The 42,455-nt window shown below is 67.8% G+C and carries 25 protein-coding genes and 1 pseudogene; 16 read left to right on the top strand and 10 right to left on the bottom strand.

The genetic code is table 11. The features are described from left to right. Positions 1–50 precede the first annotated feature (50 nt). The 7 genes from VXC91_RS17720 to VXC91_RS17675 form a co-directional block, all read right to left on the bottom strand. On the bottom strand, positions 51–245 hold the full coding sequence (locus VXC91_RS17720) for a hypothetical protein (protein WP_329508227.1): 195 nt from the start codon (positions 243–245) through the stop codon (positions 51–53). A gap of 198 nt (positions 246–443) precedes the next feature. Then, positions 444–2,189, bottom strand: coding sequence for a D-glucuronyl C5-epimerase family protein (locus VXC91_RS17715; protein ID WP_329508226.1), 1,746 nt, complete (start codon positions 2,187–2,189; stop codon positions 444–446). A 450-nt stretch (positions 2,190–2,639) separates the two neighbouring features. After that, positions 2,640–3,218: a hypothetical protein gene (locus VXC91_RS17705; RefSeq protein ID WP_329508225.1), complete on the bottom strand. Its 579-nt coding sequence runs from the start codon at positions 3,216–3,218 to the stop codon at positions 2,640–2,642. Between the two features lie 538 nt (positions 3,219–3,756). Next, positions 3,757–5,040 (bottom strand): SGNH/GDSL hydrolase family protein, encoded by a 1,284-nt coding sequence (locus tag VXC91_RS17695; RefSeq protein WP_329508224.1) that lies wholly within the window; start codon positions 5,038–5,040, stop codon positions 3,757–3,759. 387 nt (positions 5,041–5,427) lie between these two features. Then, positions 5,428–7,845 (bottom strand): glycosyl hydrolase family 95 catalytic domain-containing protein, encoded by a 2,418-nt coding sequence (locus tag VXC91_RS17690; RefSeq protein WP_329508223.1) that lies wholly within the window; start codon positions 7,843–7,845, stop codon positions 5,428–5,430. A gap of 179 nt (positions 7,846–8,024) precedes the next feature. Continuing rightward, a complete protein-coding gene (locus VXC91_RS17685; protein ID WP_329508222.1) occupies positions 8,025–9,902 on the bottom strand; it encodes an alpha-galactosidase D in 1,878 nt (625 codons plus the stop codon). 420 nt (positions 9,903–10,322) lie between these two features. Then, positions 10,323–11,504, bottom strand: a complete 1,182-nt coding sequence (locus tag VXC91_RS17675; protein ID WP_329508221.1) for an ROK family transcriptional regulator — start codon at positions 11,502–11,504, stop codon at positions 10,323–10,325. 349 nt (positions 11,505–11,853) lie between these two features. Here VXC91_RS17675 and VXC91_RS17670 point away from each other — a divergent pair, with 349 nt between their 5' ends. Further along, a complete protein-coding gene (locus VXC91_RS17670) occupies positions 11,854–14,769 on the top strand; it encodes an ABC transporter substrate-binding protein (RefSeq protein WP_329508220.1) in 2,916 nt (971 codons plus the stop codon). 280 nt (positions 14,770–15,049) lie between these two features. Next, entirely contained in the window at positions 15,050–16,288 is a 1,239-nt protein-coding gene (locus VXC91_RS17665) for a ThuA domain-containing protein (protein WP_329508219.1), read from the top strand. A gap of 38 nt (positions 16,289–16,326) precedes the next feature. Here the strand turns inward: VXC91_RS17665 and VXC91_RS46995 are convergent, their stop codons facing one another. From VXC91_RS46995 to VXC91_RS17650, 3 genes are all read right to left on the bottom strand, one after another. Continuing rightward, positions 16,327–16,467, bottom strand: a complete 141-nt coding sequence (locus VXC91_RS46995; RefSeq protein WP_408057403.1) for a helix-turn-helix domain-containing protein — start codon at positions 16,465–16,467, stop codon at positions 16,327–16,329. Between the two features lie 230 nt (positions 16,468–16,697). Continuing rightward, positions 16,698–19,046 (bottom strand): ATP-binding SpoIIE family protein phosphatase, encoded by a 2,349-nt coding sequence (locus tag VXC91_RS17655; protein WP_329508218.1) that lies wholly within the window; start codon positions 19,044–19,046, stop codon positions 16,698–16,700. A gap of 715 nt (positions 19,047–19,761) precedes the next feature. Beyond that, on the bottom strand, positions 19,762–20,643 hold the full coding sequence (locus VXC91_RS17650; RefSeq protein ID WP_329508217.1) for a LysR family transcriptional regulator: 882 nt from the start codon (positions 20,641–20,643) through the stop codon (positions 19,762–19,764). A gap of 71 nt (positions 20,644–20,714) precedes the next feature. On the opposite strand from VXC91_RS17650, the gene VXC91_RS17645 reads away from it, so the two are divergent. The 14 genes and pseudogenes from VXC91_RS17645 to VXC91_RS17580 all read left to right on the top strand — a co-directional run bounded on the left by VXC91_RS17645 (position 20,715) and on the right by VXC91_RS17580 (position 42,312). Then, positions 20,715–21,902: a thiolase family protein gene (locus tag VXC91_RS17645; RefSeq protein WP_329508216.1), complete on the top strand. Its 1,188-nt coding sequence runs from the start codon at positions 20,715–20,717 to the stop codon at positions 21,900–21,902. Continuing rightward, on the top strand, positions 21,899–22,594 hold the full coding sequence (locus VXC91_RS17640) for a 3-oxoacid CoA-transferase subunit A (RefSeq protein WP_329508215.1): 696 nt from the start codon (positions 21,899–21,901) through the stop codon (positions 22,592–22,594). Before VXC91_RS17645 ends, VXC91_RS17640 begins: the two co-directional genes overlap by 4 nt. A 50-nt stretch (positions 22,595–22,644) precedes the next feature. Next, entirely contained in the window at positions 22,645–23,256 is a 612-nt protein-coding gene (locus VXC91_RS17635) for a CoA-transferase (RefSeq protein WP_408057402.1), read from the top strand. 1,227 nt (positions 23,257–24,483) lie between these two features. Then, the gene (locus VXC91_RS17630; protein ID WP_329508213.1) at positions 24,484–27,405 is read left to right on the top strand and encodes a BTAD domain-containing putative transcriptional regulator; all 2,922 of its coding nucleotides are present in this window, start codon (positions 24,484–24,486) and stop codon (positions 27,403–27,405) included. A 141-nt stretch (positions 27,406–27,546) separates the two neighbouring features. Beyond that, a pseudogene (locus VXC91_RS17625) lies at positions 27,547–27,633 on the top strand (IS5/IS1182 family transposase); the annotation flags it as partial. Between the two features lie 217 nt (positions 27,634–27,850). Next, complete coding sequence (locus VXC91_RS17620) at positions 27,851–29,473, top strand: 4-hydroxyphenylacetate 3-hydroxylase N-terminal domain-containing protein (RefSeq protein ID WP_329508212.1); 1,623 nt, start codon at positions 27,851–27,853, stop codon at positions 29,471–29,473. Between the two features lie 400 nt (positions 29,474–29,873). Further along, entirely contained in the window at positions 29,874–30,941 is a 1,068-nt protein-coding gene (locus VXC91_RS17615; RefSeq protein WP_329508211.1) for a maleylacetate reductase, read from the top strand. Between the two features lie 53 nt (positions 30,942–30,994). Then, entirely contained in the window at positions 30,995–31,861 is an 867-nt protein-coding gene (locus tag VXC91_RS17610; protein WP_329508210.1) for a dioxygenase family protein, read from the top strand. Between the two features lie 168 nt (positions 31,862–32,029). Further along, positions 32,030–32,383, top strand: a complete 354-nt coding sequence (locus VXC91_RS17605; RefSeq protein ID WP_329508209.1) for a flavin reductase family protein — start codon at positions 32,030–32,032, stop codon at positions 32,381–32,383. A gap of 1,089 nt (positions 32,384–33,472) precedes the next feature. Continuing rightward, positions 33,473–35,455: a TOMM precursor leader peptide-binding protein gene (locus tag VXC91_RS17600; RefSeq protein WP_329508208.1), complete on the top strand. Its 1,983-nt coding sequence runs from the start codon at positions 33,473–33,475 to the stop codon at positions 35,453–35,455. A gap of 105 nt (positions 35,456–35,560) precedes the next feature. After that, positions 35,561–35,734, top strand: coding sequence for a hypothetical protein (locus VXC91_RS17595; protein ID WP_329508207.1), 174 nt, complete (start codon positions 35,561–35,563; stop codon positions 35,732–35,734). Positions 35,735–35,895: 161 nt separating this feature from the next. Then, a complete protein-coding gene (locus VXC91_RS17590) occupies positions 35,896–37,845 on the top strand; it encodes a TOMM precursor leader peptide-binding protein (RefSeq protein WP_329508206.1) in 1,950 nt (649 codons plus the stop codon). A gap of 102 nt (positions 37,846–37,947) precedes the next feature. Next, positions 37,948–39,567, top strand: a complete 1,620-nt coding sequence (locus tag VXC91_RS17585; protein WP_329508205.1) for a SagB family peptide dehydrogenase — start codon at positions 37,948–37,950, stop codon at positions 39,565–39,567. A gap of 93 nt (positions 39,568–39,660) precedes the next feature. Then, complete coding sequence (locus tag VXC91_RS17580) at positions 39,661–42,312, top strand: lantibiotic dehydratase (RefSeq protein ID WP_329508204.1); 2,652 nt, start codon at positions 39,661–39,663, stop codon at positions 42,310–42,312. Positions 42,313–42,455 lie beyond the last annotated feature (143 nt).

Genomic DNA, 42,455 nt, shown 5'->3' with positions numbered 1-42,455 from the left:
CACCCAGGTGATGACGGCGCTGCCCAAGGATGCTGCCGTCGACAGCGGCTTCAGCCCACCGACGACAGCAGGGCGCCGACGGCCGTGCCCCCCACCGTCCAGACCAGCGCCCGGCGCCGAAAGCGTCCCGCGCCGGTGCTCCTCGCGCGTGCCCGCAGAGCGGACGCCAATTCGCCGACGATCGGCCGGTAGGCGAGCTCCACCGGTCTCTCGGCGACCGCGTCCGTTTCCCGGCCCTCGGCCATGTCCCTCCCCAGTCAGGTGATCAACCGGATCCTAGAGGCTTTCTCGGCTCCTCCGGCAACCTGGTGGTGGTCGGCGCCGTAGGTCATCGAGGTTACGTACGGGGAGAGCTGGAAGCGCTGGCGGAAGTCGGTCCGGGGTGGCGGGATACGGGGTGCGGGGATCCATGAGTCATGGGGCCCCGCACCGCGGGAGGTGTGTCAGATGCCGTCGGTGGTGACGTTGCCCTGCCATACCCAGTAGCCGGTGAGCGAGCCGGCGCTGATGCGCAGCATGGGGCGGCCGTTGATGGTGGCGCGCTGGTCGAACGGGGCGTTGGAGGGGTGGTCCCATTGGACCGTCTTGGTGGTGCCGACCGTGCCGTCGGTGCCGTACTTGAAGACGTCGACGGGGGTGTTGGCGGGGAAGGTCAGGGTGCGGGCGGGTAGGTAGGTCTTGGTCCACCACTGGCCGCGCAGGAAGACGTTGGGGTAGTACTCGCCGACCCACCAGCCGCTGTAAGCGCCGGCGCTGATGCGGTAGTACACGCCGCGGCCGTGGATGCGGCGGCGCATCGTGGCGGGGGCGGCGGTGGCCCGGCTGAAGGTGACCTGCTGGGTGGCGGTCTGGGCGTCGTCCTTTGCGGGGTCGTAGGCGCCGGTGGAGGTGGTGGCGAATTGGTAGAGGGTGTGGGTGCCGGCGGCGAAGGCGATGGTGCCGCCGTTCGGCAGGTCCGCGGATACCAGGTCCGGGTAGGGGTAGTCGTCCAGGAGCTGGTCCATCTCGCGGGCGAAGGCGTAGTGGCCGGAGAACCACTGCAGTTGCATGAACAGGTCGAGGTGGTGGTGATGGTAGGAGAGTGGCGCGATGCGGTGGGTGTTGCAGTAGTAGGAGACCCAGCGGGTGTTGCGCAGCCGCGGGTAGTAGTTGTTGATCGTGGTCAGGCCGCCGTCCCACAGCTGCAGCGCCAGCGCGTTCTGGGTCTGCTGGTAGTAGTCCCACAGGCCGAACAGCGCGAAGATCATGCCGTTGAAGGTGTAGTCCGAGGTGCCCGGGGCGTCGATGGGGTATTCCTGGATCCAGAAGAAGCCCGAGCTGTCCTTGTTGACCACCCATGGGTCGGCGTCGTCGGCGCGCAGCAGTGAGGCGAATGCGCCGTCGGCCGCGGCCAGGTACTGGGTGCGCTCGGCGTCGGTGATCTCGGTGAGCTGGGCGAGCTGGATGAACAGGGATATCGCCTCGCCCTGGGCCATGCCGGAGTACCAGGGGGCGGTGTAGATGAGGCCGCTGTGCTCGTTGTGGGTGTAGTTGAAGGGGTAGGGGAAGTACCAGGCGCCGCGGGTCTCCACGCGCCGGTCGATCTGTCTTTGGGCCTGGGCCTTGGCGCGGGTGAGGAACCACGGGTCGCCGGTGGTGCGATAGGAGGCGAGGCAGCCCAGGCCGTACTGGATCTGCGTGACGGGGTGGTCGTAGAGCTTGCCGTCGCCGTTGATGAACACGTTGGGGTCGTTGTAGAACATGCGGACGCCCTGGGCGTCGACGTAGGCGCCCGCGTCGCCCTTGACGACGGGCCGGTTGCGCCACGGGCGCAGCTCCTCGGGCACGTCCACGATCTGGTAGCCGCTGGTGTTGAACTCGAACGGCAGTGTGGTGGGCACGTCGTCGGCGACGGCCTGCGGGTTGACCGTGCTGGTGGTGTAGGGGATCCGTCTGCTCGATGGTGTGATCGTGCCGCCGGTGAACTGCTCCGGCGCGGGGCCCAGGGTGGTGGTCGGCGCGGGGGTGTGCGGCAGGCTGAGCACCTGGGACATGGGTACCGCCGGGTGCGGCGCGGTGGGGTGGCCGACGGCGCCGGCGCCCAGGGCGGGGGAGGCGGCGCCCCCCACGGCGAGCGCGCCGAGTGTGGAGCCGCCGGTGAGGCGGATGAACCGGCGGCGGTCGATGTCGGTGCGTTCTTGACCTGGCACGTACAACTCCTTTGATGCAGACGGATGCAGATGCCACAGGGGGCAGGGGTGGGGAGGTCCGGGGCCGCCGCGGTTCTGTCGTGCAGGAAGCGGCGGTCCCGGAGAGATCGTGTGCCTTGTGGGTGCCGATAAATCATCCGGCCTGGTCACGCGACATGTTGATCCTGGTGGAGGGTACCGCCGAGTCGGTCTCGTCGGCGTACTTCCAGATTTCTCATCTGCACTGGCTGGTTGGTTGATTGCAGGCCGGCGAGGATTGCGCGGTCGGCGTCGGCGAAATCGGGCTTGCCGACCTGGCGTTGAAGGACGAGTAGTTGGTGCCTGAGCGCCAGAATCTCGATGTCCTTCGTTGGGCCCGGCATTGCCCGCCCTGGCAGGCCGGACAAGGCTTCGCCGGTGTTGTCCAGGAAGCACAGCAGCGGGTGGTAACCGAAGTCGCGTTCGGCGACGTTAGACGTCCTCGGCCCCCTTTACGGCAGCCTCATTGCTCCACGATGATGCGAGGGCAACGAACAACGGCATTTTGTGCAGCGGCGGAGGATCTCCCGCCAGGCCGAGCCGCTGCCAGGCCAGCCCCACCGATATCTTCAGCGCCCGTCGCGCCCGCATGATGAGCAGGACGGCAAGAGGCAGCTCGACCAGCACGGCCGAGGCGGCGCTTGCCCACACATCCTCCTTTCCCCAGCTCAGGGAAACGTCGAACCAGGCATCGCACAGGAGGAGCGTGGCTGCCACGAACGACAACGGGACCAGGACCTGCCGTCTCAGCCGCACCGCCACTCCCGCACCGGCCAGTGTCACGAGCAGCATCACGTCGAAGCCCACCCACACCCAGGGCCAGTGCCGGGCCTCAAAGCGATCCGGCAGCGACACCGCCAGGTAGATGGTCCACGGCACGAGCGCGAGCACGCACAAGCCGAGCTGCCGTAGAACCCGCCGTCGGCGGCGGAGCAGCCTGGAGCCTTCGAGTGAGAGTTCGCCGGCCGTCGTACCGGAGGGGGCAGTGGGGTTGCTCTGCTCGCTCATCATTGCCTGTTTCTGCTGACAGCTGCCGGTCCAGCGAACCGCCGCCCATGGTGAATCGCCCTGCTGTGTGCACGGCACGCGGGCAACGCGTCGACGTCCTGCTGCGCCGCGAAGACTGTTGACAGCTTTCTCATAGTACGGCGAGGTCACATCCCGGCTGGCGCACGGTGCCGCGCTGACGTAGTGCGGGCGTCGGCGAGGCCGCTCGGCGTCTCACGACGACTCGACCGCTGATCAGGAGCTGCGAGCACTGCATGTGTATCCCTGAGTAGGACCATGCCGGCGAGGTCGTCCGGGAGACAAGTGCGCATCGAACGACCGGAGGCATCCGTGGCCCGGATCGGGGCAGGGACGGACATCGGCGAGACCCACCACCACCGCGTGGTCGTCAACGCCGAAGGCGAGCGACCGCTGCGGCGCCGCGTGCTCAACGACGAGCCGGAACTGTTGGCCGGCTTTCAGTGCCGGAAAAGGACGGTGGCGCCCGCGAGCCGTTCCGAGCTCGGGGGCGCCACCTCGGCGGGGACCGGTCCTGCGTGTGTCAGCTGTGCAGGAGCCGCAGGTCGATCGCGTCGGCCATGGCCTTCATGCCCGCGTCGTTGGGGTGGATGTGGTCGCCTGAGTCGTAGGCCGGGTTGAGGGCCGCGGGGTGTGCGGGGTCGCGCATGGTCTGGTCGAAGTCGATGACGCCGTCGAAGGCACCGCTGGTGCGAATCCACTGGTTGACGCTCTGGCGGATCGTCTCGGCGGCAGGCGTGTAGTACCCGTTGCCCTCGTCGGGCATCAGGGTTGCGCCGATGACGTCGACGTGCGCGGCATGCGCCTCGTCGATCAGGGTGCGGTAGCCGTCGATGAGGTCCTGGGCGGTCAGCGGCCGGCCGTCGGGGCCGGCGTTGTTGCCGATGTCGTTGATGCCTTCGAAGAGGATCACGTCCTTGACACCTGGCTGGCCGAGGGCATCGTGCCCGAAGCGCTTGAGGGCGCTGACCCCCTGCCACAGGTTGGGGACGTCGGTGAGTACGCGGTTGCCGCCGATGCCGGCGTCGATGACACTCAGCCTCTGTGGGCCAGGCTCGGTGCCCAGCCGACGTCCAAGGAAGTCCGGCCACCGGGTGTAGGTGCTCGTGGAGGAGTGGTAGCCGTCGGTGATGGAGTCGCCGAAAGCGACGACGGTGCCCCTCGCGGTCGGCGACACCACGTCCAGTCCTGCCAGGTAGTACCACGAGGTCGTGGTGGTGCCGAACGCGGCGGAACTGTCGTCACCGGTGTGATTGCCCGAGGCGATGTAGGTCGTGTCGAATGCGTCGGAGTGCCACGTCGACGTGCCCGTCGTGCCGGGCACGTAGAGGCTGACGAGCAGGTTCTCCCCGGCGCTGACCGAGATCGGGATGACGTCGCTGACCGCCTCTTCGCCGGCGGGGATCGTGACGTGGACGGAGTTGCCGAAGGTGACGTTTCGGGTGGTACCGCGCGTCGCCTCTCCACCGCCGGCCTGGACGGCCACGTCCACGGCGCTGACCTCGAGCGGGGTGGTGCTGTACCGGTTGGACAGGGTGATGCGTGCGCCCGAACCCGCGACGCTGCTGTGCACCACCATCCGGATGGTCTGGTTGGTGAAGGACGGGCCGCCGGTCGTCATGCTGGGTGACCAGGCACTGACCCGGGTGCCCTTGGCGACCGACGCAGACGTGGCGGCGCTTGCCATGTTCGCGGTGCTCAGCGGAACGACCGCCAGGGCCATACCGGTCAGCGCGCCGACCACGGACAGCAAGGACCTGCGACTCGGTCGGCAACCCGCCGCGAGGCTTCCCTTCTTGGGGGACATCGTCAATCTCTCCACTCTTCTCGTCGTCTGCGGTGGGCTGGGCTCACCGGCTCTGGGTTGCGGTGCTGTGGGGGCGTACGAGGCGGCATCATCCCCATGTCCACCCGGCGAGGACGCGCAGCATGCTGCGGACGCCCTGAATCCCCGTCTCTGTGGGGAAGTTCGACCCGGTCCGGCTTCAGGTCACAGACGGTATTCCGGACAGGAGGACGGTCAGTCGAATGACACGTCACAAGGGGTGGGGTGTCTTCGGCGGTTGCACACACGCCGCCGATGTGGCGGTCAGGGACTGGTCCTGACCGCCACGACCAGCGCGGCGGACCCTTGCCCGCAGGGCGTCGCTACGCGGGCCGAACGGGCCCTCCGGTCACGTGTGCCGAGCCGGCCTCATCCGAGGTTGCCCAGCGTGACGGACTTACCGGGGGTGAGGCTGATCTTCCGCGAGGCGCTGCCCGCGATGACGGTTGTGTCGCGGCCGCCGACGCTCTTCAGCGTCACCTGGGTGACCTTGCCGTTCTTCCAGCTGAGGTCGGCGACGAACCCGCCGCGGACGCCTACGCCGGATACCGAGCCCGATGCCGCCCACGCCGCGGGCAGCGCGGGCAGCAACTCGACGTGGCCCGGCCGCGAATAGACCAGCATCTCGATGATCGCGGAGGGGGTGCCGAAGTTCGCGTCGATCTGGAAGATGCCGCGGCCCTGCCCCATGTCCATGATGTCGAAGAGGTTCGGCGCGCTGCCGTTGCTGCCGTTCACCGACGGCTTCAGGTTGTTGACGACGAGCTGGTAGGCCTTCTCCGCGTTCTTCAGCCGTGCCCAGCACAGGCTGCGCCAGGCGTTGGACCAGCCGTAGCTGTTCATGCCGCGGGCGGTCAGGAGGGCCGTCGTGCCGGCGAGGATGTCCTTCGGCGTGGAGTCGTCCGGGCGGATCCGGTCGCCGGGGAAGAGGCCGATGAGCGGGGAGAGGTGCCGGTGCGTCGTCTCGCCGAGGTTGTCGGGCGACATCCACTCTTCCAGCCAGCCGGTCTTGGGGCTGACCACGGGCAGATACAGGCGCTCACGCAGACCGTCGACGGTCGCGCTGTAGGAGTTGTCCTTGCCGAGTATCTGAGTTGTGGTGTGGTAGTTGCCGAACAGGTTCCACACCAGTTCCTGGGCGTAGGTGATGCCCTTGGCGTCGAGCGGACCCTGCTCGGGCGACCAGTCGCTGTCGGCGATGAGGACCTCGCGCGAGGCTCCGGAGGCGTCGGTGACCGTCGTGGTGATGAGGCGGGCCTCCCAGAACTCCACGGCGCCCTTGATGAGGGGGTATACCTTCTCGAGGTAGGCGCGGTCCTGGGTGTACTCGTAGTGCTCGAACAGGCCTTGGCAGATCCAGGCGTTGCCGGCCGGGTGCCACCACCAGCCGCCTCCGCCGTAGGGGTTGGTGGAGATGGCGACGGTCCAACCGGCGATCTTGCCGCTGGAGTTGCGATACCTGTTGGTCGGGCTGTTGAACAGCCGCTGGGTGACGTCCGTCCAGGAAGGCAACTGTGCGACGCAGTAGTCCGTGAACGCGTCGAAGCAGCCGGACAGGCCGGCGCGGTCGGCCATCCAGTAGTTCATCTGGATGTTGACGTCGGTGTGGTAGTCGCCCATCCAGTCCGGGTCGTTGCCGTCCAGCCAGGGGCCCTGCAGGCCCATCGGCAGGCTGTCCCGCGACCCGGAGATCATCAGGTAGCGACCGAACTGCAGGTAGGCGGCCTCGAGTTCCGGGTCAGGGACGTTGTCCCGGTAGCGGGCCTGTACCCGTTGCCAGGTGTCCAGCTTGAGCTGTGCGGCGGACGACGTGCCGAGGTTGATGTCCAGCTGCTCGAACACCGGGCGGAAGTCGGCGACATGGGTGTGCAGGAGGGTGCTCGCCGTGTGGCCGGCCGCGTTCAGGACCTTGGTCCGTGCCAGGCGCTCCGGGGCCAGAGACGGGTCGCGGAACCCGGCGGCCGCGTCGGGCGCGTAGTTGGTGCCGCCACTGACGACGACGGTGAGGTCCTTGCAGCCGTCGAAGGAGATCGACGTACCGCTGACGGCGACCGTGCCGTCGCTGCTGTACGCGGTGACGGCGGCGCCGTACTTCAGCCCGTTGGTCAAGGAGCCGCCGAACGAGGCGTATCGCTCGGCGCCGTCGGCGGTGGTGGACTCGCCATGGGTGCCCGCGAGGGAGACGGTACCGGTGTAGGTGCCGCTGCCCTGCTGGGAGAAGTAAAGGACGATGACGTCGTCCGGGCGGCTGGCGAAGATCTGCCGCTGGTAGGTGACGCCGGACAGATCGTACGAGGCACTGACGAGGCCCTGGGCCAGGTCGAGGGAGCGACGGTAGTTGTCGACGGACCCCAGGTCATGCCCGGGGATGTCGACGATGAGCTTGGCCAGCAGGGTGAGGGAGCCGAAGTGCTCCCGTTCGTAGGGGAACTGGCCGTCGGCGTCGAGGGTGTCGTTGAGGTCACCGGTCCACAGGGTGGCGTCGGTGATCATCAGCAGTTCGCTGGAGGGGTCGTTGCTCGCGAGCGCTCCAAGGCGCCCGTTCCCGACCGGAAGGCCCTGCTGGATCATCGAGTTGGGGGAGCCGGGAGCCTGCCACCAGAGCTGGTTCTTCGCGGCGGCGGCCGCGGACAGCAGGGGAGAGTCGGTGGGGCGGACGGGGGCCGCCGAGGCGGTGTAGGCCGGCAGACCGCCGAGGGCGGCGACCGCGCCGGCAGTGGCGGCGAGCGCGAGGAAGCCCCTGCGGCTCGGGCGGTTGTCGCGCGATTCGGTGTGCTGGATGTCCACGTTGTGCACTCCATGTCCGGGGAATGGCGCATGAGGGAACGACGGATGCGGGCCGTCGGGCGTTGTCTGAGGCGCATCAGGCGTGCGTGGGCACGCCGGACGCTGCGGGAACCGTGTCGGGCGGGGTGGTCCCGGGTGCGGGGCCCGGGTCGTGTCACTCCCGGGCCCCGCGGGATGGGTCAGACGGACTTGGGAACGTCGATCCTGTCGATGTCAGGGGAGTAGTCCCAGCCGCTGTCGAACGTGATGGTGTTGGGGCCCGCCTTCAGTGCCAACTGGACGCTGACGGTCTCGACCGTGCCCCAGTCGCCCGTGGAGGGGAATCTGAGACTGGTGCCGTTGCCGCTGTTGGAGTAGACGGTCACCGAGCGGGGGTCGCCGCTGACGTACGCGACGTTGACGGTGTAGATGCCGGCCTTCTTCACCGTGACGTCGTTGAACTGCAGCTTGCTGTCGAGGTAGAGGTTGCCGATCTTCTTGCCGCCGGAGCAGGAGTCGCATCCGGCCACGGTGGCGTTGCCGGTCAGGGTGTTGTTCGCGGACTCGGCCTCGTAGCCGGTGGTTGCCAGCGGGGCGCCGCCGGGCTTGACGGTGAACAGCCGTGAGCCGTGTGCGGGCAGCGTCGCGGTGATCTTGTTCTTGTACGTCCCGAGGTCCTGGTGGCTCCACAGGTCGCGCACGGAGGCCGCGCCGGCGAATCCGAAGGACGCCCAGTTGGCGGTGACCGAGGCGGGCGCACTGCCGAGGTTGAACAGGGCGACGGTGTAACTGCCGTCGGAGTTCTTGGTTCCCCAGACCTGCTGGTCGCCCATCGGGGTGACGGGGCGCGCGACGGGCGAGCTGTTCTGGTCGACGGCGATGACTTCCTGGTTGGTCAGCAGGGAGAGACCGTAGCTGTCCAGCTTGGTGAGGTCGTCACCGGTGAACAGCGGCGACTTGTTGATGGCCCACAGGGTCATGTAGCTCTGCCGTTCGGCGTTGGTGAGGCCGTCCATCGCCCCGTTGCCGACGTCGATCGCGTCGAGGTCGTTCCAGCCTCCCGGGCCCGCCTTGCTGCTCCATGCGGGGGCGTCGTTCCACCGATCGTTGACCGAGTTCTCCCAGCTGACCAGGGTGTCGCAGTAGCACTCGACGTCGGTGTCGATGCGCCAGCCGTTGGAGTACTTCTTCCAGTCGGCGGCGTGACCGATGTCGAGCGACCAGGAGAGCTCCAGATGCATCGGGCGCCCGCTGGCTGCGATGGCCTTGTGCCAGGCGGCCACGTCCGCAACGTTGTTGTAGTTGTCACCGGACTTGAAGGAGCCCGGGCCCACCCCGTCCAACTTCAGGAAGTCGTAACCCCAGTCCGCGAACATCTGCGCCTGCGAGTCGATGTACTTCTGCGCGCAGGGGTTGTCGAAGTTCAGCTTGTATGCGCTGTCCCAGCCGTTGGTAGTACGCAGGTCCGGGTAGACGACGTCCGCGGTGGTGCAGCCGGGGGCGTTCCAGATCGGCAGCTTGCCGTCGCCGTACCCCCCTTTCTCCAGGCCGACGGGCAGGTAGATGCCGGCCTTGAGGCCCTTGGAGTGGATGTGGTCGGCGACCGCCTTCATGCCGCGCGGGAATCGGACCGGGTCGGGCGTCTGCCGGCCGTATTGGTCGTACTCAGGCGTCCAGTTGTAGTCCATCCACCAACCGGCGTCGATGTTGACGTAGTTGTAGCCGTACTTCTTCAGCGTGTCGGCGAGGGCGTCCGCCTGCTTCAGGACGTTCGCCTCGGTGAGGTAGCTGTAGTTGCCGTCCGGGTTCAGGCCTGGGTACTTGGAGGACTGCATGCTCCAACTGGACCAGCCCATGTACGGCTTGGCCGCCATGTCCGAGGTGGCGTCCGCGGTGGCCGCAGCCGAAGTGGCGGCCGCGGCCACGGACTTGGAGGGCGCGGCCGTGGCCTGGGCGGCCGCAACCGGAACCGCCGTGACGAGCCCGGCTGTCACGGCCAGGACCAGCATCGTTCTGAGGGTACGGCGCGGGGAGCCGGTGAGGGCTCCACGCAGGGCTCTGTACGAGGATGACCGCATGGGTCGGGCCTCCTGATGGTGGGATGAGCGCAGTCGCGCGGTTGCACCCGGTGGGGGACGGGCGTTGTTCCGGGCAGGGGACGGCATTGTTCCGGGCAGGACGCCGGGGGAAGCGGCCGGGCAACCGACCGCCCGGGGCGTCGGGCCGGCGGCTCAGCCCTTGCCCGAGCTGATGGTGGGTCCGCTGATGAACTGTCGCTGCAGCGCGAAGTACACCAGCAGTGTGGGGATCGCAGTCATGAGAGGACCTGCCGCCATGACGTCGGGGTCGGTGAAGTACGCGCCCTGGAGATTGGCCGATGCCGAGGTGATCGGACGCTTGTCACCCGTCTCGATCCCCGGCGCCGAACGGCCCCTGGAGCACCGTTCTGCGGCTGGGTCTCGGGGCGGTCTGAGGGCTGCGGCTCTGCAGCGTCATGGCTACTCCTCGTACGTGTCTGATCCGATGAAGGACTGGATCGCGGTGGCCGCGGCCCCACGCGCCCACTGCTCGAAGGGCAGGGGACGTGTCATCACGTCGCATTGCGAAGCGGTACCGAAGGCCGACGCGGCGAACGCGTCCCGGATGCCCTCGGCGAAAAGGTCGTAGGCGGCCAAGCCCTCCCCGGAGATGATCACCCGCTCGGGACCGAGGAGGTTCACCAGGGAGCCGATGGCCTTGCCGATGGCTTCACCGGCCCGTGCGTAGACTTGTCGGACACCGGGGTCTCCGCTGTGGGCCAGGTCCAGCGCCTCGGCCGCAGCGGTGACGTTCTTGCCTGTGGCCTCGCGCATTCCGCGGAGTATCGCCGGGTCCGCCGCGATCGCCTCTACGCACCCCCGGTTGCCGCAGTGGCAGAGCGGGCCGAGCGGGTCGAGGGACAGATGTCCGATCTCGCCGGCCACGCCGTGCGCGCCCGACACCACCCGTCCGTGCACCACCAGGCCACAGCCGATACCGGCGCCCACGGTCACCAGGGCGAAGTTCGAGAGCCCGACTCCGGCCCCGAACCAATGCTCGGCGACCGTGAGCGCCCGCACGTCGTTGTCGACCGTGACCGGCAGCCCGGTCGCGGTCCCCACGATCTCGGCGAGCGGCACGTCCCGCCACTCCAGGAAGGGCGAGTAGCGGACCACGCCGTCCGCGCGGTCCACGTCCCCCGAGATCGCGATGCCCAGCCCCCGCACCGGTACACCGAACCCGTCGGCCTCCGTGAGCAGTTCCTGCACCAGCGCGGTGATGGCGGGGAGAACTTTCTCCGGGTCGCGGCCCTTGAGTCGTACGTGCCGGGGGATCCGGACACGGCAGCACAAGTCGGCCAGGACGGCGATGATCTCGTCGCCTGTCACCTTGATCCCGATGAACAGTGCTCTTCCCGCGTCCACCCACACCAGGCTGGCCGGACGTCCCACGGCGGGCCGCGCCCCTTCGTCCACACCCTCGACCAGGTAGCCGAGCTCCATCAGCGGACGAACCGCCTTGGTGATGGCGGCCGGGGAGAGCCTGGTCCGCCGCGCCGTCTCCGCCCGGGTGATCGGACCGTTGGAGAGCAGGGTGGTGAAGACCAGCGAAGCGGCCGGCGTCATCGCCGGGGCCGCCTCAGGGGAGGGGGTCGAGCGCATGGCCGGAAACCTAGGGTGGTTCTTTTTCGCTGTCAATGAAAGAAGCAAGCTTCTTTCAAAAGGTTTGAGTTGACCGCGATGAGCCTAGAAAACAGAGATATTTGCAATGCGTTGGCACATGATCAAAGGCAGAGTTGGCTGCGCGCTGCTCCTGTGCGGCACTCTCCGACCGTGAGGTCAACGTCTGCGATCTCCTTCGACCCCGTTGATCGTTCCCATACGGGCACGGTGGGCCGATGCATCGGTACCGCCGGAGAGGGCGGCTGTGTGAAGGCTCGCCTCTTGTCGCGTCCTGTGTCAGCGGCACCGGATAGCCTGGTAATTCGGCTACGCGACAAGGGGGTTGGCGATGGCGGGCGGTGATCACAGAGGGCTCCGGGACTGCCCCGGGAACCATGACGGGGCGCCGGAGACCGGTGCCGGTGTCCATGTCCAGAATCAACTCGAGAGCGTGATCCAGGACTTCCGTACGAGCGAACCACCGATCCCCGTGTTCGTCGTGCACGCCGAGGACGGCGCGGACGACGATGCCGCCGCCGATGTGGTGCGGCAGCTGTACGCGGGCCAGGAGGCGCATGGCACGCGGTGCGCGATGGTGCCGGACGAGTACGACGGCGATCGGAACGATCTGGAGATCAAGCGGGCCGCGACCATGGTTCGCGCCTTGAGCGATCCCAGGGTCTGGGGCGGGCCGAAGGCGGTGTACCGGCGTTACGCGTTTCCGCGGCTGCGGCTGGTGCACGCCATCGACGACGCGGTCGAGGCGCTTGGCGCCGCCGCCCCCGGCCGCCCGGGAACGGCGCGGGAACAGCGTCAGAGGCTGCTGAACCAGCTGGCCCGGCAGCGCTGGCGGCCGAAGGGCTCATCGCGCTGGCACTCGGGTCTGCCCCTGTTCGACATGGCGCACGTCTTCCCGGCGAGCCTCGTGACCGTGTTCGCGGCGCTCCTCGCCCGCACCACCTGGTGGGTGGCGTTGACGTCGGGCGTCGTCTTCCTCATGCTTCTGACGGTCCTCAACTATTTCCTGCCGGGACGGGCGCCGATCTTCCTGTGGCTGCGTCGGGAGAGTCACTGGTTCATGACCACGACCTTCCTCAAGGCCGCTGACCAGGAGGACCCGACCGAGGTGTCCCTGCTGCGTCCGGTGCGCTCCTGGAGGGCGATCGCGGCCCGGGCCTACGACGTGGCGGAGGCGCTGAGCGAGGGCGACGATTTCCACCTCCAACTGTGCGTGCTGGCGCTGCGGGAGGACCTGCGGGACAACCACCGGCGCTGGAGCTGGGACCTGCGTGGCTTCAAACGCCCGCGCCCGCCCATGCTGTTCCTGCCCCGTGCCGGCGCGGACAACGGCGGCCTCGAACTGGTTCGGGCCCTCAGCGACGTACGCAGCCGCCGCAGCGAACTCGACCCCCTGCTCGTCGTCGCTGCGGTGCGCACGGACGACGTGTCACGGCTGGAGCGCAGCGTGGTCCACACGCCGCACCCCGCGCAGCCCTCCCAGCGTGGGTTCGAGGACCGGCTGCGGACCTGGTACCGGCAGTGGGCGAGGAACCTGCGCGCCGAGCAGTCGCCCAGCCGGGAGCGGGCCGTCCTGCCCTGGGTGATGAAGATACCGCTGCCCCACGACCAGTTGGAGCCGTTGGAGCACCGCCAGACGCATCTGAGAGCGTCCGCACGTCCGGCGCTCGCCCGCGTGGTGTGGGCCCTGCACTCATTGCTCCTGGTCGTTGTCCTGCTGGCGGCGGGTGCCGTGATGCGGGCCGAGGCGCTGCACCACCGCTACTGCTCGGCGTCGGTGCTGACCGCGAACCGCGACACCAGACGTGAGCCCGCACCACCCGGCGACGGGGGGACGGAGTGCATCGGGATCGCGACGGGCAGCGTGCGGTTCGCCGACTGGCTGCCGCAGGCCGGCTCGGGCAACGGTGTCAAGGCGGTGGCCGGAACGGACGACGTGCCCTGGACCGTGGCCGACCTGGAGCAGCGCATCGTCCGGCAGAACAAGGACGTCCTTGCCCACAACGCCGACGACTACGTCACCGTGGTGTACGCCGGCCCGCTCAGCCCCGATACCGCGGACAGCTCGTCGCTCGTGAAGGGCGTCGAGGAACTGGCGGGCGTCTACCTGGCGCAGGTCGTCATCAACGACACTTACCCGGTGAAGCTGCGCGTCCTGCTCGCGAACGGCGGCGTCGATCTGAACCATCAGATTGTCATGGCCAAGGCAATCGCCGCGTACGCCGCCCATGACCCGACCGTGGTGGGTGTCGTCGGCAGCGGCCGCGACCTGAAGTCCAGCGCCACGACCACGCGCATCCTCATGCAGGCCGGACTGCCGATCGTCTCCGGCACGAACTCCGCCACCTATCTCCCCCGCGAGTACGCCAACTGGTTCAGCCTGGCCGCCCCGGACGAGTGGCAGACCGGGCAACTTGGCCTGATAGCCGCCCAGTTGCGCACCGCGGGGACGAAGCAGCATGCGCTGGTGCTGGCCCGCGACACGGCCGAGACCGACGACCGGTACACCGACGAACAGGCGCGCTACGGACAGCAGATGCTCGATGGGCTAGGCTTCACATCGCTCGAACAGCGCCGCTATCGGCTCCTCAACGGCAAGCCCGACCTCCCTCTGGAGGAGATCTGCCAGAGCGAGAACGTTCCGTCCGTGATCTACTTCGCCGGCCGGGTCGAGGACGTCGATCCCCTGATGCAGCAGTTGGGCCACGAATCGGGCTGCGCAGGAAAGGCCATCTCCGTCCTGACCGGCGACGACCTCTCCAAGGCCGACTTCCTCGACGGCAAGGACCGCGTCGCTCCCAAGGTCACGCTGTACCATGCGACCCTGGCGGAGCTGCAGAAGGCGGCACCCAGGACCTCCTTCTACGATGACACGGCGAAGTACCTGCCGGGCCTCGGCGGCCGGCGCCTGAGCTACGCGAGCCCGGCCCTGGCCAGCGGCCAGACCGCTCTGGCACACGATGCCACCCAGGCCCTGTACAAGGCGGCCACCCGCGACAACGCAGCCCAGAGCCGCGCCGCCACCTGGGTCAATCTCCGCACCGTCAAGATCGAGGGCATGGCCACCGGCACCATCGACTTCACCCACGCGCCCCTCTACGGCGACCGCACCGGCCACGGCATCGTCCTGAAGGAGGTCCGCCGCGATTCCCACGGCACCACCACGACTCGCGTCGTCTGCAGCCGTACGGCCGGCGACACCCGCCCCCTGACGGAGAAGGAGTGCGCGATCACGCATTCCGAGTGACCCAGGTTGTGAATCTGGATCCAGCGCCCCATGAGGGAGCTCATCCGCGGCATCCGAATGCCGGTCGTGACCACGTTCAGGCCACGGCATCCGACAGTGGGCGGTCGAGGCGTCCGGCGTCGACTGCTGTGCACCGTACGGAACGATGCCGGGTTGGGTCGGATAGGTCTGAACCACCTTAACTCTTGGTCTGGACCATTGACATGGGCATGCGCTGGACGTATGGAAGGCAGTGGATGGCGCATGTTCCCATTCCTTCGCGCACGAGGAAGGGCTCCACATGTTCAGACCTTGCACCCGCGGGTGGGCCCGAACCCTGACAAGGCTGTTCGCACTGTTCGCCGTGTTGCTCGGCCTGCAGGCCGGCTCGGTACACACCGCCCAGGCAGCGCCCGCCTTCAAGGTGATCGCATTCTACGACGGGACGTACGACGCGGCGCACATCAGCTTCGTCCACGAGGCCAACTCCTGGTTCCCGCAGGCCGCCGCGCAGTACGGCTTCTCGTACACCTCGACCAACGACTGGAATCAGCTGAACACCGCCAACCTGGCCAACTACCAGGTGGTGATGTTCCTCGACAACTACCCCCACACCGCCGCGCAGCAGTCCGCGTTCCAGACGTATATGAACAACGGCGGCGGCTTCCTGGGTTTCCACGTCTCGGCCTTCAACACCGACAGTGGCGACTGGCCCTGGTACCACAACACCTTGCTTGGTACGGGCACCTTCCAGACCAACACCTGGGGGCCGACTTCCGAGACGCTGAGGATCGACGACCCCGCTCACCCGGCGACGGCGGGCCTGCCGGCCACCATCACCTCCTCGGTCAGCGAGTGGTACAGCTGGCAGTACGACCTGCGGCAGAACCCGGCCATCGACATCCTCGCATCGATGAACCCCTCCACGTTTCCGGTCGGCACGGACCCCAACCAGTCCTGGTACGGCGGCTACTACCCGATCGTATGGTCCAACCGCAACTACAAGATGATCTACGCCAACTTCGGCCACAACGCCGTGGACTACTCCACCAACACCACCCTGTCCTCCACCTTCGCCAGCGCGCAGCAGAACCAGCTGCTCATCCAGGGCCTGCGCTGGCTGGGCGGACAGTCAGGCCCGATCACTCCGCCGCCCCCCACCGGGCCGATCCACGGTTACGGCGGCAAGTGTGTGGACGTCGCCGGTGCCAACAGCGCCAACGGCACGGCGGTGCAGCTGTACGACTGCAACGGCACGCCTGCGCAGAAATGGACGGTCGCCGGTGACGGCAGCCTGCGGGCACTCGGCAAGTGCATGGACGTCACCTCGGGCGGCACCGCAAACGGCACCAAGGTGCAGCTGTACGACTGCAACGGCACCGGGGCGCAGAAGTGGCTGCCGGGTACGGCCGGCGCGCTGGTGAACCCGCAGTCCGGGAAGTGTCTGGACGCCACCGGCCCCAGTTCCGCCAACGGCACACGGCTGCAGATCTGGTCGTGCACCGGCGCGGCCAATCAGAGCTGGACGCTGCCTTCCTGACCGCCTGACAGGCGCACTGCCCGCTCCGTCGTCAGCTCTCAATTCTCCGGCACGCCGGAAGGCTCCATGGCCTCGGATGCCGGTGCCTTTGTCACATCGGCGATCCGGTAGCCGATCGTGGGCGTCGTGGTGATCACCGGTGGGCTGTCGAGCTTGCGTCGGAGCCTGCCGATGGTCACTGCGACGGTGTTGGTGAACGGGGCGGCTCCCGTCCCACACCTTCTCCAGCGGCGCCTCCGTGCTGCGGGAGGCCGGGTCGGCCCGCAGTAGGGCAGCCAGGACCTCGAAGCTCCTTGACCGAGAGGCCGAGTCGGCCCCCGTCGCGGGTGGCCGTGCGATGCATCGGTGGCGCCCTAAAGCGTGCGGCGGTGACGGCGAGGAAGGTGGTTCCGCCATGTCATGGGACCGGCTAGAGGCGCTGCTCGGTCCAGACGATTTTGCCGTCGGAGGTGTAGCGATAGCCCCACTTGTGGGCGAGGTGGGCCGTGATGAACAAGCCGCGCCCGCCTTCGTCGAATGCGCGGGCGTGACATACGCGTGGGGCTGTGGCGCTGTTGTCGTGCACCTCGCAGGTAAGCATGTGGTCTCTTATCAGACGCAGTTCGAGGGGCGGGCTGCCGTAGCGAACCGCGTTGGTGACGAGCTCGCTCACGATCAATTGGGCGGTGTCACTGGTGGCCTCGTCTATTTTCCATTCCGTGAGCTGACTGCGGACATGAGCGCGGGCGGTGCCCGCAGCGGCGGTGTCGTAGCCGAGCGGCCACGTCGCGACTTTGTCGGCGGGAAAGCTGTGCGTGCGGGCCAGGAGGAGGATGGCGTCGCCGGCACTGGAGCTGTCATCTGCCTGGCACGCGTAGAGAGCCTCGTCGCACAAGTCAGGGAGGTCGCGGCAAGGGTGCTCCAGGATCTGCCGGAGGAGGGCCAGGGCGTTTTGGGCACTGGGCCGGTGGCAGCTCAGGAAAGCCGGCGTGTAGAAGGCCATGACGCTGCCGTCGATGAGCTCCAGGGTGACGGCGGTAAATGGTGAGCCGTCAAGACTGCCCAGCAGCGGACCGGTTGGGATGTCAGGGATTACGGTGGCTTCGTTCGGGAAGTTGATCACAGGAGCCGGGTGTCCGGCACGGGCGACCGTGCAGGTGCGGGCAAGGGGATCGTACTCCGCGTACACGCAGCTGGCGGCGAGCTTCTCCCGGCGCAGCGGATCGCCCAGCGGGAGTGCAGCGCGTTCCTCCGCCAGAGCCATCGCTGTGTCGTTGAGGCGGGCGAGGAGCTCGTCGGGATCCAACCCGAGCGCAGCCAGCGAGTGAATTGCCGTGCGTAGCTGTCCCATGGTGGCAACAGTGTTGATGCCGTGTCCGGCGACTTCGCCGACGACGAGGCCGGTGCGCCCCCCGGAGAGTTCCATGATGTCGAACCATCCTCCTCCGCCACGGTCGCCGGGCCGATGGAGATGGGCGGTCTCGACGGTTGCCTGCGAGGCAGGGCACTGAGGCAGGAGTTGGCGCTGGGTTGTCACGGCGATGGTGTGCTCGCGTGTGTAACGGCGGGCGTTGTCGATGCACAAGGCGGTATAGGTCGCCAACGAGAGGGCCAGCGCGAGGTCTTGCTTGTCGTAGGGACCGGTCTCTTGCGTCCGGTAGAGGTTGAGGAGTCCGAGTGCTGTTCCTCGCAGAGCAAGGGGTGCGACAATGAGTGAGTGGGCGCCGGAGAGGCGGATCACCTCGGCCCGGGAGGGGTCCGCCGTAAGCCAAGCGGTGTCGGGCCCAAGCGTGAGGAGGCGGGGGCGAAAGTCGGTCAGGGCCTGCGCATACGGTGTCGACGAGGGCAGACGACGCACGTCGCCCACGGGATACGCCGGACTCCATCGGTCGCTCGCGCGGTAGGCTGCTCGTCGCAGTGGTACCTCACGGCCGAGTGGACCGGCAGTAGGCTCTTCGCCCCGCAGTACCATGTCCACTACGTCGACTACGGCTGCGTCAGCGAAGCCGGGCACCAATGCGTCCACCAATTCCTCGCAGTTCGCCAGAACATCAAGGGTCTGTCCCACGCGCTCGTGCACGGTGTTGAGAACCTCCGTGCGGGCATGTTCCGCTTCGCTGACGGTGACATCGATCGCCGCCAGCGCAGCTCCCAGGACCGCGCCCTGAGCATCCTCCAGACGGAGCACCGAGAGGGAATACAGGCGCCCCAGCCCTGTGGAACCCTTCGGCCGCCCGCGGACGAGGCGACCGAGCGCAGGCACACCACTGTCCAGTACTTCGTGGACCACTGCCTCCGTCTCGCCGGGCGCTGAAAGATCGAATACGTCGGTGAATCGACGTCCAAGGCCGCCGTCGGCGGGCATGTCCGGCAAGTTTCGAGTTGCGGTGTTGACGCGAACCAGTCGCAGGTCGGTATCCAGTAGGTAGAGCCCTTGCGGCCACTGCTTGAAGAATGCCTCCAGCACCGCTGCCCCGGTATCGGCAGCGGCTTCTTCCGCCGCACGGTACATGGCCCAGGCGATGGAGCGATCTGGCCGTAGCATTGGCCGTACTCGCAGGTCAACCGCAACTTCGCAGCCATCGCGGTTGCGCAGCACCGCGGCGGCGCCCGGCCGGGCGCCGGGGCGCGAGGGCGCTGTGGTTTCCGCGACCAGTACCGCTGCCGGCTGCCCGATCACGTCGGCGGCTGTGTAACCCAGCAGCTCCTGAGCTTGGCAGCCCCACTGCACCACCACGCCAAGGTCGTCCAAGACCATTAGTGGATCATCGTGGAACACGGCGACCTCCACTCAGCGTGTCTGGATAGACGTGCCGGCAGACCACAGCCCATGTTGAGGATGTCCGCGCGAACGGATCGTCGTGTGATGCCGCTGTCGCTTATGCGGGTGCGCGACCGACCTGCGCTTACCTCGCCTTTTGAGATCATGCGACCACATCGCGCGACGACGCTCCAGCCTCGCCGTGCCTCGCGCCGCAGTGGGGTCGCTGTCCTCGTATGCGACACCAGCGCCCGGTGGCAGCTCACCTCGACCATCCTGGCGTCCAGGCTCCGCGCGGCTGGTCCAATTCGGTGACCGAGGCACACAGCAGGCGAGAGTGCTCGGATCCCGTCACACGTTGCGACGCCCGGGCCGGTACGTGTGTCGCCCTCTCCGGCGCAGCCCCGGTACCAGGGCATCGTGTATCTCTCTGCCTGAGCTCTACCTTCAGCATGTCAACCCCTGATGCCCAGCATCTCACCAGCACACCGGCGAGGCTCGGTGCAGAGACCGGATGACGCACAAGACTGCGGCGGAGATCGCCTCTCCTCCCCGCCCCGCGCCACTGCGGCCTTCGTGGCGACGCTCTGGGCGCCCTCCCGGTTGTGGGCCACCTGCCGCCGGTCGGGGAGGTCAGCAGCGGCGGCGAATCCGGAGCCCCGATCTGGGTCGGCACCGCTGTGGGGGCAGTCCGCTCGAGGACCCGGCTGCTTGGGTCTCGCGCCCGACTGGTCTAGACCATCGTCTCGATGACCTCGACGGTCCGAGTCAGGTGCGGTTCGGAACGATCCGCGCGATGGGCCAGGGCGAGTTCGACGCGGGCGGTGGGACCTGCCAGGGGCAGGTAGACCACCCCTTCGAGCGTCAGCGCGGTCGCAGGCTCCGGCACCACTGCCACGCCCAGGCCGCCGGCGACCAGGGTGACCAGGGTGGACGTCTCGCCGACCTCGTGGCGGACATGCGGCTCGACCCCGGCGTCGTGAAGCAAGCGCAGTACAACGCTGTACATCACCGATCGGCGGTCGGCCGAGTGCATGATCAGATCGGCATCGGCCAGATCGTGGGCACGGAGCCGGGACCGTTTTGCGAGCGGATGGTCGGCCGGCACGGCGACCACGAGCCGGTCGCGGCGCAGCGTTCGGACAGTGAGCGAGAGGTCGGCGACGGGTGGTCGCAACAGGGCAACGTCAATGGCACCGGTGCGCAGTGCCTCCACCTGGTCCGGAGCCAACATCTCGCCGCGGAAGGAGAAGTCGACCCCCGGTAGCTCCAGCGACAGCCGGCGCGAGAGCGCCGGCAACAGGCTGTATGTCGCCGAGCCGACGCAGCCGATGGTGAGATGCCCAACGGCACCGGCCGCGACCCGGCGAGCCAGGCGGGCGGCGTCATCGACCTCGGCGAGGATCGCCCGTGCGCGCTTGAGGTAGGCGCGGCCGGCCGCGGTGAGGTCGACACGCCGGGTGGTGCGATGAAGCAAGTCCACGCCGAGCTCGGCCTCGAGCTGGCGGATCTGCTGGGACAGCGGCGGTTGGGCCATGTGCAACCGCTCCGCGGCGCGGCCGAAGTGACGCTCCTCGGCGACAGCGACGAAGTACCGGAGGTGCCGGAGATCCATATGCAGACCGTCTTAATCGGCAGGGATATTTGTACTTCACAATATCAGGAGGCCGCGTTAACTTCGGTGCCATGAGCGCCTTCGTATACGCCGCGACGCGGACCCCCTTCGGCCGCTTCAACGGTGCCCTGGCCGCCGTACGGCCGGATGACCTGGCAGCATCCGCCATCACCGCGGTGCTCGCCCAGGCACCGAAGCTGGAGCCCGCCGCAATCGACGAGGTCGTGTTGGGCAACGCGAACGGTGCGGGCGAGGAGAACCGCAACGTGGGCCGGATGGCCGCTTTGCTGGCGGGCCTGCCCGTCACGGTGCCGGGTTCGACCGTGAACCGGCTCTGTGGCTCGTCACTGGACGCGGCGATGATCGGCTCGCGCGCGATCGAGACCGGCGATGCCGAAGTGGTGCTGGTCGGCGGTGCCGAGTCGATGACCAGGGCCCCCTGGGTGCTGCCCAAGCCCGCCAAGGGCTTCCCGGCAGGCGACCTCACGGCGGTGTCGACGACGCTGGGCTGGCGGCTGGTCAACCCGAAAATGCCGACGGAGTGGACGGTGAGCCTGGGCGAGTGCAACGAGCAACTCGCGGAGCGGTTCGGGATCTCGCGCGAGCGTCAGGACGAGTTCGCCGCCCGCTCGCACCGGCTGGCGTACGAAGCGTGGGAGGCGGGCTTCTACGACGGCCTGGTGACACCCGTCGCAGGCACCGACCTGGCCCGAGACGAAGGCATCCGACCGACGTCGACGGTGGAGGTTCTGGCCGGGCTGAAACCGGCCTTCCGCGACGGCGGCTCCATCACCGCCGGGAACGCCTCGCCGCTCAACGACGGTGCCTCGGCGCTCCTGCTCGGCTCGGAGCGCGCGGCCGACGTGATCGGGTCGGACCCGGTCGCGCGGATCGCGGGCCGTGGCGCGATGGCGCTGGAGCCACAGATGTTCGGCTACGCCCCGGTGGAGGCGGCCAACCGAGCTCTTGCTCGCGCCGGCATCGGCTGGGATCAGGTCGGCGCCGTCGAACTCAACGAGGCGTTCGCGGTGCAGTCCATCGCCTGCGTCGACGCCTGGAAGATCGACCCGGAGATCGTCAACGTCAAGGGCGGTGCCATCGCGATCGGCCACCCGCTGGGTGCCTCGGGTGGCCGGGTCCTGGGCACGCTGGCGAAGGTGCTGCGCGAGCGCAAAGAGCGGTATGGCGTGGCAGCGATCTGCATCGGTGTCGGGCAGGGGCTCGCTGTCGTTCTGGAGAACACGGAGGTTGGAGGGTGAGCAGGGCCCGGCTGCTCGAGTCGTGTGACGAGGCCGTTGCCGGGATCCAGGACGGCTCGACAGTCCTGGTCGGCGGCTTCGGCTTGGCGGGGATGCCGTTCGACCTCATCGACGCGCTCATCCGGCAGGGCGCGCAGGACCTCACGATCGTCTCCAACAACGCCGGCAATGGCGAGGTCGGCCTGGCCGCACTGCTCAAGGCGGGGCGGGTCCGCAAGGTGATCTGCTCGTTCCCGCGGCAGGTCGACTCCTACGTCTTCGATGAGCTGTACCACGCGGGCAGGATCGCACTCGAGGTCGTTCCGCAGGGGAGCCTGGCCGAGAGGATGCGCGCGGCCGGCGCCGGCATCGGCGCCTTCTTCTCCCCGACGGCGGTCGGCACGCCGCTGGCCGAAGGCAAGGAGACCCGCGAGATCGACGGACGTACCTACGTGCTCGAGTATCCGATCAAGGGAGACTACGCGCTCATCAGCGCCCATCGTTGCGACGGGTTGGGCAACCTGGTCTACCGCAAGACGGCCCGCAACTTCGGCCCGGTCATGGCCACCGCCGCCACGACGACGATCGTGCAGGTCAGCGAGGTCGTCCCGACCGGGAGCCTGGACCCCGAGGCGATCGTCACGCCGAGCATCTATGTCGACCGGGTTGTCCAGGTCGAGGGCCGCCACTACACCGTCAAGGGAGCACGATGAGCACCACCCAGATGGTAGAAGCGCCAATGTCGGCCGACCACCCCCTGTCGATGGATGAGCTCGCTGCCGTCATCGCCCGTGACATCCCGGCCGACGCGTATGTGAACCTCGGAATCGGCCGGCCGACCAAGATCGCCGACCACCTGCCCGCCGACGCGGGCATCGTCCTGCACACAGAGAACGGCATGCTCGGCATGGGCCGCGCAGCCCACGGCGCCGAGGTCGACCCCGACCTCACCAACGCCGGCAAAGTGCCGGTGATCGAGACGCCGGGCTGCTCCTACTTCCACCACGCCGACAGCTTCGCGATGATGCGCGGAGGCCATCTCGACGTGTGCGTGCTCGGCGCCTACCAGGTGGCGTACGACGGCAGCCTGGCCAACTGGCACACCGGAGAGCCGGGCGCCATCCCGGCCGTCGGCGGGGCGATGGATCTGGCCATCGGCGCCAAGCAGGTCTTCGTGATGATGACGCTCTTCACCAAGTCCGGCGCGCCCAAGCTGGTGCCCGAGTGCACCTATCCGCTCACCGGCCTCCGGTGTGTGAGGCAGGTCTACAGCGACTACGGGGTCTTCGTTCTCGGCCCGGCCGGCGTCGCGATCCGCGAGACGTACGGCGTCCGTGCGGCGGAGCTGTGCGAGCGACTCGGCCTCCCTGCGTAGCGCCGTGCCCGGCAAAGGCAGGGTCGTTGCGCGCTCACGGGGTGGTCAGCCGCACGGCTCGGCCACGAGTCCGCCGACGTAGGAGTGATGCCCCGCCAGTGCTGTGACCGGGAAGGTTCGCCGGTCTGAGTCAGCTCCTCGCCATCGTCGCTGGTCAGGAGAGGGGGCCTTTCGCCCCTGAGGGTCCGGACGGGCCGAGTCGATCTTGTTGTCGGTGCAGCCGGCCACCATCGGCCGGACCGAGCCTGCCCGCACGTGCGTGAGCCACATCCACTGCTGATGCTCCATCGACGACGACACCCTGGGGGCATCACCCGACGCTGCAAAACCCATGAGTACCCTGGCCGTGCTGAAGTCGATCGGCGCCGCCCGTTGCGGGGCTGCACCCAGTTACGCGATCTCGGACAAACCGTCTTCGCACAGGGGCCTGGGCGCCCGTCGCGGTCACGTTGCCACAACCCCATTTCCAAGGCGTCGAGCACCAGTTGGGTCTCCTTCGACGTTGAGGCGGCCCAGCCGACGATGGCGGCGACCTGCCTGCCGCGGACCGCGCCGGCGATGCCCAGCCCGCGCATCAGCCGCTCGACGGTGCATCGGGCCACGGCATGGCCCTGCGGTTCAGCTCCCGCCAGATCTTCCGGGCCCCGTAGACACGGTAGTTGGCCTGGTGGACCTCGTGGGTCAGCTGATCTGTGCGGACTCCTCCATCGTCGCCTCCGGACGGCGTCCGGAGGCGAGCTGACCCTGCCGGACCTTCCCCCACGCCTGCCGGCGCGGGAGGTGCCCTGCCCCCAGCGCAGCGTCTCGGTCGAGCCGATGCCGAGCTTCTGGGCGACCGCCTTCCACGCGACGGACTCGTTCCGGTAGTCGCCCAGGACCTCGGCAACCATGCGCACCGCACGGCGAAGGCTCAAGCAGGTCGTGCCATGACTCGAGTCCTTACACGTGTTCGCGTCTCTACCGAACCGAGAGCGGTTCACGTAGAGTCCACGAGGAGCACTGAGATCCGCGGAGGTTGGGCGATGTCGGAATGCATGGCCTGGGATGCTGGGAGAGGAGTCTGCTCCTCAGGACATCCTCGAAGTTGCTCCGATGGTTGAATCCGAGCCCGGTCGATCGAGCGGGCCGAAGACACCAGGTCGTCACCACCGCACGATCATCAGACGGAAACTCGCAATCCCGGAGCCTGCAAAAGAGGTAGTCCACCGTCAGAGGGTCAGCCGACGCATGCACGAGCTCCTCGACCGCCACACGGTGGTGAAAGTCTTTGCGACCGCCGGTGCCGGCAAGACAACCTCGGTGGTTCTGGCTGTTCGCGACCTCGACAGGCCTGTTGCCTGGGTGTCGCTCGACGGGACGGAACAGGCGGCGGGGCGTCTGCTCGTCTATGTCGAGGCGGCTGTCGAGGACATAGTCTCCAGTGCTGCGGACGTCGCCTCGGATGCTCTGAGCAGCAGCCTTCAGATCGGTGAGGCAGCTGGACTGCTTGCCGAAAGCCTGCAGGGCAGTCGGCTCATTGTGGTCTGCGACAACGTGGAGCGAATCGCTTCCGACGAGAGCTGCACCGCGGTCCTGTCCTCCTTCGCCCGCTACCTGCCGTCCGACGTGAACCTCGTACTGATCTCGCGCGTCGACGTCCAGCTCGACTTGGGCTCGACCAGCGAGCGCGACCGGGTCGGGGAGCTGGTGGAGACCGACCTTGCCTTCGACGTCCAGGAGGCGAGCGCGGCACTTCGGACAGTCGGTGACCTCGACGTGGATCCCGCGCAGGCAGTAACCGCGACGGGGGGATGGGTGACCGGCGTCTTGTTCAAGGGGTGGCGCCACGCCCGGTCTCGTGAGATGGATCCCGACTCGCTGCACTCCTACGTCGCCGCCAACATATTCAACTCCCTTTCCCTGGCTGAACGAAGGTTCCTGCTTCACACGAGTCCGTTGCACGAGATATCGGTCGACGGAGCCCGGGGAATGGGCCAGGAGAATGCAGCGCACATCATGGCCGACCTCCGGGGCCGATATCTTCCGGTGACGTGGTCCGCCGATGGTTCGCGCATGACGCCCCACCCCATGTTCCGCGACTTCCTACAGGTGGCTCTCGAGCGGGAGGACGCCAAGACGGTCGGCGAGGTGCGTCGCAGACACGCAGAAGTCCTGATCGCCAACGGCGCGCGCGAGGAAGCCGTCGATGAGCTGCTTCGGCTCGGCGACGTCGAGGCGGCCGGGCGGTTGGCCGCCGCCGCCCTCCCAAGCCTGGTTGCGCGGATGGACTTCGCCCCGGCAGCACGTTGGCTCGATGCACTGGGTGCATCGGTCCGGACCCCGACTCCGGAGATCGGATCCGTCGTCTTGCGGGTTGCCTTTGCGCTGGAGCAATGGGGTCGCGGAGTCGAGTTCATCGATCGGCACGGCTACGACTGGCTTCCAGAGCCCGGGGCTCCCGACTCCGAGGAGGCCCGCGTCCTGGCTTGTTGGTGCCTTTGGCACTCCGGACGGATCGCCGAGGCCCGAACCGTCGGCGACCAGCTGCCACCTGGTCGCAACCGGCGCATCGCCGACACGCTGATCGCGGGCGCAACCGGCGAGGAGCCGCCACCCTTCCCGGAATACTCAACAATGCCCTCCGGCCCGGTCGACGGTCTGCTGATGCGCCTGGCCTTCGTCCGCGGTCGCCTCGACGGACTCGACGACCCAGGCTCGTTCGACCCGTGGCGCACGGTCCTCGGGGGCCCCTGGGTCGTTGCTGCATTGCGCGCCACAGGGCGCTTGGACGCCGCGATGGCCATGTACGAGCCTCGTCGCAGTTCGTCGCAGCCGGTCTGGTTGCATGCCGTCGACGCCGTCGATCTCATGCTGGACCTCGGCCGCGGAGAAGAAGCCTGGTCCTTGCTCAAGCGGGGGCGGGACCTCATTGCGTCAACAGGCTCGAAAGTGTTCCAGAACATGAGCCTTCTCGCTGAAGCCAAGCTGTGGCTGCGCCTCGAAGGCAATGGGCAACGTGCCGACCGCGTGCTGGCGGCTGCGGCTGCCAACGGCGTCTCGGACTATGCCCTGACGCGCGAGGGGTGGCAGCTCTGGACGGGTCTTTCCATGCTGCTGCAAGGCAGAGATGCTGAGGCGCAGGAGCATCTCTCGGCATGCCTGCTGAGTATGCAGAAAGGAGACCGCCAGCTCGAGCTCCCGACGGCTGCGGTGTACCTGGCCGAGGCGCAATGGCGGCTCGGCCTCGAGGATGAGTCCGACGCCACGGCAGAGCTGGCCTTCGTCTCTGCCTCGGCCCACGGGACTCAGCACTTGCTGCTGACAGCGTTGGCAGACATGCCATCGGTTGCGTCCAGGGCCGCGGACACCAAGTCCAGTCGCATGTCGCACTGTCACGAGGTCCTCGACGTGCTCTCGGGCCAGCACCCCGTGCGCGTGAATGTGAGTGCGCCACGTCTCGTCCTGGAGGAGTTCGGAGAGCCGACCCTCACGGTCGACGGAAATGTGGTCCAGCCCCGTCTGACGAAGAGTGTGGAGCTGCTCAGTTATCTGCTCGGAAACCCTGACCGGAGGGCCACACGCGATGAGCTTCTCGGCGCGCTCTTCGGCGGCCGCAACGATGCTGCCAGCCGAAGCTACCTGCGCCAGGCCCTCTTCCGGCTCCGCCAGGCGCTCCCCGTAGACCTTGGGCCGTCGCAGGATGGGGATGTCTTCAGTTTGGTCGGCCCGGAGCTGGCGATGGGCTCGGCCCAGCTAGCTGTTGACATTGTCGTGCAAGCCGGAAGGCAGGACGGAGAGGTTCGACTTCAGACGCTCTTGCACGCCCTCAGAAGTGCAGAGAGGGGCACTTTTCTGGCAACAATGTCAGGCAAATGGGTCGCGGAGCGTCGCGTGGCTCTGACCGGGATCCTCCTGTCGGCCAGAGTCGACGCAGCCAAGTTGGCCTATCGATTGAACCGTCTTCGTGAGGCGAAGGGTCTGGTCGACCACGTGCTCCGCGACGACCCCTACCGCGAGCAGGCCTGGCAGCTCGCGATCCAGCTCGAGTATGCCAGCGGCAGCGATGACGCAGCGTTGGCGCTTTATCGGCGGTACGTCGCACGGATGAGGGAGCTCGGCGTCGCGCCGTCCGACGAGGTTCGCAGGCTTGTCACCCAACTGCGCCGATAAGGGCTCGCGCAGATAGGCGCGATGCGATACCCCGGTAGTAGAACAGGCACAGGGCCTGCTGATCATGGAGTTGCGACGCTCTGTGATCACCGGGAGGCCTGTGCCTGCCCTGCCATCACGGCTGACCGAACCCTTCCGGGACAGCGCATCGCCCTGGAGTCCTACGATCGTATCGTCGGTCTCGTCCTGGACCAGAACGCCGTCGACGGATCGATCGTCCAGATGCCACCTGTCCCCAGGTCGGGGTTGCCGGCAGCGTGGCGCGTTGGCGTGGGCCATCAACCTGCCCACAAACAAATCTCCGCTCCCAACGAGCAGAAGGGTCCGTCAGCGAGCTGACAACCCGTCATGCAGGATCGCGGTCAAACGCCAAGCTAACACCCTCTTCGCAGGCGGTTAACGCCGTGACCGCGACGATGAGCCGCGTCCCTGGAGAACTGGAGGCATGACCATGAGGACCGGTTCGGAGTACCTGGAAAATCTGCGTGACGGGCGCAACGTCATCATCGACGGTGAGCGCATCGAGGATGTGACAACGCATCCTCTGACCCGTGGCTACGCCGCGCAAGCCGCGCGCTTCTATGACCTGCATCACGAGCCCGAAAACCAGGACTCCCTGACCTTCGTCGACGAGGACGGCACGCGACGCCCGATCGGCTGGCTGTATCCGCGAAACCAGCACGACCTCGAACGACGGCGCGACTACGCCAACCAGGTGATCCGCAGCTTTGGCGGCGGCGCGTTCGGCCGCCTCCCCCAGAGCAACAACGGCAACTGGTACGCCCTCGTGGACGACACCGCCCCTTGGGCTGAGCTGTCCAAGGACACGCCCGCGACCGTCGACCTCGCCCGCAACATCATCGCGGACTTTGAGGCCAACCGTGACGCGGACCTCTGGACGGTCCCCCTGCTGAACGATGTCCAGCGCGACCGCTCGGACCCCGAGGCGGCCGCACGCAACCCGATGCTCCGCGTCAAGGAGCGCAATGACGAAGGCATCGTGGTCGAAGGCTGGAAGGGGGTCTCCACCGCGGTCATATTTGCCGACACGATACTGCTCGGCAACATAGTGAAGCCCGGGACAGAACCGGAGCACATCATCTGGGCGAGCGTCCCCGTGAACCACCCGAAGATCACGCACGTGGGACGCCGTTCCAACGCCACACCCGCCGAGTCCGCCTTCGAGCGGCCGCTGTCAAGCCTCGGCGACGAACTCGACTCCATGACGTACTTCGATGACGTCCTCATCCCGTGGGAGCACATCTACCACCTGGGCGACGTCGATCACTCCAGGTTGTATGCGCAGCGTACGTTCGATTTCGAGCACGCCGACACCCTGCACCACATGATCGTCAACGCGGAGCTCATGACCGGACTGGCGGTCCTCGTCGCACAGACAACGGGAACGCTTCAGCACCCGGTCGTGGGATCCGACATCGCCGACCTCGTCCGCTTCCACGAGACGCTGCGTGCCTTCACCATCGCTTCGGAGGCGACCGCGTTCGTGACGCCCAGGGGGCTGTGCAAGCCGAACAACATCTTCTATGACTTCGGCCGCGCGCACTACCTCGAGAATGTGAGCCGGCTGACGGAGAAGCTCGTGGAGATGTGCGGCCGCTCAGCGGTGTTGTCGCCGAGCGACAAGGATTTCGAGGCTCCCGAGATCGGCACCAGGCTTCTGGAGATGTTCCACGGCTCGACGTTGAGCGCGCACGACAAGGTGCGGCTCTTCAAGTTCGTCCAGGACCGGTTCCTCAGCGACTGGGCCGGACGCTTCAGGTCGTTCGAGAGGTTCCAGGGCACGCCGTTGTTCCTCATCAAGCTGCTGACGATGCAGCGCATCTCGACCGACCCCGGCGGCTCCATCACCGAACTGGCCCGCGAGGCAATCGGTCTCGGCACGTCCGACGAGATGACCGCACGCGCCGTCGCCGAGCGGAAGGAGTTGTTCGGCTCGGTGACTTCCGTCGCCGGCGAGCCTGCGCGCGCTGGGGCCGCCGATGCCAACCAGGGCTTCTCGCTGGACGACAAGGATCAGCCCGACTACATCAAGACCCAGGACGCATAACCGCCACCGATGTGCTCGGCTCGCAAGATCCCGCGGCCGAGCACATAGGCAGCATGCTTCGCCCGCCGACGGTTCAGGTGTCCTTCCATGAACGCGGTCCGGAGCCTCAACGGGCGTTGTCACGTTGTGGGCAGTGTGAGTGCCTGACGGTGCGCAAGGGCCTGGTCGGCCTGGGGCGTTGGCTCTGGGACAGGCCGTTGCGGGCGGGCCGACTGCGCTGTTGATCTGCTCGCAGTTGGCGAAGCGGATGGTCATTTCGACTCGGTGGTCGGGAGTGGTGAGTAGGCGGCGCGGGGTCGGAAGTGGGGTGGGATGCCGCTGGACGCGGACAGGAACCGCTGGGCCCGCCCACGCTACGGCTCCCGGAAGGCATGAGTCGGTGTCAGAGTGAGGAATTCGGATGAAGGCGTTCGTTCATCGGGGACAAGTCACCAAGGTGGTGTTCGGTAGGAGGACACGCAGCCGTATCCCCGACGAGGTCGTGCTCATGGGCTGCGAGCGCATGGTGGTGCTGTCCACCCTGAACCAGGCGGCGCAGGCTGCCGAGATGGGTGACCTCATGGGCGCGGCGATGGTCGGGCACTTCGCCGAGGCGACCATGCACACACCGGTCGAGGTCACGGAGAAGGCGGTGGCGTACGTCCAGTCGGTCAAGGCCGATGGCGTGCTCACCGTCGGAGGAGGGTCCACGATCGGTCTCGGCAAGGCCATCGCGGTCAGGACCGGACTTCCGCAACTGGCGCTGCCCACGACGTACGCGGGATCGGAGATGACGCCGATCCTCGGGGAGACCGAAGGCGGCCGCAAGACCACGCGACGACTGCCCGAGGTCCTCCCCAGGACCGTGGTGTACGACGTCGACCTGACGCTGACGCTTCCTCCCGCCGTGGCTGCGGTCAGCGGCGTCAACGCCCTGGCGCACGCGGTGGAGGCGCTCTACGGACAGGACCACGACCCCATCGCGAACCTCATGGCCGGTGAGGCGGTCGACGCACTGATCCGTTCCCTGCCGGCGGTGATAGGGCGCCCGGACGACCCGGAGGCACGCGCCGGGGCACTGTACGGCGCCTGGCTGGCCGGTACCTGCCTCGGGTCGGTCGGGATGGCGCTGCATCACAAGGTGTGTCATGTCCTGGGTGGCACGTTCAATCTGCCGCATGCCGAGACGCACACGGTGGTGCTTCCGCATGTCCTCGCCTTCAACGCGGCAGCCGCGCCCGATGCCGTCGAGCGCGTCGCACGCACGCTTCCCGGCTCCGAGGGCGGTACAGCGGCCGCTCTCTTCGACTTCGTCGGAGAACTCGGTGCCCCCCGCGCCTTGAGGGACCTGGGCATGCCGGAAGCGGGGATCGACCAGGCAGCCGACCTGATCGTTCAGAACGCCTACTGGAATCCGCGCCCGGTGGACCGCTCATCGGCCAGGGCGCTGCTGACCCGGGCATGGGCCGGCGAACGCCCCGCAGTCTGATCCTCTCCTGCGCACTTTCCACCGCAACAACTTCATCACCAGGGAGCCCCCTCATGCGTGACCTCGACAGTGAAACCATTACCAATGAGGTGATCGCCACCTTGGACGGCGTCAAGGACCCCCGTACGGCCAAGATTCTCGAGGCGCTCGTCCGTCACGTCCATGCCTTCGTCCGCGAAGTAGGACTGACCGAAGAGGAGTGGGCCACCGGTATCGACTTCCTCACTCGCACCGGTCACCTGTGCACCCCGACGCGGCAGGAGTTCATCCTCCTCTCCGATGTCCTGGGCGTCACCATGCTGGTGGACGCGCTGAACCACCAGCGCGAGTCGGTGGCCACCGAGAACAGCGTCCTCGGCCCCTACTTCCGCGAGGACCGGCCGGAGCACTCGCACGCCGCGGACATCTCCGCGGGCCTCACAGGTGTCCCGCTCTTCTTCGAGGGTCTGGTGACCGATCACATGGGCGAGCCGGTCGCCGACGCGGCTGTCGACGTGTGGCACAGCGACGCCGACGGCCACTACGACGTCGATGTCCCGGGTCTGCAGGAGACCGCGATGCGCGCCCTGCTGCGGAGTGACGGCGAGGGTGGCTTCGCCTTTCGTTCCATCCGTCCGGCGAGCTACCCGATTCCGGGGGACGGAACGGTGGGCGAGCTCATGCGGGCCTCGGGCCGGTCCTTGATGCGCCCCGCTCATGTCCACGTGGTCATCGACGCGCCCGGCTTCCAGCGGGTGACGACGATGCTGTTTCCCGCCGACGACCCTTACCTGGGGCAGGACCCGGTCTTCGGCGTCAAGGACTCGCTCGTGGTCGATTTCGCCTCCCACGAAGCCGGAACCGGACCATACAGCGACCGCACGGACCAGCCCTACACCTCGCTGCGGCACACCTTCGTTCTCGCCCCCGACCAGGGCTGAGCCCTCGTCGGTGAGCGTTGCCTGTGGTGAAAGGCGGTTTCCGATGGCAAGGCTTCCGGCCGACCGGAGCGTACAGCCCTCGAGAGAGATCAGGGACCTGGTGGATCGGCTGCGGCATCGACCCGCCGCCACCACCACCCGGAACACACGCAACACCCGCTTTGCTGCATGGATCACATCAGTTTCCCCGTCATTCATGGGCACTGGCGCACGCTGCAACTCACTCGTAGCGCGATCGCCGAGCACGGACGATTCGCCGTCAACATCCTCGGGGAAGGCGGTCAAGCGCTCGCCAAGAACTTCGCGGCCTCCAAGAAGGACAAGTTCGCAGGCGTGAGTGTCAGCGAGGAGCACGGTGTTCCGGTGCTCAAGGACGCCATCGCCGTCGTCGTGTGCGATGTGTCGGCGGCGCACCCCGGAGGGGACCACACCATTTTCGTCGGCGACGTCCGACACTTCGAGCACCAGGTGGAAGCCCGGCCGCTGGTGTACTTCGCGGGCGCGTTCGGCGTCATGACATGAGGGCATCGGCGGCCTCATCCGGTCATGTCGGCGGGTGTGAGGCCGTCGAAGTCCCGGCCTTCGGTGCCCGGCCCTCGGTCGGACGGCGAAAGCGCCGAATGATCGCCATTGCACTGGAGGAGGGGCAATGCGGCCTGCCGTCCAAGAGTTCAAACTCCGACCACCGCCGCGGCCTGCGGGCGGGGATCGTCCTTGTCCACAGCGCTCATCGGCAGCAGCCGGCTGGATCCACCACTGACGAATTCACCCATGTGTCGCCGAACGGCACTGGTTTGTAAGGCAGTTGGCGACCAAGAGGGTTGATGGCGTCGCTCGTCCCGGGCAGTCGCCGGAGACGAGTACGAGGACCCTGGCTGCTCGGCACGAGTGGTCGGCCGGGCGGTCGGGAGCCGCCCGGAGGGCGAGCCCTGTCCGAGGCGAAGCTCATCCTGCATCCCGAGGCTCGCCGCACCGGAGGTTGTCGATCATTACGGCGGTACCGCTGGTAGCCCAATGCCGGTGATCCATGTGCCTGGTGGCTCCTTTGCATGCGGAATCATCATTCCGGATGGGGCTGGAGCAAACTGCTAGAGCTACCGTCGGTTACACGACGCCTTTGCTCAAGTCGATCGCGTTTCCTTGATCGCGGATTGCCGGGGATTTCGGTCGGACTTCATGCATCGTTCAGCAAACCAAGATCAAAAACTGGCCCGATGGGCCCTCGAATGCTCCGCCAGCGGGGCGCGAAATGCAACGGTGGCGGTGGCGAACCGGCCCCTGTACCGTCATGATCCACCGGCGATTCCCAAAGCGGTCCAATCGGGCACCGCTCGTTGAAGTTGGCACGGAGTGTTGACGCCGTCCCGAGCGAGGCCGCGCAATCCTCCCCGGTGGACGCGGGTAGCGTTGCCCCACCGTCGGCGTACGATCCTGCGAGAGGACGCTATGCGAACGGTCGAGAGTGCACCCCTGGCAGACATAAGACCCCGTTTACGCAATGACGTGGTATTCCTTCGAGTCGATACCGGTATCTATCTCAGAAGTTCAGAGAGTTCTTGCGTCATCAAAGGCGTCGGCGCCTATGAATGGATGTCTGTCCTCGGTCCTCGAATGACCGGCGAACACACTATCGGGGAATTATGCGAAGGCCTGAACGACAAGCGACGCAAAACCACCATCGGCCTGATGCGCACCTTGCTCGACAGAGGTTTCGCTCGTGCCGTCCCGCCCCCTGACGAACGGACGCTGCCGGCCGGCATATTGGATTTGTTCGCGCCGCAGATCAATTTCGTAGAGCATTTCATGCACGCGGATCAGCGGACGCCGCAGGAGCTCTTCGCCCGCTTCCGCTCATCCCGAGTCCTGGTCAGCGGCCCACCAGGTGGCGTCGCGGCAGCAGCGGTACGTGGCCTGTTGCGCAACGGGCTGGCCGAGGTGTCGTTGGACGACGCCGCGTGGGGACGGGACTTCGACAGCGAGACGGCTAGGCTCGCCGACGCGAGCGCACCGGCGCACGTGGTCGTGCTGCCATCAACCCCTCAGGATCTGACGGCATTTGACATCGTGGTGGCTGTCGCTGACGGCTCGGGCAGCACCGCGTTGCTCGATCTGACCAGACGCCTGCGCGGCGTTCCCCAAGGCCCGCGACTGCTCCCGGTGGTGGCCGACCCGAACCGCATGGTGGTAGGTCCGATTTCCGGACCCGGAGAGCAGCCGTGCTGGGTGTGTGCACAACTTCGCCTGTCCGCCAACTCCGATCCTCGTCGCATGGCCGACTTCTGGCGCGGACTGGCTGTCGGCCCGACCGGCACCGAGGTCCCGAGCGGCAGCCCGATGGCACAGTCCATGGTCGGCAACGCCCTGGCGTTCGAGATCTTCCGGCTGCGCACCGGTCAATTGCAGATGGACGACGAGCGGCACGTCGTGATCCAGGATCTGACCACGCTTGAGTCCCGTCGGGAACGCGTGCTGCCCCATCCCGGTTGCCCGCTGCGCCACGAGCGGGTGCCGTCCGACGACGTCCAGCGCCCGCCCACGGACGACAGCGACGCCTACGGACGCGCGGCTGTTCTGGTCTCCCCGGAATTCGGCCTCATGTCGGGATGGACCGACGAATCGATCCGGCAGATACCGCTCAAGACGGGCCGGGTGCGGCTGGGGTCGCCCGGTTCCCTGACCGACGAGGCGCGCGAGATCGTCGCGTTCGACATCGACACGGCCCTCGTCGCCCGCACTCGCTCGGTGCAGTCGGCGGTCGCCTGCTACGTGGGACGGCTCGGCCCCGTCGGGTTGCCGGACGGAGCACTTCCGGACGCTGCCGATGTGGTTCCGGCCGAACGGCTCGACCTCTTCAACGGTTTGCCCGCCCCTGACGGGTGGTCGGCGGGCCCGGTGGCGTCCGCGGTGTCGCTGCACGACGAAAGCCGGTGGCAGGTGCCGGTCGCGGCCGTCCACCCGCTGTCACCGGCCAACTCCCGGCAGATGTTCGAGCCGAGCCCCGCGGGTGCGGCCGTCGGCTGGACCGTCGAGGACGTACAAGAAAGCGGCTTGTGCTCGGCGCTCGCGTATCGCGGACTCGTCCGCGCGATACGCGGCGGCGAACCGGCCCGACCGCTCTCCGAGGAGTGGCTGGGCGGAGACGACGAGACATCGTTCGCCTTGGGCAGCCTCCGGCCCATCGGCCGGCATGCCCGGGTGTACGCGCTGCCCGGTGCCGTACCGTCCTTCGCCGTTCTCGCCGTGGTCGAGGGCGCCGATGGGGCGATGGACTGGGCGATCGGTTCGCAGCTGTCGGTGCGCGCCGCGGTACGCACGGCGGTGCGGGACGCCGTAGGACTCGCGGTCGGCCGGCATCACGAGGGCGCGCCCATGGACCTCGGCGACCCGCTGATGGCGGACTTCGACCCCAGGACACTTGCCCAGGGCGACGCGAAGGCCGAGTGGTCCTTCGGACGACCCGGGGTGCCGATGTCCGAAGCGCTCGCCCGGCTGGACGCCGACGGCACGCGCGTTCTCTTCGTCGACACCACGACGATCGACCTGCGGGCAGTCCGCGGAATGATCACAGGCACGATCCTGCTCGCTGCGAAGTAGCTGGGCAGTGGGCTGGTCCGCGCCCACCTGAGGCGCGCCACGGTTCTCGGAACACCCGTTCCGGGGGGCACAACCAGAGCACAACCCACCGAAGAGAGGATCGCCATGTCCGCTGAGCTCAAGGACGAACTGAGCGTTCTGGAGAGCGCGACGTTCGAGATCGAGGAGATGACGGACGAGTCCGTCGAGCTGGCGTGGTCCAGCTCCAGCTGCTCCTGCTCCAGCTGCTGCTCCTGCTCCACCAGCAGCTGCTGCTCCTGCTCTTCCAGCACCAGCTGACGTCGGTGACTGATCGGGTCGGTGGGCACCTGCCACGGACCCGGCACTCCGGCTGACAAGTGCGGCTGCTTGGCAAGACGGTCCCCGTCGGCAAGAGGGTCCCCGTCCGAGAAGTGACAAGCAGCCGCACACCCCCATCTTCTCATCGATCGGGTGGACGGATGAATGCTGAGTTGAGCGCGGTGACCACCGCGACGGTCGCCCACGGCCCTGGGATGATCGACGTCGTCCGCGGCTATCTGGCCGGGTGCACCGGTGCGGGCGTCACGGTCGACGTCGGCATGCTCGGCCTTCCTGAGCGCCCCGCGCCGGGCGCGACGCCGGCGGTTGACGGTCTGGTCTACCCGGTGCGCCTGTACGGCGGGTGGGTGCTGATGGGGCCACTGCACCGGGGCGACGGCACGAGCCAGCCGTGCGGACGCTGCCTGGAGCGCCGCTGGCTGTCGCTGCGCCCCGTCGAGGAGCGCCGGCCGATCGAGGACGGCGCGGACGTGTGGGTGGCGGGTGACGACTCCTCGCTCACGCCCTTCGCCCTGGAACAGATCGCGCAGATCGTGCACGCGGAGACGGCCGACGGCCACATCGCCTCCGGCGACCGGCGGATCGGGCGGATCGTGGCACTGCGGACCCGCGACCTGACGGTCGACCGCCATGATCTGATCGCCGACTCGGAGTGCGAGTGGTGCGCCACCCCGGTACCGGATACCGCCGAGGGCGCGGCGCTCCCATTAGGCCCACGACCGAAGACGGGTCCGACCAGCTACCGGGGCGCGTCGGCGGCGGATCTGACCCTGCCGACCGCGGGTTTGGTCAATGAGGTGTGCGGAGCGCTGGCGAGTACGGCACGCCGCGTGTATCAGTCCAGTGCGACTCTGCCGGTCAGCGGGTACTTCCGGGTCCGCAGCAAGTACGACTACCACGAGATGTGGTGGAGCGGACAGTCGCAGAGCTCGGCCGGTAGTGAGCGGTACGGCATCCTGGAGGGCCTGGAGCGGTACGCGGGTCAGTTTCCGCGGGCCAAAGAGTCCACAATATACGCGAGTTACCGCGAACTGGGGCCGGACGCCCTCGACCCCACGACGATGGGTTCGTACCTTCCGGAGTTCTACACCGGACACACCGAGTACTACCAGCCGTATCACCCGGACGCCCAGACGCACTGGGTGTGGGGCTACTCCTTCGGCGAACAGCGGCCGTTGCTCGTGCCCGAACAACTCGTCTTCTATCTGGATCGCCGCCCGGACCGGAAGTTCGTCCAGGAGTCCTCCAACGGCTGTGCCAGCGGCAGCAGCGTCGAAGAGGCGCTGCTGCACGGCATGCTCGAACTCATCGAGCGCGACGCGTTCCTGCTGTGCTGGTACGGCGGGGCCAAACTGCCTGAGATCGATCCGGCGACCTGTGTGGACGAGGAGGTTCAGTTCGTACTGGAGCGGGTGGCACGGCTCGGGTACCGGATGCGGTTGTTCGACATGCGCGTCGACATCCCGGTGCCCGCCGTGATGGCGGTCGCGGAGCGGCTCGACGGAGGGCTGGGCAGGCTGTGCTTCGCCGCCGGCGCGAGCCTGGACCCCGTGGAGGCGGTGCGCGCGGCCATCGCGGAGACCGCGTCCTACATCCCGGGGATGGACGAACGGGTGGAGGCGAAACTGCCTGACCTGCGCGAGATGGTCACCGATTACAACAGGGTGCATGAACTCACCCAGCACGCGCTGTTGTACGGCATGCCGGAGATGGCGTCGACGGTCGACTTCCTGCTGGACGCGGCACCGCCCCGGTCGATGGACGAGCTGTACGGTTCCTGGCTCGCGCAGCGACCCGAGACCCTGGATCTGGCGGATGACGCGCGGTTCGTGATGGAACGGCTGCGTGATGCCGGCAGTGACGTCGTGGCGGTGGACCAGACCTGCCCGGAGCAGGACGGCACCGGCATTCGCACATTGTGCGTGCTGGCCCCGGGACTGGTGCCGATCGACTTCGGCTGGGAGCGGCAGCGCGTGCTGGGCCACCCGCGGCTTCAGGCCTACCTCGACGGCGCACTGGCCGAGATTCACGCCCGTGACGAGGGATTCGGTCCCACGGGGTTGAACCGCAGGCCGCACCCGTTCCCCTGAGCCGTTCCCGTCGGGTTCCCTGAGCCGTCCCCGCGGCGCCGACCCCGGTCGTGCGTCCCGCCTGTCACATTGGCCCGCCCGCGGACCGAAGGAGGAGATCCCGTGTCCGAGAACCGGACGCAGGTCGTGAGCGACTATGTGGAGTCGGTGTTCCGGCGTGGTCGGGAGCCGATGGAGCCGGTCGGCTTCAGCCCCGACTATGCGGACCAGCCGTCCCGGCACAAGACCTACCTGGGGGTGCGGCGTTTCCCGCTCCCGCCGGGCATCGGTCTGCCGCTGGCGGATACCGCCGAGGTGCTTTTCGGCGAACCTCCCGCCGGCCAAGGGCCGCCCTGGACCCCCGACTCGCTCGCCGCGTTGCTGCGGCTGTCGTACGGCGTGCTCGACCGCAGGCTGCGGGTGAGCTGGAACCAGGACAGCCATGCGCGGGTGCTCTACCCGGAGGCGCTGTGGGGGCGCGGTACCGCCTCCGGGGGCGGAATGTACCCGCTGGAGGTCTACTGGGTGGCCGGGCCGGGCAGCCCGCTGACCCCCGGCGTCTACCACTACTCGACGGCACACCACAGCTTCGAGCGACTGCTCGTCGGCGACCTCTCCGACGAGGTGCGCGCGGCGTGCGAGTCCGGGGCCGGGACCGAGAGGGCGGACGGCTTCCTCGTGGTGACCGTGCGCTTCTGGAAGAACTCCTTCAAGTACAACAACTTCTGCTATCACGTGGTGACACAGGATGCCGGCGCCCTGCTGGGCAGTTGGGAGCTGATCGCGCGGGGGACGGGCAGACGCCTCACCCGCGTGCTGTGGTTCGACGACGAGCGGCTGAACCGGCTGCTCGGGCTCGAAACCGACCAGGAGAGCGTGCTGGCCGTGGTCCCACTGTCCTTCGGCCCGCCTGAGGACCGCGTGGCCGGCTCTGCCGATTCGGCGGACCACGGCGGCCTGATCGACCGTCCGAGCTTCGAGAGATCGGCCCGTACCCGCGCCTTCGAGCAGATCGAGCGGGTGCACCGGGCGGTCCTGGCAGACCGCCGTGAGCGTCCGGAGCCCTCGGTGGCGCGCCGCCTCGTACCACTCCCGCCCGTCAGGGGCGATGAGGTCGAGCTGCCGGAGCTGCTCACCGACCGACTCGGCCAGGACGTCGGGGAGACGCTGCGTTCCCGACGGACCAGCTTCGGCTCGTTCACGCGCTCCCGCCCCCTGCGCCTCGACGAGTTGGCGACCGTTCTGGCGGGTACGGTGTCGGGGCAGCGCTACCTCTCGGACGTGGTGCCCGACGACGTCGGGCTGACGGGTCTGTACGTACTGGCGAACCGGGTGACCGGCCTGCCGAGCGGCACCTACCGCTATGACGCCGCCGGTCACCGGCTGCGGGTGGTACGCGAGATGCCGCTCGCCGAGAAGCTGCAGCGCAGTTACTTCCTGAGCAACTACAACCTGGAGCAGGTCGGCGCCGTGCTGGCGATCTCGGGGCGATTGCGGAGCGCGCTCGACGCCTACGGCAGCCGCGGCTATCGAGTCCTCAACTCCGAGGTGGGCGCACTGGCGCAGGTGGCCTACACCGCCGCCGCCGCGCTGGGCGTCGGCTGCGGGGTGGTACTCGGTTTCGACAACATCGCCATCGACGAGGCGGTCGGCCTCGACGACGGAGACGAGCGAACCTTCCTCTACGCACTGCTCGGCCACGAACGCGCGGACAGCGCGGACTTCGACTATCGGCTGGTCTGAGAGGGCTGAACCGTGAAAACCAGCGCGCTGTCATCGACGACGCCCCGCACGGCGTCGGCCGCGACCCCGCCCGTTCACGAGAGCATGGAGCGCGTGACGTGGCACCTGCTGCCGAGGTTCATGCTGAGAGTCGGGGGTCTGCCCTTCGACACCGCAGCCGCGCTGGCCACTCCGGCGAGCGCGACATGGGCGGACGACGTGCTCGACGCACGGCAGCGGCTGCGCGAGCGCGGAGCCCGGCTCGCCGACTCGCTGCAGGAACGTGTGGCGCGCAGTTTCGACGATCCGGCGGCACGACGCACATTGATCAATCTACGCCGAGACGTCTTCAACGCCCGTGCCCCGCGAGGCCTGACGGCGGCCGAGCCGCTACTGCCGACCGACGAACTCACCGAGTTGCGCGCGTGGTCGGCCGACCGGCAGCGGCTCGAGGAGTTGCTGCGGACCGGTTCCGGCATCCTGAGCGAGGAGATCACCGCGGCCCGAGAGGAACTGCGCCGCGTCGCCATCGAGACGGACCTCCGCTACGGCATCCAGCTGTCGTCCCCGTCGCTCGACGAGTATCTGGACGACTACCTGCGACGCGCCGACGGCCCGCTCAGCAAGCGGGAACGGCGCATCGAACGGTCTCTCCTCGAGTACCTGCTGCGCACAGCATGCAAGACCAGCCCGTTCAGCACCCTGACGGCGGTGTCCGCGGGCGTCTTCGCCGAGGCCGATGGCAGACCGCTCGCCGCGTCCGTGCGCGGGTGGGACAAGCGGGGCAGCACCCGGCTGAACATCGCGCTGCTCGCCAGGCTCTCGGAGCTGCTGACCGGGGACCCACAGGTCCGCCGTGATCTGCCCGTCCGAGCCACCAGTGGCACACAGATACACCGCGACCAGGTCCGCTACCTGCGCAAGCTGCGCGGCGCCGATGGCAACGCGGATGCTGCGGTCACCCTGGACGCCGTCCACGAGAGCCTCTTCTTCCTGCCCAGCGGGGAGGCCCTTGCCGATGTGCTCGCCCTGTTCGGCGACGGCATGACGTTGCGGTTCGGCGATGCCGTACGGCAGCTGTGCGCGATGGACACGACGCGGTCGGAGCAGGAAGTGGAACGGTATCTGGCCCAGTTGCTCAGGCTGGGCCTGCTCGTCGTTCCGGATCTGCACATCGACATCCACGATCCGGACCCGGTGGCCACGTACCGCAGGGGGTTGCTGCGCCTGGGAGCGGACTGGGCCGACGACACCGCGGCACTCGTTGAGCGGATGGGTTCGGACGTCGAGCGATTCGCCGACGCCGAAGTGCGCCGCAGACGTGAACTGCTCGCGCAGATAAAGGAGTCCGTGGCGCAGACGCACCGCCTCCTGGGCCGCGACGACACACCGGTGCTGCGCACCTTGGTCTACGAGGACACCACCCTGCCGGGGCTGGCGGTGACCGGTGACGCCTCGACCTGGAGCCGGCAGCTCACCCCCGGGCTGCAACAACTGGCCCGGATTCTCCCGGCGTTCGACGGGAACCTGGTGCGCAGGATCGTCACCAAGGGATTCTTCCGGGCGCGCTACGGGGAAGGCGGGCGCTGCGAGGACTTCCTGTCGTTCGCCCACCAGTTCAACCAGGACTTCTACAACAACTACAACAAGCGGCTGATGCGTCATCAGCGCTTCGACGGCACCGACTTCCGTACGTACGACAACTGGTTCCGGCAGGAGGAAATCGCGGCGATCGACCGTGCGCGGGCCGCGGTGGCCCAGGAGATGAGCCTGAGGTACCGGACCGCCTCCGCCACCGACGCCGACATCGAGCTGGACGAGGACTTCCTGGCCGCCGTGGAGGGTCTGCTGCCCAGGCCGGAACGCCTGCGCTCACTGTCCTTCTTCCTCCAGCTCGCCGAGAACGGCGCCGAGGATCCCTTGGTGATCGTCAACCGGATCTACTCCGGACTCACGCTGCTCTTCTCGCGGTTCGCGCACTCCCTCGACGAGGGTCTCACCGCATCACTGCGCCAGGCGCTGGACGACGTCGTACCGAAGGGAGCCGTGTTCGCCGAACTGAAGGGCGGCTACGACGCGACGAACCTCAACCTGCACCCGGTCGTCACGCCCTACGAGGTGGTCTGCCCCGGAGAAACCAGCTTCCGGCCGCCACACCAGCAGATCCCGGTGGAGGACCTCGTCATCGAGCACGAAGCGGCAACCGACCGGCTGCTCCTGCGCTCCCGCAGACTGGGCGTCGAGGTGATCCCCGTCTACCTCGGCTTTCTGCTCCCGATGGCCTTGCCGGAGGTGCAGCAGGTCCTGCTGAACTTCTCCTGCACCACCATGGTCCAGCTCGACGTGTGGGAGGGCACCGGCATCCCGAAGGGGCGCAGCGGCGCCCTGCCTCGCGTCAGGCTCGGCAATGTGGTGCTCCAGCGCAAGTCCTGGCGGTTCGCCGCCGACCGGCTTCCGCCCGTGACGGCCGGACAGTCGGATCAGGAGTGGTTCCTGGCCTGGCGGGAATGGCAGCGGACGGCCGGGCTGCCCCGCCATGTGTTCGCGAGCCTGGGCGGTGAACGCAAACCGCAGTACGTGGACTTCGACTCGTACGCGTGCGTCCGGCTGCTGGAGACCGCGGTCCGCAAGAGCGACTCGGCGGTGACGCTCACCGAGATGCTGCCCGGCCCCGACCAACTGTGGCTGCGTGACGACCGGCACCGGTACGTCACCGAGCTCACGGTCGAACTCAACGGACACAACGCAACGGATACGGAGCGGTGATGGGCGGCGATCAGGACGCAGGCGACGGCGAGCACATCGAGACGGAGCCGGACAGCGACGGCTGGATCAGCCTCCACATCTTCTACGCCGCCAACGCCAATCCGGTACTGGTCCACTGTGTGCGGCCGCTGGTGGCACGTCTG

The organism is Streptomyces chiangmaiensis (assembly GCF_036281785.1).
Classification (GTDB): Bacteria; Actinomycetota; Actinomycetes; order Streptomycetales; family Streptomycetaceae; genus Streptomyces; species Streptomyces chiangmaiensis.
Note: the sequence above shows the minus strand (reverse complement) of the source record. Positions and strands in the feature narration are given on the sequence as shown.

Coding starts and splice junctions, on each gene's coding strand:
- VXC91_RS17720 (WP_329508227.1), bottom strand. CDS start 245: ATGGCCGAGGGCCGGGAAACGGACGCGGTCGCCGAGAGACCGGTGGAG.
- VXC91_RS17705 (WP_329508225.1), bottom strand. CDS start 3,218: ATGATGAGCGAGCAGAGCAACCCCACTGCCCCCTCCGGTACGACGGCC.
- VXC91_RS17695 (WP_329508224.1), bottom strand. CDS start 5,040: ATGTCCCCCAAGAAGGGAAGCCTCGCGGCGGGTTGCCGACCGAGTCGC.
- VXC91_RS17685 (WP_329508222.1), bottom strand. CDS start 9,902: ATGCGGTCATCCTCGTACAGAGCCCTGCGTGGAGCCCTCACCGGCTCC.
- VXC91_RS17675 (WP_329508221.1), bottom strand. CDS start 11,504: ATGCGCTCGACCCCCTCCCCTGAGGCGGCCCCGGCGATGACGCCGGCC.
- VXC91_RS17670 (WP_329508220.1), top strand. CDS start 11,854: ATGGCGGGCGGTGATCACAGAGGGCTCCGGGACTGCCCCGGGAACCAT.
- VXC91_RS17665 (WP_329508219.1), top strand. CDS start 15,050: ATGTTCAGACCTTGCACCCGCGGGTGGGCCCGAACCCTGACAAGGCTG.
- VXC91_RS17650 (WP_329508217.1), bottom strand. CDS start 20,643: ATGGATCTCCGGCACCTCCGGTACTTCGTCGCTGTCGCCGAGGAGCGT.
- VXC91_RS17645 (WP_329508216.1), top strand. CDS start 20,715: ATGAGCGCCTTCGTATACGCCGCGACGCGGACCCCCTTCGGCCGCTTC.
- VXC91_RS17635 (WP_408057402.1), top strand. CDS start 22,645: ATGGATGAGCTCGCTGCCGTCATCGCCCGTGACATCCCGGCCGACGCG.
- VXC91_RS17630 (WP_329508213.1), top strand. CDS start 24,484: ATGCACGAGCTCCTCGACCGCCACACGGTGGTGAAAGTCTTTGCGACC.
- VXC91_RS17620 (WP_329508212.1), top strand. CDS start 27,851: ATGACCATGAGGACCGGTTCGGAGTACCTGGAAAATCTGCGTGACGGG.
- VXC91_RS17615 (WP_329508211.1), top strand. CDS start 29,874: ATGAAGGCGTTCGTTCATCGGGGACAAGTCACCAAGGTGGTGTTCGGT.
- VXC91_RS17610 (WP_329508210.1), top strand. CDS start 30,995: ATGCGTGACCTCGACAGTGAAACCATTACCAATGAGGTGATCGCCACC.
- VXC91_RS17605 (WP_329508209.1), top strand. CDS start 32,030: ATGGATCACATCAGTTTCCCCGTCATTCATGGGCACTGGCGCACGCTG.
- VXC91_RS17600 (WP_329508208.1), top strand. CDS start 33,473: ATGACCGGCGAACACACTATCGGGGAATTATGCGAAGGCCTGAACGAC.
- VXC91_RS17595 (WP_329508207.1), top strand. CDS start 35,561: ATGTCCGCTGAGCTCAAGGACGAACTGAGCGTTCTGGAGAGCGCGACG.
- VXC91_RS17590 (WP_329508206.1), top strand. CDS start 35,896: ATGAATGCTGAGTTGAGCGCGGTGACCACCGCGACGGTCGCCCACGGC.